Origin of the sequence: Acetobacterium sp., assembly GCF_030652775.1 — a bacterium.
In the GTDB taxonomy this organism is placed as follows: Bacteria; Bacillota; Clostridia; order Eubacteriales; family Eubacteriaceae; genus Acetobacterium.
Genome location: NZ_JAUSPS010000006.1, coordinates 1 through 57,671 on the forward strand (window position 1 = coordinate 1; position 57,671 = coordinate 57,671).

Here is a 57,671-nt window from a genome sequence, read left to right on the forward strand (position 1 = left end):
AATCGGAATCTGAAAAAAAAAGGTTAAAATTAAGATGCTCATGGCCAATAAGTTAGCTGGCAAAGAAATAGTCGCTTGATCAAATAATCCCATCATGGCAATACCCAACATAAAAATCAGACTGGAAAATAAAAACAGTAAACTCACATAGAGTGTTTTGCCAATCCAGAACAATGCTTTTTCTTTTGGATAGAGAAATAGCCCTTTATATTCAAGATTCTTATCCCGACCGATGATCATCGCCGCTAAAATAGCGATAAGTCCGGGTAGAAACATGACCACCCACCAATTATAGGCGCCATTTTGTCCCCCTCCCAAAAAATAACAGAGCAGCAGTGTCATAATGGGTGCCAGAATAACAAATTTGTTCACCGCTGACCGTTTACTTTTCTGAAACTCGGATTTTATGATGGCTAACATGCGCGTTCACCCGCACTTTTTCGGATCACATCCATAAATATCTTCTCCAAATCCTCACCTCTTTGGACGGCGCCCTGATAGCCCACGACCCCATCAGCGATGATTGAGACCTCATCTGCAACCAGTGCCACTTCTGATAGAATATGACTGGAAAGAATGACCGTGATCCCATGAGATGGGAAGGAACGGATTAATTCTCGCAATTCTTCGATCCCCACCGGGTCAAGACCATTGGTTGGTTCATCTAGAATCAACAGCCGGGGATTATTAATAATGGCTAAACCAATTCCTAAACGTTGCTTCATACCCATCGAGAAATTTCTCGTTTTCTTTTTGCCGGCACTTTCCAGGCCAATCAGCGATAACACTTCCTCGGCTCTTGAGCTGGGTAGTTCATAAAGGGTACACGCCACCTTCAAGTTTTCCATGGCAGTCAGATTAGGATAAATACCCGGATTTTCAATCAGGGCGCCAATTTTAGCTAAGTCTTTTCTTTCCCAGGGGGTATCTTCAAACAGGATCTCCCCATCCGTCGGCCTGATCAGTCCGGTGATCATTTTTAGCAGGGTTGACTTCCCCGCGCCATTTGGCCCCAGCAGACCATAAACCGAGTTTTCTTTTACCTTAATTGACAGGTCATTGACCGCTTTTTGATTCTTAAATTGTTTCGTCAATTGTTTTGTTTCTAAAATTATTTTTTCCATCAGTTTCTCCCATTTGTTTGATTATTTAGTTGCCTTACTAACAATCTTACAAAGCAAATATAAGGAATTGATAAGGCTACGAAAAATTTTGCAACTTAAGTAGCTTATTTGGTTCCAATGCTTACTTATGCATTTGAATTTCTTTTGACAAAGTGCAGCAGACAACGCAAAAAGAAAAAACAACCGACTGATACAAAGTCGGCTGTTTTTTTGGTGAGGTGGATGTTATTACCTTAATAATTTAGTCCATGAACCTTGAAATAAGGTTGAAAAAGAAAGCTGTCTTCTAAAACTTGATCAAATAACCTTGTCGATCAGGGAAAAATTCCTTTGATTTCTTCGGCGTAGATCAATCGTTTCAGGGCGATGATATAAGCGGCCATCCGCAATGAACACTGTGATTGCTGACTTTCTTCGAGAATCTCGACAAAAGCGGCCGACATAATTTTTTCCAGCGTTTTATTGACCTGATCCCGATTCCAGGTTAAGATCTGAATATTCTGAACCCACTCAAAGTAAGAGACAATGACGCCGCCGCTATTGGCAAAGATATCCGGCATCAGCACAATGCCCCGTTCTTCCAATAGCGCATCAGCTTCCACGCTGGTGGGTCCATTGGCGCCTTCAATGATATAGGAGCATTGCAGTTTTCCAGCATTTTCAGCATTGATCTGATTCTCCAGCGCCGCCGGGATCAGGACATCACATTTGCAGGTCAGGACCGCTTCATGAGAAATATGGCTGACTCCCGCTTTCTGATAATCCTTTAACTGTTTGCCTTTAATCTCCAGGAACTCCGATATTTCATCGGCATCGAGACCGTTTTCGCAGTAGATGCCCCCGGAAACATCGCTTAAGGCAACAATTTTACTGCCGCGATGACCCAGAATCCGGGCCGCATTGCCACCGACATTGCCCATCCCCGAAATCGCCACCGAGACATCCGAAAGCTGCTTGCCATCCCGTTCCAGAATCAGTTTGGTACTGATGGCCACGCCGCGACCGGTGGCTGAATTCCGTCCTTTGGAGCCGCCCAGTTCCAATGGTTTCCCGGTAACCACCCCGGGACAGGGCTTGCCTTTTAACATGCTGTAGGTATCCAAAATCCAGGCCATCGTTTGGGCGTTGGTGTTGACGTCCGGGGCCGGGATGTCGGTATCGGCACCAATCAGCGGTTCGATGGCAAAGGCGTAGCGCCTGGTCAATTTGCGCAGTTCCCGTTGGGACAGGTTATTGGGATCAACCCGTACCCCGCCTTTGGCTCCGCCATAGGGAATATTGACCACCGCACATTTTAGCGACATCCAGGTTGCCAGGGCCTTCACTTCATTTAAATTACAATCCTGATGAAAACGGATCCCGCCTTTAAAGGGCCCCCGGATATTGGAGTGCTGCACCCGATACCCTTCAAACACCTGCACTGTTCCATCATCCATTTCTACTGGCAAATATACCTTTGTTTCCCGCTGGGGATTCTTTATGATATCAAACATATATTGATTCATCCCGCCAATTTCCATTGCCTCTGTCATTACATCTACCACGTTCAAATATGGATCATAGAATTCTCTCATACAAATATCTCCTGTTTATGAATTGTTGCGGCACATCAACTGAAAACAATCATAAACTTAAAGCATTTACATTGTCAATCACGCAATGTAAAACGATGATACTTAATTATTTTAAGCGTATATACCTAATTTAAAAAGTTTTTTCGCTTTTGAACTTAATTTAATTATGCTACAATATTGTAACGTATATTCGCTATTTTACATCAACAATCCATTTTCATTTATTTTCAAAGATGTCAGGAGATTAAAACTATGAAAAACAAGTTACTGGATGCCATCGATCTGCAGATATTAAATCTGCTCCAGAAAAATGGCCGGATCTCAATCAAAGAACTGGCGGCCCAGGTCTATCTTTCCTCCCCGGCGGTTTCTTCCCGGATTGAACAGTTGGAAAAAAACGACTATATTTGCGGCTACCAGGCGGTGGTGAATCCCATCAAAATGGGCTATCATATTAAAGCTTTTGTCAATCTCGAAGTGGAGCCGGTCTGCAAAAAAGAATTTTATCCCTACATTCAGACCTGCAACAACGTCATTGAATGCAATTGTGTCACCGGTGATTATTCCATGCTGCTGGAGGTTCTTTTCCCCAGCACCAGCGAATTGGATAGCTTCATCGGTGAACTGCAACGATTCGGCCGGACCAAAACACTGATTGTCTTTTCAACTTCGGTGGAACACCGGGGCATTGATTTTTCGCTGGAGTAATAGACTTAGCGAACTAATTTAGGTTACCCATTACCTCGTCTGCTTATGTCCCCTTGTGACTCTTTAGAAGGCATCGATCCACAAGCGATCATAAGAAGACTGGTTCGATTCATTCTACCGAGCTTATTTGAGCAGCATCTTATTGACCGCATTAATCATTGCCAAAGCACTGGCCCGCATCACATCCTGTTCATCAACCTAATAAAACAGAAAAAGCAGCCGTTCAATGAACCGCTGCTTCTAATAGTAAAGTGAAAAAGATGTCGAAACTTTTATCACTTCACAAATTTTAACTTGTTAAGCTTAACTTTCTCTGTAAGCATACGTTTACTTAAGCATATGTTAAAAAAAGATGAAAATTACTGTAATTTATTTCTAGAGACTCCCAAACTTTTTCACAACAAGCTTAAATCCCGCCAATTTTTGATTTTAATCCGATTATTCCATCACTGAGTCAGCGTAAAATATCCCGGGCGATTTTCTTCCCGGTGGGGGTGTCGGCCAGACCCCCTTCCGCCGTTTCTTTTAAAGATTTTGGCATGGCATCCCCGATGGCCTTCATGGCGCCAATCACCTCGTCCACTGGGATGGTGCTCTCAATACCAGCTAAGGCCATCTCTGCGGCAATCAGGGCATTAGCAGCGCCACTGGCATTGCGCTTGACACAGGGCACCTCTACCAATCCGGCAACCGGATCACAGACCAGTCCCAGCACGCTTTTCAGAGCGATGGCACAGGCATTAGCGCACATTTGCGGGGTGCCACCCATTAATTCAACGGCCGCCGCCGCAGCCATCGCCGCTGCACTCCCGCATTCCGCCTGGCAACCACCTTCCGCCCCGGAAATGCTGGCCTTTTTGGCAATCACCATGCCGAGTCCTGCGGCGGTAAAAAGACTCATCACCACCTGGTTCTCTGACAAATCGTTTTCTTCTTTCAAGGTCAAAAGAACGGCCGGAATAATCCCGCAGGATCCGGCTGTGGGCGCAGCCACAATTCTGCCCATACAGGCGTTCACTTCGGCAATCGCCAGCGCCTTGGCCAGAGTTTCACTGAGCACCTTGCCACTGAGGGTTTGGCCCGCATTAACCGACTGTCTCATTTTATTGGCATCACCGCCACTGAGTCCGCTGGCTGATTTACTCACTGCGGTAAGGCCTTTAGTAGCTGCTTCCGCCATCACCTGAAGGCTTTTCCGCATTTCTTCCATGAGTTCTTCCCGGGATCGTTCCATTTGCAGGGCCTGATCCTCTAACACCAACTCGGAAATCATTTTTCCTTTTTTTTTCGCTTTGTCCGCCAGTTCCTGTATCGAATCATAACTAATCATCTTCGCTCCTAATAGATTGGCTCAATTAATACAGCCTTTTTCACCGTCTTCACCGCTTCGATTAAACTGATCTGCTCACCTTTAACGGCCTGATCGGTCTCAATCACCATCATCGCCTCCCCGCCACGATGGGAACGGTACATATTCAACTCGGCAATGTTAATCCCCTGATCCGCCAGCAGATTGGTCACCGCCGCAATCACCCCGGGGGTATCGGTGTGAGGGATCAGTAGCGTATAATATTCACCATTGAATTTGACATTGATCTCGTTGATCCGGTTGACCACAATTCGGCCGCCACCCACTGACGAGCCCTGGACAATGGTTTTTTTACCGGTTTGATCAACCGCTGAAATCAGGGCCGTGTTGGGATGAACTTCTTTATTTTGAGACTTCCTGAATTTAAACGTCATTCCCAGCTCCCGGGCCAGCTCCAGACTGTCCTTAATCCGCTCATCATCGGGCGCCATACCGAGCAGCCCGGCAATAATCGCTTTATCGGTACCGTGGCCCTTATAGGTTTGGGCAAAGGAGCCATAAAGCTCAATGGTCACCACTGCCGGCTGCCCACCGGAAACCGCTCGGGCTATTTTTCCGATCCGCACCGCTCCGGCCGTATGGGAACTGGACGGGCCCACCATAATCGGTCCGATAATATCAAATACATTCATGCCAACCTCAATCTTCAGGCGTCAGCCAGTTTTTAAACACCAATCGCTGGTGTCGCGATCCATGATGCTCTTATCTTTTTACCCCGGAAATTACTTTTTAAGCGATTACTCCTCTTTACACCTCTTTGACATACCGTAGTATCGGTTTACGTACCGCCTTGACCTCATCCAATCGTTTTACGATGGTGTCGTGGGGTGCTTCCTTTAACAGCTCCGGACTTGTTTCGGCTTCTCTGGCAATTTGCCGCATCGCTTCAATAAAATCGTCCAGGGTTTCCTTGCTTTCAGTCTCCGTCGGTTCAATCATCAACGCTTCTTTGACAATCAAGGGGAAATAAATCGTCGGCGGATGATAACCAAAATCAATCAGCCGTTTGGCAATGTCAAGGGCCGAAACCCCCAATTTCATCTGCTTCTGGGCTGAGAAGACGACTTCATGCATACAGGTCTTGCCGAAGGGCAATTCATAATCATCCTGAAGTCTGGCGCGGATATAATTGGCATTGAGCACCGCTGTTTCCGATGCTTCCCGAAGACCCACAGCCCCCAAGGAGCGGATGTAGGCAAATGCTTTAACCACTACCCCAAAATTGCCATAGAAAGATTTAACTCGTCCAATTGATAAGGGGCGGTTATGATCCAGAACATACTTATCAACGGCCCGTTCCACCACTGGCGCCGGCAGGAAGGGAACCAACTCTTTTTTGACCCCCACCGGACCTGAACCTGGGCCGCCGCCGCCATGAGGGGTACTGAAGGTTTTGTGCAGATTAAGGTGCACCACATCAAAGCCCATGTCACCGGGGCGGGTCTTGCCCATAATGGCATTCATATTGGCCCCGTCATAATAGAGCAGTCCGCCCGCCTGATGGACAATCTCGGCTATTTCGACAATGTTTTCTTCAAATAAGCCCAGGGTGCTGGGATTGGTGAGCATCAGCCCGGCAATCTCATCACTCATCACGGCCTTTAATGACGGGATGTCGACGCCGCCAGATTCGTTGGATTTCACTTCGATCACATCGAAGCCAACCACTGCCGCCGAAGCCGGATTGGTGCCATGGGATGAATCCGGCACGACGATTTTTTGTCGCTTCGTGTCACCCCGGTACTGATGATAGGCTTTGATAATCATCAGTCCGGCCATTTCACCATGGGCGCCAGCCGCCGGTTGCAGCGATACCCGGGCCATTCCGGTGATTTCCGCTAGCATCCGATCGGTTTGATAAAGGAGTTCCAGTGCGCCCTGAACGGTTTTTTCTGACTGATAAGGATGGATTCGCGAAAATCCGCTGTATCTGGCCACATCTTCATTAATCTTGGGATTATATTTCATCGTACAGGAACCCAGCGGGTAAAAGCCGGAATCCACACCGTGGTTCATTTTCGACAAGGCGGTAAAGTGCCGAACCGCATCCACCTCGCTGACTTCCGGCAGTTCTGCGGACTGCTGCCGCAAAAATGCGGCCGGAATGACGCTGGCAAGGTCCCTTTCCGGGACATCACAGACCGGTAACAGGCTGGTTCTGCGGCCCGGAACCGATTTTTCAAAAATCAGTGCTTCGTTCTTAATCACAATGGTTCACCGCCTTTTCTACTAAACTGTCCATTTCTGGTCGGGTCCGTTTTTCGGTCACCGCCAGCAACCAGCCGTTTTTTAGCTCCGGATACGATTTATCCAGCGCATAACCGCCGATAATATGATCCGCAAGCAAAGCATCGTTTAGTACATCGGTATCACCGGCGCTGGTCACTGTAAACTCCTTGAAAAAGGGAGCTGAAAAAACGGGCGCAAATTTTCCCGATTTGATCAGCTGGTCATATAGGTAATGGGCTTTGTTGAGGCAGAGGGTGGCCACTTCTTTTAACCCCTCCTTGCCGAGAACGGTCATGTAAATGGTCGCCGCCAAAGCATTTAAGGCCTGGTTGGAGCAGATGTTAGAAGTCGCCTTGTCCCGGCGGATATGCTGCTCTCTGGTCTGCAGGGTCAGCACAAAGGCACGTTTGCCTTCAACATCGGTGGTCTGGCCAACGACCCGACCTGGCAGCTTCCGCATCAATGCTTTGGAGGTGGCCATGAAACCCAGACCCGGACCGCCAAAACTGATCGGATTACCCAAACACTGGCCATCCCCAACGACAATATCGGCTCCCAGTTCGCCCGGGGATTTAAGGATTGCCAGCGAAATCGGATCGACACTAGCAATCAGCAGCGCCTTATGCTGGTGTGCCAGTTCGGCAGCCTGACCAAGATCTTCAATGATGCCAAAAAAGTTGGGACTCTGAACAATAACCGCCGCCGTTTGATCGGAACACGCTGCCGCCAGCGCATCTAGATCGATACTGCCATTGTGGTAGCCAATCTCTTTAACCGCAATGCCCTTGTAGTGCGCATAGGTCTTTAACACTTCGCGGCTCTCAGGATGAACGGTATTGGCGATCAGCATCTCATTTCTGCCGGTCTGGCTAGCGGCCATAGCGACTGCCTCGGCCAGAGCGGTGGCACCATCATACATCGAGGCGTTGGCAATGTCCATGCCGGTCAGCTCACAGATCATCGACTGAAACTCGAAGATTGCCTGCAGGGTGCCCTGGCTGATTTCCGGCTGATAGGGGGTATAGGCAGTATAAAACTCCTGCCGCGAGATAAGATTACCGACTGCGCTAGGGATGAAATGATCATAGGCCCCGGCGCCGAGAAAACAGCTGGTGTCATCAAGATTTTTGTTTTTCTGGGACAGCTTTCGCAGAGCTGTTGTCAGTTCCAGTTCTGATAAGGCCGGTGGTAATTCCAGATCCCGGCTCAGACGCACCGCTTCCGGGATATCAGCAAAAAGTTCCTGGATCGAATCGTTTCCCATCTCTGAAAGCATGGCTTTTTGTTGCTCTTTGGTATTGGATATATAGGATGCCACTCTTCTTCCCCCTTTATAACGTTGATTTTAGTTTTTCCAGCTGGGCTGTGATTGCTTCATCATCAAAGCAATATTTGAGATTGGTGAAATTACCTCTCAGCTTCGTCACATCTTCTTTAACATCTTTATTTCTTAAGATCACATCAGCCATCAAGCCCGCAGTTTCGGCAAACTCTTTGTTACCAAAACCGAACCGGGTCATTTCTGCCACGCCGATACGAATGGCGCCGGACGCAGTAAATCCCTCTTCTTCCGGGGTGGCCTGATAGTTGATGATTATATTGTTGGCTTCCAGTCGATTGGCGACTTGCGGTCCAATCCCATAACCGACTCGCACCACCACCTGATGGGTCTCGGTATAGGAGATGGCCGGATCTCCAGCCACATCCAGGCCGGCATCAGCCAGACATTTGGCAAAATATTTAGCATTATGGATGACATTTTTCTGGTATTCGTCTTTAAAATAGTTCATTTCGTAGCTGGCCATCAACAGACCCAGCATCGTCCCCAGATGGTGATTGCTGACACTACCGGGGAAAGCCCGGGTTTCAATGGTTTCCCAAAGGCCATATTTATAATCGTCTTTGTCATAGTTACCGGCAATGATGCCCCGCTGCGTCCCAAAGAAAGTTTTGTGGGTGGAACCAGTCACCAGTTCCGCCCCTTCAGCAAAGGGATCCTGGAAATAATCGCCCACCAGCCCCAGCACATGGGCCATATCATACATAATGATTGAATTTAGTTTCTGAGCATCGACGAAGTTTCTGATTTCCCGAACGGGTTCCTTATGCAAGACCATACTCTTACCAAAGATAATCAGCTCTGGCTGATATTGGGCGATCACCTTTTTGGTTTCTTCCACATCGATTTTAAAGGGGTTATCCTTTTCCACCGGAAAATTCACGATCGCTGTTTTTTCCGTTTGGGGATCAATGGCAATATAGTCGTGGAGGGCCCCCATCGGCTGGGCACTTAAATGACCGCCTCTGATGATATGATTATTCATCACATAACCCAAACGCTTGGCATCGACCTTCCGGTTGACCCGGTTTTTATAATCCATTAGCGCACTGAAGACCGCCACATTGGCCATCTGCCCGCTAATCACCCGGGTTTCTACCTCAGCACAATGAAGATATTTTTTCATTTCTTCCATCAGCAGATATTCAATCTCATCAATAAAGGCCGTCCCCTGATAATAAAACACATCATAATCATAGAAGGATTTTGTTTTTTTGTGCTCCGCATAACGGAAAGAAGGATCCATTACCGACAATAACCGCACCGCCGCTGAATGAGACTGTTCCGATGGGATCAGGTTAATGGTTTGATGCTGTCTCAAAATGGTGTTGTCAAAGCTTCTTTCCAGCAGATTCAGGGCTTTGGTCTGATAATCCGGGGCACTGTCAAACTGACGTTCAATTTCGACCCCATAAATGATCGGTCTGGCAAAGGGTGGCGCATCGCTTTTCATATGATAGGGAGCAATCACTGCCGCTACCATCTTACCGCGGATTTCTACATCAACCAGATCATTTAATTCAACATCCCCATCGATGAGAGCCAGGCCGATCGCCCGCATCGCTTTCTCGTCGGTGATTTTGCTGTCAAGCCCGTATCCTTCCGCCTTTAAATAAGGCACCATGGTCGCACTGGTAATCACTCCGACTGCCTTTCCCGCTTTAAAGACCTGACAGCCCGCTCGGGCAATGCCGCGGCCAGTAAGGGCAATCGGTCTGACAATCCGGGCTAATTCTGACAAATCAGAAAGATCCCGTTCCATAATTTTTTTAAACCCAATATATTGTTTAGCCAGGGCTGCTCGGCCGATATAATCGCCTTTGACTTCGGCAAAGCTGACCGCAAATTTGGCCAGTGGGCAAGAAAAAATTGGTATTTCGTTACCGTCATTATCAAGGCCTAGCTCATGGCCGTAAAGAGGCAGACCGGCTTCCAGTCTTAAGGTATCCCGGGCGCCCAGGCCGATAGCCATCGCTCCCAGTTCAAGCAGCTTTTCCCAGATTTCGGCGGCTTGCGATGCCTTTGTGAAAAGCTCAAAGCCCAGCGGTTCACCGGTGTAACCGGTTCGGGCAATCAGCAATGTCTCACCTTGGTAATCAAGAATTGCCAGAGCATTTTTAAGCGGCTCGGTAAGATTCTCACTTCCGGTGAGTTTTTTAAGGATGGTTTTTGAATCGGGGCCCTGCAGCGAAATCATCGCAATTTCAGCGGATCGATCAACGATTTTAGCATCAAAATATTTTATTTCGGTGTTCAGGTGCTCCCAGTCTTTTTCGGCGTTGGCCGCATTGACCACCAACAGAAACTCATCTTCATAAAAGCGATACAGATAAGCATCATCCAATGCTCCGCCGTTACTATTCTGGATCATCGTGTATTGAGCCTGCAGCAGATCCAGCGCCAGCACATTGTTGGTTAACACATGTTGTAAAAAGGCGGTGGCCTCCTTCCCGGAGACAATGAATCGGCCCATATGGGAGACATCAAAGATCCCTGATTTAATGCGGGTATGAATATGTTCATCGACAATGCCGGCTGGATACTGGATCGGCATTTCCCAGCCTCCAAAATCCACCAGCGTTGCCCCGGCTTTGACATGATTGTCATAAAAAAGTGTGCGTTTTAAATTTCCCATTTGTTAAGCTCCTGTTTTCTGCGTTTTACTCATGACAGATGGTTTCGTATGCTGTGGCATCCATGAGCGCATCCAGTTCCGTCGGATCGTCCATTTCAACACCGATCATCCAGTTTTCAAAAGCATCGGTATTGAGCAGTTCCGGTTCATCAACCAGGGCTTCATTTATTTTGACAACCGTCCCGGATATTGGCAAATAAATATCGGAGGCGGCTTTTACCGATTCCACCACGCCAAAGGTCTCCTCTTTGCCAATCGCATCGCCAATCTCCGGCAGTTCGACAAAGACAATATCGCCCAGGGAATGCTGGGCATAATCGGTTATCCCGATGGTGGCCAGATTGCCCTCAACTTTTACCCACTCATGATCTTTTGAATACTTCAAACCTTCAATAATTTTCATCTTTTTTGTCCTCCACTTTGTTTAGTTTCTGTAAATTCAATACCCATTCTGAAATTTTATAAACAAAAAAACAGAAGGCTTACGCCTTCTGCTCTGTTATTAACCTGAGAGTTTCGTTCCATTTTGGAAGTTGCCCCTTCGGTGCTACGCTTTCCAGAGTTATGTCCGGTTACGGTCCCCTTTACCTGAGATCATCACTGATAATTAGCTAAATATCGGCTTTATCCTTCGGTGCTGCACGTGTGCAGGCTCTCCCGTATCCATCATCCATTCGCAACTATTTAATTGTGCTAAATAACCTATTTCGTATCGGTATTTCTTTATGTATTCTGTGAGTATAACCCTTTCCAGGGGGGATTGTCAACCACCTAAATCAATTCTCGCTTCGTGAACAGTACTTTTGGGGTGCCAATTGTTATTATCGTCATTTAGACGGTCTGATATAATACTTGCGTTCAAGCTTTATTTGAAGCGATCTTTTTTTACAGTGGGTCTGTTGTTCTTTAACGAACCCCTTTAATCAACAAACATTTTAAGGAGAAAACTATGAAAAAAATCTTATCGGTCTTACTTATCTGCTGTGCGCTATTTCCCGTTCATTCGGTTTTGGCAGCATCTGCAGATACTACTTTACCGGTTCTTTCCCGAGGCCATATTCAGGATCTCGGCGATTACCCGGCGGATGGTTCCTGGGTGGCGAGCCCCAATCGGATTGGCACCGTTGGCCAGAGCAAACGGATTGAAGGCTTTGAATTAAAGCCTGACAATGATCTGCCAGCAGATATTGAGCTGCGCTACAACGTCCATGTTCAGAATATTGGCTGGCTCTATGATGAGAACGATCCAACCACCTGGGCTAAAAACGGTGATTATGCCGGAACCCGGGCAAAAAGCCTGCGGATTGAAGCGATTAAAATCGTCCTGCTTGATGCCACCGGCAATAAGGCCACCAGTTATCATATCCGCTACCAGGGACACGTTCAGGATGTAGGCGATCTGCCAGCCGATTCCCAAAAATGGCTTGCTGATGGCGATCAGCTTGGTACCGTGGGCAGTTCTCTGCGACTGGAAGCTTTGAAACTGGAAATTGTTAAAGATGCCTCGACGGTCACCGATTTAAGTGCCTACTCGGCCCTGCTTAAACAAACAGATGGCTTGAGTGAGTCTGACTATACCAAAGCCTCCTGGGTCAATCTGCAGACGGTTCTAACGAATCACGTCGTTACCGACAAAAACACAGCGGAAGAAGTGGCTGGGGCTGTTAAAGCCATCGAAGCAGCTATCCAACAGCTTGAAAAGTTAAGCACCACCACAGTCCACGACAAAGCCGGCACCTATGGCCCCACCAGCGGCTCGGAAACGATCAGCCAGGATGTGATCATCACCGCTACCGGGGTAACGCTTCAGAATCTGATCATTGATGGTGATCTGATTATTGATGAAGCCGTTGGAGACGGTGATGTTACCCTGAATAATGTTACGGTCACCGGCGAGCTGCGGGTTCGCGGCGGCGGTAAAAACAGTATTCACATCAGTGGTGGAAAGTATGCGAAAATTCTGGTTGAACAGGCCCCTGACGGTGGCGTCCGGATTGTGGCCACCGGTCTTGACGGGGTTCCGGTTGTGTTAAGTGAAAATGCCGCTGGTGAAACCCTGATTCTGGAAGGCAGCTTTGCATCAGTCACCATCAATGCGCCCGATGCCGTGATTAAAACCGATAAACAGACGAGCATCAAGCAGCTGAATATTGCCCCAGAAGCCCAAAACAGCACGGTGAATCTGGGCAGCCAGACAACCGTCACCGATCTTTCTGTACAGGCTCCCACCAATGTAACCGGGACGGGTACTGTCGGCAAAGCCGCAATCGCTTCAGACAATGTCAGTTTTGAAAAAGCACCCCAAGAATATACCGTCGATACCGGTGTGGTCGTGCCACCAGTGATTCCAACGCCAACACCTGAACCGCCAACACCGCAACCACAACCCGGTGGCAGCGATGGCGGCTATACTCCACCGAGCAAAATCAGTCTGAGTGTGGCCACTGCACCAACTGTTACCCTGTCTAAGACCTATGATGGTACCACTGCTACCGATGTAACCAATCAGACCCTTGATGCCACAACGATTACCGGCATTCTCTCCGGTGATGATGTGCAGGTAGTTGCCACCGCCACCTATGACAATAAAAAAGCCGGAACCGTTAAAACCATTACCATTTCCTACACATTGTCCGGCACCAATGCCAGTAAGTACAATCCACCGGCTGCCACGACTGCAACCGGCGAGATTACCCCAAAAGCGCTGGTAAGCGCGACGACACCGATCGCAAAGGAATTTGATGGAACAGCGACGCTTAACACCGAAATTAGCGAAAACCTTGGGCAGCTTAGCTCCGATACACTGACAATCACCCGGACTGCCACCTATCAGAACAGCGGCGGTAACACCGATGCGATTGAGGTGGGCTCCAATAAACCGGTAACCTGCAGCTACACCCTATCGGGAGCAGATGCCGTAAATTATCTTGCCCCGGCGGACCACACGGCCACCGGGACGATTACCAAAAAAACGCTGACGGTCACCGCCGCCAGCCTGAATATCAATAAAAGCAAAACCTATGATGGCACCACCGATGTGTTTAATAGCAAGGGAAAAATTGCCGCCGGCAATAATGCGATCAGTGTGGCAACCGGTGTAGCAGCCGACCCCAATATTAATGTTACGGCCACCGCAGTCTATGATAATCAAAATGCCGACAGCAACCGGACCATTACAGTTAGCTATACAATTGACAGTAGCCCTGCTAATAAACGCTACCAGATCGCAGCGACCGAACCAATCCACGGTGCCAGCATTAGCGCACGACCCTTGACGATAACCGCTCCCACTCCGGTGACCAAAGCCTACGACGGCACCACCGAAGTCTTTACGGAAGCCGGTAATACCGAGAAAATATATAATATGCCAATCACACCCGGCAATATTGTCGCTGCTGATGCCAGCAAGGTGACGGTCACAGCGACCGCCACTTATGACACTGGCAAGGATGTTGGCACCAATAAAAAGATAACCATTACCTACACCCTTGCCGGCGATGCTGCCGGGAATTATCTGCCACTGTCAGATGATCACAGCAAAAACGCTGATATTACCCCACTGACGATTGCCACCACTCCCATTGTCAACAATAGTGATAAGACAAAGGAATATGACGGTACCAGCAAGGCCGCTGTAACCATCAGAGTTACCGATACTAATCAAATACCAATCGTTCAGGACGCACTCACTAACGGGACGCTGGTATTTGATACCACTGCCGTCTATCAAGACAATAATAGCGAAACCAGTACCGTCGGTAGCGGTTATACCATCGCCTATACCTATAAACTCAGCGGCACAGCAGCCCACAATTTCAGCCTGGTGGGTGCTGCCTCCGATGGCAGTATTACTGGTACGATCTCCGGCGGCAGTATTACCGCGAAGAAACTATCGGTTACCGCTACTGCTCTGGGGCTGCAAACCGAGAAAGACTATGATGGTAGTAGCAACACCAATGTGAATGGCAAACCCATCACAGGCAGCACTGGCCTGACCGGGATCGTCGGCACGGAGCAGGTCACCGCGACGGTATCAAGTCACTATACCGATGCCAATGCCGGCGACCATAATATCACCACCAGCTTTTCGCTTAGCGGCGATGACAGCGGCAATTACTGTATCGAGCCCCTCACCGACAGTGCCGGCACGATCACGCCGATTCAGCTGACATTCGACAACACCAAGCTCCCAGCGATCGCAGCGACGCAAAAGTATGACGCCACCAGAGATGTTTATCTGACTGATAACACAACCAAATTATCGGATTATCCCCTCAGTGCTGATGCCGTCAGCGGCTTAATCAATAACGAGGCGGTAACGGTCAAAGCCACCGCTAACTATGACAATAAAGATGTCGGTGAAAACAAACCGATTACTATCACCTACAGCCTAAGCGAAGAGGCCGCTAAAAACTACCTGGCCCCGGATCCAGATACATCAAAAACGGCGGCGATTACACCAAGAATCCTGGGTTATGTCAATGTCAATCTGGTAACCGTAAAAAAATCCGATGGCAGCAGCAGCGTCACGGTCACATATGCTGGAGTTAATCCGTCTAAGAATCCAGCAAACGGTACTGACGCTATTGCCCATATTGCTGGTAGTGTAGAGCAGGAAGATGTGCATCTGGCAACCTACAGCGCTGACTATTACGACGACGATCAGAAAACCAGTGCCGTGGGCAGCAATTACGACATTAAACTTAGCGGCAGCTTAACCGGCAACCATGCCAGCAATTACATCATGGGCGATTATACTTATTCAAGTAATGGCCAAATTCTTGATGCCAATGCGGTTATCTCCACACCTTACAATAACACCGCCTGGACTCCGGCCGGCACCCTGACCGCACCGGCTTCCAATTTTAAACTCTTCTATGCCAAACAAGCAAGTAGTACGACATTTTACGGCTATGACAGCAGCGGACAAATCTACAGTTCGATCAACTTAAACAGCTGGACAAGCGGTGAGCAGGTTGCCTTGGACGACAGCAAAAAGCTGATTGGCGTCAATAATATTTGGGGGCCGCTGGCGATTGACAGTAACGGCACCGAAGACGACGCCGGCAATAAATACTACCAGATTTATTACTGGTCAAACGGATGGAGTGATATTGATCCTGAAAATCCAGAGATAACCACCACCCTCATCCCAATCAATCCCACCTATTATTCTGACAACAACGGCGACTATCTGATCTGTCAGGACAAAAACAATAACAACAACGCAATTAAACGCGTTATTTCTGGTTCAGACCAAGCGACAATCGCTGCTAGCTCAGGCCCCTCCCTCCCCAGCGGCTTTAATAACTCGCTACTGGTCTATAATGGCAGCACCCTGACACTTTACGCTTACTAAAACTCCTATGGCAATCCCTGTCGAGGGTTGTCCCGTCAGTAAAAAACTCTAAGGCCCCTGATTCAATCCCGAATCAGGGGCCTCTTTATTTGTTTTTAGGGCTTGCTGCGATGCTCTGTCAATCACCCATCAGCCCTACTGATCAGCTGTTACCTTAATCCGCAACACCGTTTTTAATTTGGCCGTCTCGGTCCGCCGGGGATCAGACAGATAAATCTCTCGATGGGTTTTGTCGCTGCGCCCATAGCCATGCTCGCTGCAAAAGGCTTCCATCTGGGCAAAGCTGGCCGGCTCATCATCATAGCTGCCTAAATGCAGCATCTGACAACAGCTCCCTTCTTCCAAATCCTCAAGGCGGATCTGATCGAGAAACTCATTGGGCTTTTTCTTTTTGACTTCATCGATAAAACGTGCGGCCAGTTCAGCGGTCAGAAAATCCGGCTGGCGGATCATCATCGTATAGGCATAATTGCTTTTATCGGCACTGGTTTTGGCCTTGTCCACCAGATCCCAAACCCCTTCCAGGGGAAAAACGGTATAATCGTAATAGCCGTCCGGAACTGCTGTACTCTTATAGGACATTTTTACTGCATAGCTGAAGCTGTACAGCGCTGCCACCGCCTCTGCAAATACTTCGCCATTGGGGTCGCCCTGTCCATCCAGCATGGCAAAGCGCAGCGGTGGCACCGTAATCAGTACCGGCTGCCTTTTGGGCAGGTATAAGCGCTTAAATTGCTTTTTATAATCGACTTTGTCCATCGCCTGTTTCTCCTTTGATTTTTCTCTTGATTTCTCCCTTGATTTTTCCCTTAATTCAGTGAAATATAGACATGAATTTCGGCGTTGGCCATGTCCTCCCCGGGTTGATATTCCTCGAAATCGCTGCCAAACTTGCGGTCAAGTTCCATCCCCCAAAGCTTCATCCAGAAGTCGCCGATGGCCTGCTGGACATCACCATGGATAATAAATTTTGCATAGTTGCCAGCCGCAATGGTTTTTGTCGCGACCGCCTCGGGTTGGGACGCCCCAGCTGCCACCTCACATCCCACCATAACATCATAGTCACCGGCGGCACCATTTTCATAATCGCTGTAAAGACCGATACACTTATCATTTTCTCGGCCCGTCAGGGAGGCTTCAATCCCATCGCCATAAAAGCGCTGCCAGATCGCTCCAATTTTTTCGACCATCTGGGGATCGTTATTACTGGTGCGTATTTTCAGCCCAGCCACCGTTTTTTCTGCTAGTTGTACCACTTCATAATTCATTTGTATACCTCTTTTCTTTTTTTCTTATCATTTTGTTCTTATTGATAAGAGCAGTATACGCCTGTTAACCTGACACCTGATGTCATATTAAAGATACTTTTTTAAACTGTTCGCCAATTTTTGCTTAATGGCCTCCCGCAGCCACTGGGGTTCGACGACCTCGATAGCATCCCCATAAGAAAGGATATAGCCTTCCACCCAGCCATCCCCGGGCAAATGGCTCGTAACCATAAAGGAGCCATCCTGCTCTTTGGTGATCGCCGTCGGATCAAATTCATCATAGACCCGATACGCCATGGCGGCATCAATTTTCAGAACCAGGCTGATTGGGGCCGCACTTATTTCCGGTGCTTCAAATATAGCCCCCGCAGGCAGGGTGCGGACAAAGGAATCTGCCAGCAGCTTAAGCTGCCTGATCCGACTGACCTTGAAAAAACGCAGTGCCGCTTTGTCCAGACAAAATCCGTAGACATACCAGGATTGCCCCTTAAACAACAGCTTTAGCGGTTCAATGCAGCGCCCGGTCTTTTTACCGGCGGCACTGAAGTAGTCAAAAGCAATGCGGTTTTTATTGAGAATGGCACTTTTCAGATCGTTGAATTTTTCCCGCTCAGCGGCACCGCCACCCCAGAGGGAAAAGTCGACCTCAATCCAGTCGGGATCTTTTTTTTCAAACAGAGTTGCCAGTTTTCTCAGCACCGGATCCAGCTCCGGTCCGTTTAACGCCTGCATTCCCTGGAGCGATGCCAGCAGATTAACCTGTTCCTGTTCGGAAAGCAGCGATTTTTTGATCACATAGTTATCTAGCAGCCGGATCCCGCCGCCCTTGCCTTTTTCAGCATAAACGGGAATCCCGGCGGCACTTAAGGCTTCCACATCTCGATAAATGGTGCGCTGGGACACTTCAAAATAGTCGGATAATTCCCGGGCGGTGATCTTTTTCTTTTCAATCAGAATATAGACCGTTTCCAGCAATCGATTGATCTGCACCTTTTATCCCCCTTTCTTAAAGTCAATAAAAACCGCTGCCCAATAAACCCTCTTATCCGGCAGCGGTTTTGTCAATTCATAATAATCTGTTTCAAATACTTAATAACCATATCCGCAAAGCGGTTGATGTCCTTAATGTAGGCAAAGTCCTTGCCATAAATCAGTTTTTCGGCCATCAGGTCCTGTTCCTTGCCGGTAAAAACGCCCAGCACCATAATGCCCTGCTGTCTGGCAAAGCGGACTTCCCGGGCGGTATCGGCAATGGCCACCCGGCCCCGGTAGGCTTCGGTTAAATCATTGACCTGACCTTTACCCACCTTGATATCGTTGGGTCGGCCGTCGCTCAGCACGATCAGAATTTTATTATCTTCCCGGCGTTTAATTAAATCTTCGCAGGTGGCCTTGATGGCCAAACCATCGCGGTTGTTCCCGGAGCAGTAATATTCAAAGATATTATCATTGGCGGAAAGGGGTGATTCGTAATCCCGGAAGCGTTTGATCACCGTATAATCGAGAAAACTGGAAAAACCCAGGACCCGGTTGGGAATGCCGACCAAAGTTAGGGCATGGGCCAGAATATAGGCCTGAATGGCGACTCTTGACTGATTTCGCCGCTGGGAACCGCTGGAATCGATCAGGATATCCACTACAAAACTGCCCTTGTTATTATCGATATTCTTGACAAATACCTTATTATTGCTGCTGCGACCAATCCGCCAGAGCTTGCTGGGGATCAGTTGGCCGGCATCAGACGGAATGGCGTCGACAATTTCTTCCTGGACCAGGGTGCGCGAGATGCTTTCCCGCAGTTTATTGATATTGCGCTTAAACACCTTGTAATTGGCCCGAAACACATCAACATTTTTAACCTGATGCCGCTGCACATATTTCTGCTGGAATTCGTTTTTGCTGTCGCTGCGGATCACCCCGTCGGTCATATGAATCCGGCAATTGCCATGTTCGCCTTTGCAGACCCGATTCTGGAGTTTTTTGACTTCACTGGTTTCCAGAAAGGAGTTGCCATAATAATAGGCCACTTTTTCATAGATTTTTTCGATGTCCTCTTCCTGGACCCGCAAAACCCGGTTATCATTGCTACTGTTGAGGTTGGCCATATCACCTTGGGATTCACCCAGCAGGGCTTCGGCAATTTCTTCAATGGAAGCTTCAATATCCTGGTCTTCGGGATCTTCAAACATTTCTTCGAGCATAAAGTCCGAAAAATCGCCCCGGATATGGTTTTTATTGTGACCGGATTCATACGCATCGCTGTCTTCACCTTCAACAAACAGGGGGAAATACTTCACATAAACATCTTCAATCCCGCGCAGCAGTTCGATGGTATCTTCGCGCTTTTGCAGCGCCAATAAATCATTAGTGATGTTGCGGGTTTCGGTGTCCACCATCGGTGTTTTTCCGATTTTTTCGAGAATCATGGCGTGACGAACCTTTTCCAGCAAGTCACTGGTATGCAGTTTGTAATAATTGCTGAGAATATCGTCGTAGGCGTTTTTGCGGATATCATAAACTCCGGGACGTTCGGCAATAATCTTTTCTTCCACCACCACATCGCTGCCCATGGCAATGAGGCTTAATAGAATATCTTTATTAAAACCGGCGCGATGACGGCTGATCACGTATTTTTTGACGCTCGGCCAGTTAATGTATTTTCGCCGTCCTCCGGCGGTGACGGCGTGGTAAAGAGCCACATTTTTTGAAATAAAGCTTTTTTCGCCGCTGTCCATATTTTCGTCATAATCGCCGGAAATAGTCCACATCAGATTGGCGACCCGATTGTCAAATTCAAAGTCTTCATACATCCATTTGGTATCCTTCAAAGCGTTTCCCTCCCTTCTCTGGATTGTGGAGCTTTAGCGACCGGTAAAAACATCGGAGGCTTCCCAGCTCTCCCGGATCCGGGTTTTGATCACATCCAGGACAATTTCCTTTTCAAACTGGTCAAAGGTTTTGCCGATGACGCCCATATCCACGGCCAGCATCGGTTTGAGGCCCCGGCGAATGGTCTTCAGACTGCCGATAATCCCCCGCAGATCCACCGATTTGGTGGAAATTTCGGAGTTTTTTGATTTTTCCTGGAGATCCAGAAAGATTCCGGCAAACTGCGGCAAAATTTCTTCGTTGGCATCCGGAAAATATTCTTTTAAAATAATCATCAGCGTTTCTTCTTCAATCTGAGGAATATCAATGGTCATAAAACGGGATACCAGGGCTTCATTAAGCTCTTTAGTACCGGCATATTCATAGTTCATCGTGCCGATAAAACGGGTGGCGTCATGGAGCTTTATTTTTTCATAGCCCGGCACGTCAATGACCTTCCGGTAATCTAGCGCCGAATGGAGTACCACCAGGGCATCGTTTTTGGCCATGTTAATTTCGTCAAAAACGCCAAAACCACCATTGATGGCGCATTCATATACAGAACCCCGTCTTAACCGCACTTCATTATCAATAAAGGTATCGGTGCCAATCAGGCTGGAGCTATCGGTATTGACATGAAAAGAGGTATTCCACTGAGGTCGGTTAAAGAGTTCACAAATATTGTCAGCCAAAACATTTTTCCCGGTGGCCTTAGGTCCGGAAAGCAGAATGTTCTCCCCCTCTAAAATTGCGGTAATGCACATGGCCCAAATATCCTTGCCATAAAAAACGGTTTCGGTACTGGGAACACGATCCTGAAGACGCTCTTCCAGTTTATAAAAATGTTTGAAATATTTTATATCATCGAGAAGTTTCTCGCTAATTCCCTGTTTTAATAATTCCTGTGTTAATCTCATCTGTTCTTTCCTTTCGTTAATGCCCTGCACGCATTCTGCAACTATTTATTTAGAATGATTTGAATATAACACAAAACCCAGCGGAATGGTTAGTAAAAATGTCAAACAACAAAAATTTATCTGCTTTTCATCTTTTTTTAAGAAATACTATTCTATCCGTAAAAAGACCGACCAGATGCGTAACCGTATCACGGCGGATGGCATTAGCGGTAAAAGACAACGGCGGCTTTGATTTTATCTCAAAGCCGCCGTTAGGCTATTGCTATTTAATGTGGTTTTTGTTTTAAATAAATTTATTTGCTATTCAATGACAATCACCCGTTTTTCGATTGGCACAAACTCTTTTTGAGTCGGTTCCGCTGTCGGGCTGCCAAAAGGCATTTGCGCAATCAAACGCCAGGAAGATGGGATATTAAAGGCTTCCTTAACTTCCTTATCAATAATGGGATTATAATGCTGGATGGTTGCTCCCAACCCTTCTGCTTCCAGCTGAGCCCAAATTGCAAATTGCAGCATCCCATTGGACTGTTCAGCCCAGATCGGGAAGCTTTCTTTGTATGGCGTAAACCGATCCATCAGACCCTGGGTGACGGATGTATCATCATAAAACAGCAGGGTACCGCATCCGGCTGCAAAACCCTTAATCTTCTTTTCTGTTGCTCTAAAATCTTCGGCCAGAATAATTTTTCTGAGGGTCTCCATAACGATTCCCCAGAACTCCAGATGCCGTTCTCCAAATAAAACAGCAACCCGTTGACTTTGACTGTTAAATGCTGAAGGCACATGTTTCGTTGAATGATCAATAATATCAAGTATTTCTTCTGCGGTAACTGGACTTTCATCACAAATTGCATAGATCGAACGACGTTCCTCCATTGCCTCTTTAAAACCTTTTGGCATACGATTTCTCCTTTATCATTCTAAATTATTTGCTGATTTAACCCCTTTAATCCATATTATACCTTAATTATTAATAATTACCATGATAAAATGCCAGATTACTCGTAACAATAAAAAAACAGAGTCTTACAGACTCTGTTTTTTTATCAATTTATCTCATCATTATTATTTTTTTGCTATTTTCGGGCGATCGCTTTTTTTGCCGCTGCCACGATATCTTTAGCGGTTAAACCGTATTTTTCCATCAGTGGCGCAACCTTCCCGGATTGTCCAAACAGGTCTTTGACGCCAACCCGTTCCAGGGGTACTGGTGCGACATCACCTAACACTTCGGCCACAGCTCCACCCAGACCTCCAATGATGCTGTGTTCTTCAGCCGTAACAATGGCACCGGTATTAATGGCCGCATCTTCAATGGCATTAACATCGATGGGTTTAATGGAGCCCATGTTTAAGACTCGAGCAGAAATACCCTCTGCTTTTAATAGTTCCGCCGCTTCCAGAGCTGGTCCTACCATCATGCCAGTGGCAATGACGGTCACATCCTCGCCGCTTTTTAACAAGCCGGCTTTTCCCAGTTCAAATTGATAATCTTCATCAAAAAGAATGGGTACGTCACTGCGACCCAGGCGAATATAAACCGGTCCGTCAATGGCGATGGCGGCATCCATCATTTTTTCTGTTTCGATGGCATCTGCCGGTGATAAAACCGTCATATTGGGAATGACCCGCATCAGCGCAATATCTTCAATCGACTGGTGCGAACCACCATCTTCGCCGACCGAGATACCAGAATGGGTTAAGGCAATTTTTACATTCAGTTTCGGGTAGCAGATGCTGTTACGAATGATTTCATAGGCTCGCCCGGCGCCAAAAATGGCAAAGGTGCTAGCAAAGGGAATTTTTCCTGCAGTGGCCAGACCAGCGGACATTCCCATCAGGTTTGCTTCAGCAATCCCGACATTGAAATGCCGTTCGGGGCAGGCCTTTTTAAAGATATTGGTCTTGGTTGCGCCCGAGAGATCTGCATCCAGAACCACCAGATTTTGATTTTTTTCGCCCAGTTTCACTAAGTATTCGCCGTATGCCTGTCGAGTTGATTTTTTTTCTGCCATGATTATGCCTCCAATTCTGCCAATGCTTGTTTCACTTCTTCCGCATTCGGCCCTTTTCCATGCCATCCCGCATTGTTTTCCATAAATGAGACACATTTACCCTTGACCGTTTTACAAATGATCACGGTTGGTTTATCCTCTGATTTTTTTGCCGCTTCCACAGCCGTTCGCAGTTCATCAAAATCATGACCGTCTTCCACCGTAATGACATTCCAGCCAAAGGCTTCAAACTTGGCATCGATGGGGAATGGTGACATAACCTCACAAATGGCACCGTCAATCTGAAGATTATTATTATCCACAAAAGCGATCAGATTATTAAGCTGGTAATGGCTGGCGGCCATGGCGGCTTCCCAAACCAGACCTTCCTGCAATTCGCCGTCGCCCAGTAAAGCATAGATCTTATGAGACTTGTTGTCCATTTTTCCGGCCAACGCCATCCCAGCGGCTACCGAAATTCCCTGTCCCAATGAACCGGTTGACATATCAACCCCGGGTACCTTGTTCATGTCCGGATGTCCCTGGAGCATCGAACCCAGTTGTCTCAGATTTTCCAGCTCGGTTCTGGGGAAAAAGCCTTTTGCTGCCAAGGTTGCATAAAGCACCGGGGCGGCGTGTCCTTTTGACAAGACAAAACGATCCCGATCTTCTTTGCGGGGATTGTTTTCATCGACATTCATTTGTTCAAAATAAAGCAGGGTCAGAATTTCTGCTGAAGACAATGATCCTCCGGGATGACCTGAAGCTGCTTTGCCAATCATTTTTACAATATCTTTGCGAATTTCCCTAACGGTTTCTTCTAAAATTGCCATTTAATTCTCCTCTTTAATAAATATCACTGTTTGCGTTAATTTGCCGATTTAAAATGTCACGTCTAATCGTCTGAGGTACCCCATCTTTAACGAACACCCGAGGTACCCGTTTGTTCACCATACAGGTAATTTCATAATTGATGGTTCCCAACGCCTCGGCCAACACATCGGCTGAAATGTTGTTGCCAAAAAGCTCCACCTCGTCATAAAGGGAAACCGCTTCCACATCGGTCAAATCGATCATGCATTGATCCATACAAATGCTGCCGACCACCGGCACCAGCTGGCCGGAAATCCAGACCTTGGCCAAACCGTTTAACATTCTGGTGTAGCCATCGGCATAGCCAATCGGCAAGGTTCCGATGATCCGGTCTTCATTGGCAACAAAACGGTTACCGTAGCTCACTGTCTCGCCGGGATGGAGGGTTTTCAGGTGAACAATGGTTGATTTCAGCGTCATTACCGGCTTTAAATCGATTTTTGTACGATCCACTTCAGCCGATGGATAAAGCCCATAAAGGATGATCCCCGGGCGCACCATATCAAAATGAACCCCTTCAACATCAAATATTCCGGCGCTGTTAGCCATATGCTTGATGGGAATACTAATATTTTTTTCTGTCAGTTCAGCAAGAACCTGTTGATAGCGCCGGATCTGCTCTTTGGTATGGGTTTTATCGGCGGCATCAGCGGTAGAAAAATGCGTATATAAACCCTGAAGTTCAATGCCTTCCAAGCAGTACATCGCTTCAATCACTTGTGATGCCTCCTGCCAACCAATCCCGATGCGTCCCATCCCGGTATCAATTTTTACATGAATGGGATGGCGAATTCCGATTTCCCGACAGTAATCCGACAAGGCCTGGGCAAAATCCATCTGATAGACCCCGGGAATCAAATCCCAGCGGATCAGATCGGGGATATGGGCTTTTGAGGTATAGCCTAGCAGTAAAATCTGTTCGGTGATGCCGCCCTGGCGGAGGGCAATGGCTTCATCAATAAAAGCCACTGCCAGCATATCCACCCCGGCATCACAAAGGGTTCGGGCGCATTCCAGACTGCCATGTCCGTAGGCATCGGCTTTGACAACCCCCAGAACTTTAACGTTTGGTCCGACAATTCTACGGATTTCTTCATAATTACTGGTCAGGGCATCCAGGTCTATTTCCGCCCAGGTTGGGCGCAGTGCCAATTCTTTCATATCTATGCGACTCCCTGAACGATGTTTAGCACCATGGCGACTCCATTTCTAATGGAGGCTTCCAGGTTCGCCTTGTAATCATCAGTCAAATTTGAATCGGCCTTGTCGGACATGGAACGGATCACCAGATAGGGAACCTGGTTCAGCATGGCAACCTGTCCAACTGCCGCTCCTTCCATTTCGACACAAAGTCCGCCAAATTCTTCCCGCAGTTCTTCTTTAAGCTGCTTAGAGTCGACGCCCAAATCAGCGGTCATGATGCGACCCGTCCGGTAGGAAACTTTCAGCGCTTCGGCGGCTGTTTCTGCCAGCTTAATCAGGGCAGGGTCTGCTTTAAAAAAGGTAATATCCATGTTTGGTATTTCGCCGCGGGGATGTCCAAAAGCCCGGGCATCCATATCATATTGACAGCTGTCCTCTGAGATGACAATGTCACCAATTTCCAGATCCGGATGAACCGCACCGGCCACACCCACATGGATGATGGTGGTTACCTTGAAAATATCAATCAAAATCTGGGTGCACATGGCAGCATTGACTTTTCCAACGCCGCTTTTGACTGCAATAACCTCTTTTTGGTGGAGTTTTCCCTTAAAAAAAGTCATCCCTCCGTGGTGGATCTTGATTCCATCTTCCATCGCCGACTTGATGTCACGAACCTCACTGTCCATGGCTGCAATAATACCGATCATCTATTTATTTCTCCTTTCAAAAGACTCACCACTGCGTTGGCAGCGATCCCCTGTTCACTCCCGGTAAAGCCCAAACCTTCTTCGGTCGTAGCTTTTACACTGACACACTCCCCTGATAAATCCAAAGTTCTGCTAATGTTTTCCACCATGATTTCAATATAGGGTGCAAGCTTTGGAGCCTGGGCAATAATTGTCGAATCAATGTTATTGATTCGATACCCCTTCGTAGCCACAAGCTGCCCCACTTTTTTAAGCAGCAACAAACTGTCACAATTTTTATAGGCTCCATCAGTGTCAGGAAAGTGTTTGCCGATATCACCAAGCGCCAATGCCCCTAACAGCGCATCCATAATAGCATGCACCAGCACGTCAGCATCTGAATGTCCCAGTAGACCCAAAGGATGTTCTATTTTTACACCGCCTAAAATGAGTGGTCGATTTTCAACTAAACGATGGACGTCATAACCGCTTCCTATCCGTATCATTTTACTCCTTCCCGCCACTTTTACAAGTAGATTTAACCATATTTTCAGCCATTTGTACAGGATTATTTAGTTTATGCATATTTATATTTGGCTGCTCCGATCCAAATAATAATTCAGTTGACAACTGATTTTATTTTTACAAATAGAAAAATAGCGAACCCTTTCAGGAAATTACTTGCACTTTCTAAGTCTCTGGTCGTTTGCACTGCTGTATTCTTAGACCACGGTGATTTGAATTTTCCGGGAGCCTCAATTTACATTAAAATTATAACATAAAAAAACAAAAAAAATGCCACCAAATAAATAACTCAAAAGGTTTTTAAGCTATTTGATCTGGCAGCTAAATATCTGTTGTTAATTTTCTTCGATGTTTCCATTTTTCAGCAGATCCCGTACCACTTCACCGGCAATCAACAGTCCGGCCACCGAAGGGACAAAGGCAATACTGCCCGGCGGGTTTTCTCTGATTAATGGTTCTTCGGTGGAATAAAGGACCTTCAGGGATTTTACGCCCCGTTCCCGTAATTCTTTACGCATCACTTTGGCCAGGGGACAAATTGAGGTTTCGTAGATATCGGTAATAATAAAACGACTGGCATCCATCTTATTCCCGGTTCCCATACAGCTGATAATCGGAACCTTGTTTTCCTGACTCTTGATGACCAGATCAATTTTTGCCGTTACCATATCCACCGCATCGATGACATAGTCATAGTCCTGGAGGTGAAACTCCTGGGAGGTTTCCGGGGTATAGCAGCGATGCATCGGATGAACGATCGAAAGCGGGTTGATGGCAATCAGCCTTCTGGACATGACATCGACTTTTTTCTTTCCCACGGTTTTGACATTTGCCATAATCTGACGATTCTGATTACTGGGATCAATGATATCCTTATCCACAATAGTTAAAAAGCCGACCCCACTGCGGATTAGAGCTTCGGCAACAAACGAACCAACGCCGCCCACACCAAACAGGATGACTCTCGAATTTTTTAGAATCTCCAAACCGGATTGTCCAATCAGTTTTTCAGTTCGGTCAAAGATTCCTGATTCTGTTTTCATTTTTACATTCTTTCTGGAGCAGATACTCCCAAAATACCCAAGGCATTTTGAATCACCTGCTTTGTTGCCTCAATCAGCGCAACTCTGGCTTTCATTAAGGCCTTGTCGGAAACCCGGACGTGACAGGCATTATAGAAACTGTGGAACGCCGCCGCCAGATCTATTGCATATCGGGTAATTCGGCTGGGGTCCAGTTTGTCTTCGGCGGTCAGAATTTCATCCGGGAAATTAGAAAGCATTTCCATCAGGTTCAATTCTTCTTTTTCGACCAGGCGGCTGTAATCCAGGGGAATCGCCTGATCCAATTCTTCAGCCATCTGGCGAATAATACTACAGATTCGGGCATGAGCATATTGCACATAAAACACCGGATTATCATTGGACTGCTCGATGGCTAATCCCAGATCAAAGTCAAAATGACTGTCTGGCGAACGCAGATTAAAGAAGAATCGGGTGGCATCGACGCCTACTTCATCGATCAGATCGGTCAGCGCAATGGCTTTTCCCTGACGTTTAGACATTCTTGCCACTTCGCCGTTTCGGAGCAATCGCACCAGTTGCATGATGACCACGTCAAAATTAGCGGCGTCTATTCCGACCGCCGATAAAGCACCTTTAAGCCTGGCTACATGTCCGTGGTGATCGGCACCCCAGACGTTAATGCAGCGATTGAACCCCCGGTTAACAAACTTATCCATATGGTAGGCGATATCGGCCATAAAATAGGTGGGCAGTCCGTTGGCGCGGATTAAAACATCGTCCTTATCAGAACCGAATGCGGTGGCCTTGAACCATAAGGCACCTTCCTGCTCGTAGGTGAAACCGCCTTTTCCCAACAGCTCAATGGTCTTCTCAATGGCGCCGCTATCATAGAGGCTTTGTTCCGAAAACCAGACATCATAGCGGATCCCATAGGCTTCCAGATCGCTCCTCATTTTAGTGAGGTTTTTGTTTAAAGCATAATCAATCAGGATTGGTTTTCGCTCTTCCGGGGTCATCAAGCGGTGGACATCACCATTTGCATCAATGAAAACTCTCATATGTTCGGTAATGTCTTCGCCCTGATAGCCATCCTCGGGAAAGGGGATATCTTCTCCCATCAATTGGCGGTATCGGGCATCCAGAGAGTCGCCAAATTTGACAATCTGGTTTCCGGCATCATTAATATAGAATTCCCGGGTGACGTCATAGCCGGTCCAGTCAGCAACGGCCGCTAAAATATCGCCGATGGCACCGCCTCTGGCATTTCCCATGTGCATTGGTCCGGTGGGATTGGCTGAAATAAACTCCAGATTGAATTTTTTCCCGGCATTTTTCTGACTCCGGCCATAATCGGCTTTCATCGCTGCCACTTCGGCTAAAACAGCATACTGCCAATAGGGTTTCAGTTTAAAGTTAATAAAGCCCGGTCCCGCTATTTCAATGGACTCGATGTAGGAGTCCGCGGTTTTCATATTGGCTACCAGGGTCTCAGCAATAAAACGGGGGGCTTTCTTAGTCTGTTTGGGAAGCTGCATGGCGATATTGGTGGAATATTCACCGTGTTCTTTTTCTCTGGGAATTTCCAGAAAAAGATCCGGCATGGTTTCAATGGCTAAGGCTCCCGATTCGACCGCTTGATTTAAAGCATCGCTAATGATTTTTTTAACTTGTTCGGTGATCTTTTCGCGTATGTACATCCTTAATTTCCTCTCACTCTTCTATAATTATTAGCAACTAATTGTATCTGTCTACTTATTCTCGGTCAGGTGAAATTTAAAGGAGAAGCGCTCCCGGCGCTTCTCCTGCGATTGGCATCCCTGCCATTTTTTATTGGGTAATTTTGATATTCAGGATATTCTGAGAATTTGTAACGCCTTCAATTTCGATGTTATAGTCGATCGACACCTTGGTCGGCTCTTTTTCATCATTATAGTTTACAAATACATCCTTAGTTAAAATCCCCATGGTCACATCCCCGTAAGGGGTAGAATACCAGGTCAGGTTTCTTTTTCCGCGTTCAAATTCCATGATGGAATTGGTTGTTCCCAAACGAATGACTGACACTTTTTGCGCATCAACACAGACGGTCGTGATTGTTCCTTCCATTCCAGAAACTTCCGATTCTTGATAAGTCACACAGGATCGATTGGCTTCTTTATATAAATCTCCTTCGGTCAGGAACTCCAGGCTATCCTTTTCATCTTCATCTTTGACGGTTCCCGAAATGGATAACCATACTTTTTTTCTTTCTTCAGTCATTGGTCTCCTCCTAGAGGTATAATTTCTCCCACTATTAAACCATTGATGCGTTTTTTTATCAAGAAAAATTATCCTTTTAAGTTTTTATTAGGATTACGCATCAGAAAGAAACCGGACGACCTAGTTGGTAGTGGTGCGTTTCCGTTTTGCTGACGCAATAATCAGGTCTACAAGTTCTATATACCCAATTCCGGTGGCTTCCCACATTTTGGGGTACATACTTATATTTGTAAATCCCGGTAGGGTGTTTACTTCATTGATTAAAATGCGTTCATCATCGGTGACGAAGAAATCCACCCGGGTTAAGCCGGAACCTTCAATGGCTTCAAAGGCTTTAATGGCGTAATCCCTCACTTTTTCAGTGACTTCCGGGGACAGATCAGCCGGAATGACAACCTTGGAGTCTTCGGTGGCTGAATATTTGGCTTCATAATCATAAAACTCTTTTGACGGAATGACCTCTCCCGGAATTGATGCCCGAATAACCTCCCCGACTTCCAGGACGGCACACTCGATTTCTCTTCCTTTGACAAAGTCTTCCAGTATCAGTTTATTATCATAAACAAAAGCTTCTTTTATGGCGGCGACGAGTTCGGTTCGGTCATGGGCTTTGGTGATGCCCACGCTGGAGCCCATGTTCGCTGGCTTAACAAAAATAGGGTAACCCAGTTCCCTTTCGATCTCGGCAATTTGAGCATCGGTATCTCTTTTCCAGTCGGTTTCCCGGAAATAGATGTATTTCCCGGTGGGGATTCCGACACTTTGGAACATAATCTTGGAAAAAACCTTATCCATACCCACTGCCGAGCTTAACACACCACATCCTACATAGGGTTTATTCAGCATTTCAAAAACCCCCTGGATGGTGCCATCTTCTCCCATCGGTCCGTGAAGAACCGGAAAAAAAACGTCAATCTTTAATATTTCTGGATGAGAGAAGATTGAAAAGTCTGCTGTCAGGTTCTTTTGATCCTGTTCCCAGGAGCCATCTTTAATTTTTTCGGTATCGCCTGAATAGATAAACCACTTGCCCTGTTTTGATATCCCGATGGTTACAATATTATACTTATCCCGATCGATGACACCCAAAACATTGTATGCAGAAACCCTGGAAACCTCATGCTCTCCCGACTGTCCTCCAAAAACCACTCCGATATTGAGTTTATTTTTCATAACTATTCCTCACTTTTCTTTCGAGAACTCATTGTTTATACTTTAATAAAATCATACCAAAACTGCCGCAAGCTTTGCCAACCGTCCGCAAATATCTGATTATTTTAGACACTCCAGAAAATCTTCTTCGGTTATGACACGAATACCATTTTCTTTCAACAAAGCAACGGTGATACCGTCCCCCTCAACCAAATTTTCGCTGAAAGTTCCATCATAAATTTTCCCACAGCCACAGGAAGGACTGTGGGTTTTCATGATTGCAATTTTTGCCCCGGATGTCCGGGCTGTATCCAGGGTTCGCTGAGCACCCAGGAGATATTCTTCGGTCACATCAATTCCCTTATTATTATACACTTTCCGTTCCCCATTGACCATGACTATTTCGGCCGGATCCCGGGGAATCGGCATCGTTGCCAGTACTTCGGGACAAATCGGAATTACCTGTCCCTGAAGAAAGAACTGCCGCAATTCATCCACCGGGTGGGCCTTTCCCTCATAGTTAATCTTCATTCCCAGCAAACAGCTGGATACTAAAATCTTTTTTTTCTTTTCTAAAGCTTCTTTTAAACAAGTAAAATCTTTCTGATTCATTTTCTTTCCCCTCAATCCTCGTTTTTATGATTTAAACTGTCTTCCCGATAAATCCAGGCGCCCCGTTTAAAAACCATTTTATAAATCATATCTTTTAGGACGATTTCGCCGATTTTTATGATTGAATCCGATCCAATCGTTACCCCATTAGTAACCCGAGCGCCTATTCCTATTTTGGTATTTTTACCGATAGTCACATCATTGCCAATAATCACCCCAGGTTCCAAAATACAATTGTTTTCAATCCTGCTTTTTGCTTCGATTATCACCCCGGTGCCAATCTGACAGTTTTCACCAATGACAACCCCGGTTCCGATGATTGCCCCGGCTCCGATAATGGTTTCGCTTCCGATTATGACATCTTCCGAAATTACCGCACTGGGATGAATCTTCTTTTGGTTCGCCTGGTTACTCATCTGTTTTTCTCCTATTTTTTCCTGATTCTCAGACCCTTGGGATAGTGGTTTTTGACCAAGCCCTCACTGGCTTTTCCAAATCCCAGTGAATAGCCATCATAACCAACCAGAACCCAGCCTTTTTTTGCTTGCAGATTTAATGCCTCACCTTTTAAATACTGATAGGCCAAATCTTCATCTGTTAAGTCACAGATATTTTTGGCCTCGGATAACTTAAGCGCCATTGCCAGCGCATAGCTGGGTTCAAAGCGATTTTTTTTAAAGATTCCCAGATGAAGGCCGGTACGCAAGAGTTTTAAATTGGCAATCCGCATAAGCTCCACCCCCGCGGGGATGGCATAGAGGTGTTCGCCCAAAAGAAAAAGACGGTCTTCAATTTTTTGATAAAATTCCGCGGCCAGATTATTTTTGGCAAAATCGTTATAGTCTTGCAGTTCTATTCGGGTTGCCTTTTTTAACCGTGATTTGGCATAGCCCTGTTTGATCTCAAGGGCTTCAGCAAACCCTTCTGATTTTATCAGTTTGGCAATAAAATGTCCTTCACCTTTGACGCTCATGGGCATAATTCGCAGGGTTTTAGCGATCGTCTGATCCTGATTCCGGGTCCAGGCCACCCGACCATGCTCGGTAATCCCGGGTAACTCGATCGTTTCCAGGGTGTAGGGATATTTCGCAATAAAGGCTTCAATCATCTGTTCATTTTCTTCCGGCGAAAAGGTGCAGGTTGAATAGACCAGTACCCCGCCGGGCTTTAACAAACGATGGGCACTTTCTAATATTTTTTCCTGCTTACCCATACAGCGGTCAACCCGCTCCAGACTCCAGTCAGCTAAAGCTCCCGGGTCTTTGCGGAACATCCCCTCACCGGAGCAGGGCGCATCCACCAGGATCTTATCAAAGCTTTCATAAAAAGAATCTACCAGGCGTTCGGGAAATTCGTTGGTGACAATCGCATTGGTGATCCCCATCCGTTCCATATTAGTGGACAAAATTCCGGCTCGGGAATTAACCAGCTCATTGGCCACCAGCACTCCCGCACCCTGAAGCTTGGCACCGATTTGAGTGGATTTACCGCCCGGTGCTGCGCAAAGATCCAGCACCCAATCTCCCGGTTTGGGGTTCAGCACTTCAACCGCCGCCATAGCCGTCGGTTCCTGAACATAATAGAGCCCGGCATAATAGTGCGGGTTTTTTCCCGGCCGCACCTCATGATCAATATAAAACCCTTCTTTGCACCAGTTCACACCCTGGGTTTTAAACGGTAATTTATTGGCCAGCTTTGCTGGGGACAGCTTCAGGGTATTGGTCCGGATGCCTTTGCTTTCCGGCTGGTCATAGGAATCCAGCAGGCTCTGATAGGATTCCCCCATCAGATTTTTCATTTTTTCCTTAAATGCTTCAGGTAATTCCATTATGATCCCCATTTTCATCCCTATTTATTTCCGGCAGAGCCGTATCTGGCACTGTACCGATTGTTGACAATACTTATTTCATTATACGTAAAGCCCCTGTCAATTACAATAAATTTGTCAAAAAACGCCGAAATAAAAACACCAACGTGAGCGTTGGTGTTTTTGTCGAGAACTTATAATTGCTAGTTCGTTATTTCTTTGGTTTTGCAAAAATCATCCGTCCGGCTGCTGTTTGCAGAATGCTGGTAACAATAACTGCAGTTGTGGTGCCAATGTATTTCTTGCCATTTTCAACAACGATCATGGTTCCGTCATCCAGATAGGCAACGGCCTGGCCGTTTTCTTTTCCGCCTTTTACCAGGAGAACCTTCATCTCTTCCCCGGGCAGAACAATCGGCTTCACAGCGTTGGCCAACTCATTAATATTAAGCACGTCCACCCCTTGAACTGTGGCAACCTTGTTAAGATTATAGTCGTTGGTCAAAATCTTGCCTTTTGTCGATTTTCCCAGTTTTACCAATTTTGAGTCGACCTCATGGGTATCTTCAAAATCTTCTTCCGTAATTTGAACTTCAATTTCCAGATCGGTTTGAATTTTGTTTAAAATATCCAAACCCCGACGTCCCCGATTCCGCTTTAATTCATCTGCCGAATCCGATATCAGCTGGAGTTCATTAAGCACAAATACCGGGATCACCAGGGGGCCTTCAATAAAGCCGGTCTTACAGATGTCAAAGATCCGTCCGTCAATGATCACGCTGGTATCCAGTAGTTTGGGAATGGCAGCGCCTTTCTTTTTTGTGGGTCGCTTTTGTCCGACCGGCACATTAGCATCCTTTTCCCGTTTATCACTCTGAAAAGCCTGGAGAATATCTTCTCGTTTTTTGATCGGTAAGGAAAAACCAATATATCCCAAAACAATATAAATACTGATGGTTAGCAGCCCACCGATCCAGGGAATGGGAATCTGCGCAAATGCGAAACTAATCAGCATGGCAATCACCAGGCCAATCACCAAACCACCAATACCCAGGCCAATGTCGATGAGCCGCACATTTTCCATACTGGTCTCAACAACTTTTGACAATTTTTTAACACCTTTGAGCATCAGTGGAAATAGAATGAAAAAAATAAGTCCAAATAGAACAATCAGAGCCGCATAAAGAATAACTTCCAACATTGGAGTCAGGTCAATCTTCAGACTTCTCAAAATCCATGCGTTGGTAACCACTACGTTGGCCAGAGCCATCCCAACCAGAATTCCAACAATTCCAAATGACACACGAAGTATCTTTTGTATCATCATCTTCACCTCCTTTCATATTATTACCTTGAAATTATAGCACTCAATTCTTAAGATTACACTATGAGATACAACAAAAGGCGTGAAATTCACGCCTCACTGTGTACCGAACTATTGATCAAATCTAAAATTTCTTGTTTATCTTTATCTTGAATCAAAACCATTTCACTGACGATGAAATTTCGGGCATTATTCAACATTTTCTTTTCTCCAGTTGAGAGACCTTTTAATCGATCCAATAGGATAAGATTTTTGACAACCTTTGCTACTTCAAAAATATCGCCGGTTTTTAAGCGTTCCAGGTGTTCCCGGTACCGCCGGTTCCAGTTTTTTTCCATCTCATCCATCGGTAATTTCAGGGTTTCGATCATCTCATCAATTACTGGCTGGGTCACAATGGTTCTTACCCCAATATCATCCACTTTATCAACGGGAATTAAAATCTGCAATCCCTCGGATACGATCTGCATGATGTAGTAAGGTTTTATTTCTTCAAATATTTCTCGTTCTTCGATTGCTTCAATGATACCCGCTCCGTGCATCGGATAAACAATTTTATCCCCAATTTTATACATTTCAACCACTCCTATCATCGATTATCTCTCTATTATAACATATAAAAAAGGAATAAGCCTTTTATTTTATAAAAAACCTATCCCTATGTCAATATTTATTTAATTATTCATCGTTATATAATCATGGTTAAACTGATCCGTTTTCGTTTCAGGTCTACGGCAAGCACCTTAACGGTTACCACATCCCCCAGCGATACTGCCTCGGAAGGGTGTTTGATATAACGATCGGTGATTTGAGAAATATGCACCAACCCATCCTGATGGACGCCAATATCCACAAAGGCGCCAAAATCGATGACGTTTCGGACGGTGCCGATCAATTCCATATCCACTTCCAGATCGCTCATTGATAAGACGTCAGATCGCAAATGGGGCTTAGGGGCATTTTCCCGGGGATCCCGTCCCGGTTTTTTAAGTTCCTTGACAATATCATAAAGGGTTGGGATTCCAATCTCCAGCTGAGCCGCCATTTCGGAATAGTTCATGTCGTTAAACAAGTCCTGCTGTTCCCGGATCCCCAGTTTTTCTTTCTTGATGCCTTTCAGTTTCAGAAGTTTTTCCACGCTTTTGTAGGCCTCCGGGTGAACCCCGGTATTATCAAGAATGTTATCCCCATCATCAATCCGTAAAAAACCGGCGCATTGCTCATAGGCTTTGGCGCCCAGGCCTTTGACCTTCATCAGTTCTTTTCGGCTTTTTATCGGGCCGACGCTGTTACGATAATCCATAATATTATTGGCAATGGTTTTGTTGACGCCGGCCACATATTTGAGTAATGCCACCGAAGCCCGGTTGACATTGACCCCGACGTTATTAACGGCATCCTCAACGGTTGCTTCCAACACCCGTTCCAGCTCCTTCTGATTAACGTCATGCTGATACTGACCGACCCCGATGTGTTTGGGATCAATTTTCACCAATTCGGACAGCGGATCCTGAAGCCGGCCGCCAATCGAAATGGCGCCCCGGATCGATACATTAATGTCCGGGTATTCTTCAGTTCCCAGTTCCGAGGCTGAATAAACCGAAGCCCCGGCCTCATTCACCACGATGTATTGAACCGGCACCTTGGTTTTTTTAATCGTTTCGGCGACAAACTGTTCCGACTCCCGGGAGGCGGTGCCGTTGCCGATGGCGATGATATCGACCTGATGGCGTTCAATCAGTTCGAGGAATTCTTTTTCCGCTTTCTCGGCCTGCCCCTTGCCAAAGGTTGGATAGATGGTGGTGTAATCCAGGACTTTCCCGACCTTATCAAGAATGGCAATCTTGCACCCGGTCCGAAAGGCCGGATCAAAGCCCATCGTGACCTTTTCTTTAAAGGGCGGCTGCAGCAACAGTTTTCTCAAATTAAGAGCAAACATCTTGATCGCCCCTTCTTCGGCTCGCTCTTTTAAGGCGGTACGGATTTCCCGCTCAATGGCCGGCGCAATCAGCCGGGTATAGCTGTCCCCAATTGATTTTAATAAATAGCTGGAGGGCTGAGCTTGCACCAGTTCTTTTTTTAAATAAGCTTCAATTTCTTCGCTGGGCGCCAATAGTTTAACCGACAGCGCTTTTTTCTTTTCGCCCCGGTTCAGCGCTAAAATTCGATGATCTTTGATGGCTTTAATGGCTTCGGTGTGATCGAAGTACATTTCCAGTTCTGGATTTTCTGCTTCTTTGCCTTTGACCACGGTAGCTTTAATCTGACCCTTATCATAGCTGCACTTCCGGATCACGCCCCGGTAGGTACCGTTATCCGAAATGATTTCGGCAATAATATCCATCGCCAGTTGCAGCGCTTCTTCGGCGCTGTTGATTTCTTTTTCGGCGTCAATATAGATACGTGCCGCTTCATCCAACTCGGTTTCAGTCATTTTTTGCGCTAAAATTTGCAGCGCCAATGGTTCCAGCCCTTTTTCTCGGGCTACTGATGCCCGGGTTTTCTTTTTCTGTTTATAGGGCAGATAGAGGTCTTCCACTTCCTGAAGGGTTTGGCTTTTTAAAATGACGCTTTTAAGTTCCGGGGTCAGTTTACCCTGTTCCTCAATGCTGCTGGTTACCTCTTCTTTTCTTTTTTCCAATTTTCTTAAATATGTTAAACGCACATCCAGATCCCGTAAAAGGGCATCACTTAAATTCCCGGTGACCTCTTTTCGGTAACGGGCGATAAAGGGGATGGTATTCCCGCCATCGATTAAATTGATGGTATCTTCGACCTGTTGAGAGCGTATTGAAAATTCTTTAGCGAGTTGATTGATTATCTGTTCCACAAAATTCTCCATTTCTTACTTTTTAAATTAAACGTTGGGGTTTTAATTTCCAAAGATTAGTTTAACATTTTTTTGATATAATCACAAACCTTCCTTGAAAACCGCTATTATGCTTAAGGCTGATAGCTTGAATAATTGTAATACGACGCGGTTCGTGGTAGAATATTTTGTACTAAACGAAAAGGAGCAACACTTTAATGGCTATAAAATTTATTGTGGATTCCATGTGTGATACCAACAGTGACATCTTAAATCGCTATGATTTTGATATATTACCCTTTCCCGTAACCCTTGATAATAAAACCTACTTTGATGGCATCAACATCACCCCCGAAATGGTGGTCGATTTTGTCAATAATAACAGTAAACTCTTTCCCAAAACGGCTCAGATCCAACCCCTGGACATTACCAATACGATTGAAAAACACCTTAAGAATGGTGATGATGTCATCTACCTGGTGCTTTCCTCAAAACTTTCCGGCACCTACCAGACCGCCCGACTGCTGGCCCGGGATTTGCTGGAAAAATATCCAGAGCGGAAAGTCACGATTGTGGACTCCCTTTCGGCCACCACCGGTTCGGCACTGATCCTTTATCAGGGGCTGAAGCTGAATAAACTCAACCGTCCCTATGAGGAAATTGTTGAAACGATGACCTTTCTGGCTCATCACGCCCAGATCTTTTTTCTGGTCGGCGATATCAAATGGCTGGCTCAGGGCGGCCGGATCAGTCGTAATGCCGCGATGCTTGGCGATATGCTGAAAATCGTCCCGATTCTGCACTTTAAAGACGGTGAAATCCTGGTTTATGAAAAAATCCGCGGTCAGAAAAAAGCCTTAAAGACGCTGTTCGCGATTATTGATGAAAAAATGGTTAATAAAGAACAAATCCTCGGGATGATCCAAAGCACCGCCCCGGATCTCCAGGAAAAAGCCAGAAAATATTTCGAAAAAGAACTGGGAATTAAAAACTTTTTACTGCCTGAAAAAGCCGGTTCCACCCTGACCGTTCATATTGGCACCAATTGTCTGGGGATCATGTTTTTTGATCAGCTGCCGGATAATTACGTTAATGTTACCCCCTGAAGTCCTGTTTTTTAATTTATAAAATAGCTAAAGCGCCTGACCGAATCTATCAATGATCGGCACGGCGCTTTATTATGTTAATTGAATATTCGCGCTAACCTCTTGGCGGTAAGCTTGAGGCTACCAGCTGAACCAGTCGGCTCAGCGGCATGGTTTGCAACCAGACCTTGCCTGGTCCTTTTAAGGTGGCCAGGAATAATCCTTCGCCACTTAAAAAGATATTTTTCATACCCTTGACAGCCTGAATGTCAAAGTTCACTGACTCTTCAAACATGCCGATATGTCCCTGATCGATTTTAATCACTTCTCCAGGCGCCAGATCGTATTCGATCATCGCTCCATCCATCTCCACAAAGGCCGTTCCCGGCCCTGAAATTTTTTGCAGAATAAAACCTTCACCACCAAAAAAGCCGACGCCGATATTCTTTTTAAAATACAGATCCACATCCAGGGTCGATTCCCCGGCCAGAAAGCTGCTTTTTTGACAGATAATCGACTGCCCTTTTTGTAAGGTCAAGGCTTTTATTTCGCCCGGATAGCTGGAACAAAAAGAAATTTGACTGTTGGTTTTTTCAGCGGTATAAGTAGTCATGAACAGCGAATCCCCGGCCAGGGTTCGTCGTAACCCTTTCATCAGACCACCTTTGGTGTTGGTTTCCATGCGGATGTTTTCGGTCATCCAGGACATCCCCCCGGACTCGGTAAACATCGATTCACCGCTGTTTAAAGTCACCGTTACCACCGGGAGATTGCCTCCCTTGATTTCAAAATTCATTTTCTCCTCCTCATTTGTGTTAAGATACAAAAATCGCCAATTAGTGGATATTTACCCCGAAATTGGCGATTTATTTTATTGTATTTGATTATTTTTAGATTATTTTTTTAATTTGATCAGGTTGATTAGTCCGCCGGCCAGCAGCATTTCTTTTTGCCGTTCGGAAACTTCCAGCAGCATCACATAGGTTAAGCCTTTGGTTTTATTGATCAGCTTGGCCTGGCCTGATTTAACGGCATCAAGAGCATTTTCGATGATCAGTTCATCGTTCAGTTCTATGGTGTCATAGTCGGCTTCGTTTTTGAATACCAGGGGCAGAATCCCATTATTAATCAGGTTGTTTTTATGGATCCGGGCAAAGGATTTAACCGCCACCCCTTTAATACCCAGGTAAACCGGTGCCAGTGCTGCATGCTCCCGGCTGGAACCCTGACCGTAGTTGGAGCCGCCGACAATAAAGCCCCCGCCATTATCCAGAGCCCGTTGTGGGAATTCGGCATCACAAGGCGCCAGGCAGTAGTTTGACAAATAAGGAATATTAGAACGGTAGGGTAGTAATTTGGCGTTGGAAGGCATAATATGATCGGTGGTAATATTATCTTCCACGACAATCAGCGCTTTACCAGCAACGGTATTTTTAAGTGGTTTGGTCGCTGGGAAGGGTTTGATGTTTGGTCCTTTGATGACTTCCACTGCGGTGCCTTCCGGGGCTGGTGCCATGACCATGGTATCATTGAGTAAGAAGTTTTCGGGCATCACAATTTCCGGTAGCTCAATCTTGCCTAAAGGATTGGTGAGTACCCCTTCCAAGGCAGATATCGCAGCCGCTTCGGGGCTTAACAGGTACACGTCAGCGGACGGGGTACCGGAACGACCAAAAAAGTTTCGGTTGAAGGTTCGCAGTGACACCGCATCGGTGGAAGGCGCCTGACCCATCCCAATACAGGGGCCGCAGCCACATTCCAAAACGCGGGCACCGGCATTTAGCAAATCGGCCAAGGCACCGTTTTCGGCCAGCATCGTTAAAACCTGTTTTGAACCCGGGGCAATCACCAGAGAGACATTTTCCGCCACGGTTTTTCCCTTGACGATGGCCGCCACCTTCATCAGATCCAACCAGGATGAATTGGTACAGCTGCCGATCGCTACCTGATTGACCACCAAACCTTCGATTTCTGATATTTTCACAACCTTATCCGGGCTGTGGGGACAAGCAGTTAATGGTTCTAAAATATCCATATCGACCTTGACCACTTCATCATAGACAGCGTCAGCATCGGCAGATAATTCAAGGTAATCCGACCCGCGACCCTGGGCTTCCAAAAATACCTTAGTCATTTCATCAGATGGGAAAACCGAGGTGGTTGCACCAAGCTCGGCACCCATGTTGGTAATGGTGGCGCGTTCCGGAACAGTCAGCGTTTTAACACCTTCACCAGTGTATTCAAAGACCTTATTGACGCCACCTTTGACGGTACATTGACGCAACACTTCCAGAATGACATCCTTAGAGGATACCCCGGTGCGCAGCTTACCGGTTAATTCGACCTTAACGACTTTAGGCATGGTGATATAATAAGGGTCGCCAGCCATGGCCACCGCCACGTCCAGACCGCCCGCACCAATGGCCAGCATACCGATGCCGCCACCAGTAGGGGTATGGCTGTCAGATCCCAAAAGGGTATCACCCGGCACGCCAAAACGCTCAATCTGAACCTGATGGCAAATGCCATTGCCCGGTTTTGAATAAAAAACGCCGTGTTTTTTGGCCACACTTTGGATATAGCGATGATCGTCCATGTTTTCCGGACCTTCCTGAAGCATGTTGTGATCAATATAGGCCAGGGATTTTTTTGTTTTCACCCGTGGTACCTCCATTGCTTCAAACTGCAAATAGGCCATCGTTCCGGTGGAATCTTGGGTCAAGGTCTGATCGATCCGAATCCCGATTTCTTCGCCTTTGATCATTTCTCCCACTACAAGGTGTGCCGCAATAATCTTCTCTGTTAATGTTTTTCCCATTTAATTTACTATTTCCTTTCCAAACTGCTATTTTCCTAATTTTCTCGGTGTGATTTGGTTATACTTATAAATCCTGATTTTATTATTATACCATCTTTTTTTCTAACTTTCCATTTTTTTACTTTACTGGTACCTCTTCAATTTAAATCGAAACTATGTTATACTGAGGCTCAATCAAATCAATTATCATAAGTGGATGTGGAGGAGATCATGACTTTTATTAAATGCTTCAGCCGCTTTTTATATGTCCATGGAAGAAAAAACAACATCATCAATCTTTCCGCTCAGATGTCCTACCGGGCATTGTCCGCTTTTATTCCTATTTTGATGTTGCTTTATAATTTTATTAACTGGTTTTCGGCTGGGGTAAATGCAACCCTGGTTTTTGTACTTTCAAAAATACTGCCCCAATCGATTATGGATTACGTTGATCTCGCCATGGAAAACGCCACTACTATTTCTTTTTCATTGGGAACCAATCTGATTCTTGGTTTTTTTATTTTGTATGTCTCCGTTTCCGCTATGCATTCGCTGATCACTTCTTTAAACCGCATCTTCGGACAAAAAGAAACCCGGGGAATTGTCGTTCTTTGGATTCAATCCATTCTTTATCTGTTCTTATTTCTTTTGATTATCTTTTTTACGGTTTTTTTCTATCTGTTCGGAGAGAAACTACTCGCCTTTATTTTTAGCGCCTTAAATTTATCTGAGTTTTTTGCTGTTTTTATCATCCTTTTTACACTGCTTTATATAATTATTGTGCCCACCCTTATTTTTACCCTGATCTATATGTACGCCCCAAAAACCCATCTTTGTTTTTTTGAAGCCCTGCCTGGTGGGGCGTTTGTCAGCATCTGCTGGTTTACGATCCTTTTTCTATATGCGCTGTTTGCCAACGCAGCCCTGGATTTCAATACCTTTTTCTTTAATCTGCAAGGGCCCTTTTCGCTTTTTTTCGTGGTCTATCTGATCTGTTTTACCCTCACCCTGGGAGGCGTTGTTAATCTGTATGGAGCTGAGCAATCGTTATTGAAAAAGGAATCCCAGGAGGCTGGAAGATGATTGAACGAATGATGAATTTGAAAATAGTCAAGCTGCTCTTCTTTTTGATGGAAGATTTTGAAGAGACCGACTTTTCAGGAATCTGTACCCAGATGTCTTTTTATCTGCTGCTGGCTTTTTTCCCGTTGCTGCTCTTTCTGATTTCATTTATCGGGAATTTTATCAAACCCTTTGAGACTTATCTCTACGACATTTTAAAAACCTTTTTACCTAATCTTTCCTATGAATATGTGACTGACTTATTGGACAGCATGATCAGTCAGGTTTCCGGTTCCAATTACGGTCTGATTCTGGTCGCCTTTTTCTTTTCATCCCTGGCCACTAGAGCCATTATGATTGGTATCAACCAAACCTATGGTCGCAAAGAAACCCGAACCCTGAGAGAAATCTGGCTTTATTCTTTTCTGTTTACGATCCTGTTCGCCCTGGCCATTTTATTAATTGTCGTTGCTTATATTTTCAGTGCTGATGTAGGTGCTGTTATTTTTCAGAAAATCGGGCTATATACATATTATTATCCCATCCTGAGTTTTTTTGCGGTTGCTTTTTCATGGATCGTTTCAACTTTTATTTTTAATATGATCTACGTGATGGCTCCGGCTCAGCCATTAAAATTTAAAAGTGGTCTTCCTGGTGCTCTATTTGCGACCCTGGGACTTAATATTGCTTTTCGCATTTTTACCTTGTTTATCAATCATTCCACTAAATACAGCACCCTCTACGGCAGCCTTGGGGGACTTTTTGCCCTGATGGTGGCAATATACTTTATTTGTGTGATTTTAAATCTGGGTGGAAAGATCAATCTCTATTGGTCTTTATATCAGGACAAAGAATTCTCATTTAAGTGATAGGCTTTACACTTTGACGGGAATTGTTAAAAAGATTTTACTTTGTTTAAAAAGATGCACTATCAATATTAGGGGATTGTGATAAAATGTTAGATGCATAAGCACTAGATTCCAACCAAAATTGAAAGGACACGTGTACAATCATGAATAAAATCGATGACCATGCAGATTTAACCAGTAACAGGCGTTTTCTCAGTTACCAATATTTTGGTGCCCATCTTAATGAAAAAGGGGTCACTTTTCGGGTCTGGGCTCCCTATGCCCAGGGTATTTCCGTTGTCGGCGATTTCAATGACTGGAACATCCAAGGTCATCCCATGAATTTACTTTCTGGCACTCATGGTACCTGGGAGCTTTTTATTCCGGAACTAACCCAAGGCCAGCTTTACAAATATGCGGTTCGCCAACACGATGGCGAGCTTGTATATAAGGCTGATCCCTACGGTTTTTACAGTGAGGTTAAACCTAAAACCGCCTCCCTTATCTGGGAACTTGATGGTTATGACTGGATGGATGACAGCTGGTGCAAAAAAAGAAATGAAACTAATTGGCTAAAAATGCCGATTAATATTTATGAAGCCCATCTGGGCAGCTGGAAGCGCAATGAAAAAGGGGAATACCTGAGCTACCATGAACTGGCCGATCAGCTGGTTCCCTATCTGGTCGAAATGCAGTATACCCACATCGAACTGATGCCCATCATGGAACATCCCTTTGACGGTTCCTGGGGTTATCAGCTCACTGGTTATTACGCTGCCACCAGCCGTTACGGCGATCCCCAGGGACTGATGCATTTCATCGATTGCTGCCACCAGGCCGGCATCGGTGTGATTCTGGATTGGGTTCCCGGTCATTTCTGCAAAGATGCTCAGGGCTTACGGCATTTTGACGGCACCAATCAATATGAGTTTTCCGAACACCAGCAATGGGGTACCATGGTCTTTGATTATGGAAAACCGGAAGTATTGGATTTTCTTATCTCCAATGCCTACTTCTGGTTTGACCGCTACCATATCGATGGCCTGCGTATCGATGGGGTGGCCAGTATGATTGAATTGAACCACGGCCTGGACGGTGAACCCTACCGTAATGCCCAGGGTGGTTCCGATCGCCTGGAAGCCCTGTCCTTCCTGCGGGAACTGAACACTATTATTTTTAAGGATTTTCCCTTTGCTATTATGTCAGCGGAAGATTCCACTTCCTATCCGATGGTCACCTGGCCAGTCGATAAGGGTGGCCTTGGTTTTAATCTGAAGTGGGACATGGGCTGGATGCATGATACCCTGGATTATATGAAAACCGATCCGATGTTTCGGAATCGTTTCCATAATCTGTTGACCTTTTCGATGGCCTATGCCTTCAACGAAAATTTCATCCTGCCGCTGTCTCATGACGAAGTGGTTCACAGCAAACGAACCATCCTTGATAAGATGTTTGGGGATTATAATATGAAATTTGACCAGTTTCGCATCCTCTTCGGGTATTTAATGACCCACCCGGGAAAGAAGCTGTCATTTATGGGCAACGAATTTGCCCCCTTCCTGGAGTGGCGGGTGGACGAATCGCTGGAATGGTTTTTGCTCGATTATCAAAAACATCAGGAGATTCACACTTATATCAAAGCTCTCAATAAGTTTTATCGCAAAGAAAAAGCCCTCTGGATCGATGACCATAGCTGGGGCGGTTTTGAGTGGCTGGAACCAAATAACAGTGAACAGAGCATTCTGATTTTTAAACGCCTGGGTGCCGAGGAAAAGGATACCCTGATTACCATCATCAACTTCTGTCCGCTTAGCTATGCGGATTATCAGATTGGCGTTCCGGCTGAGGGCAATTACCGGCTGGCTTTTAATTCCGATGACAGCAACTATGGCGGCAGCGGTTTTAACATGAAAAAAACCATGAAAGCTCAAACGATTCCCCTCCATGGCCAGGACTATTCGGTTGCGCTCAATATACCGCCCTCATCATGCATTGTTTTAAAAGGCGTTGTCCCCCGGGCGAGTGCCAAAGTAAAACCAGAACCAACTAAAAAAACGAAAGTTAAAAAATAAAACTATCTTTGTTGAAAGGAACTACCATGAATTCTTCTGAAAGAGACAACATAAAAGCAGCCTATAAGGCTACCTTTACCAAAAAAATCGAAGAGGTTTCGGGAAATTGTCTGGCTGATGCCTCCCTGCTTAAACAATACCAGGCCCTGGCTGAAATGGTAATGGAAAGCATCACCTCCCAATGGGCTAAAACCAACACCCTCTATAACAAGAACGAATCCAAACAAGTCTACTTTTTTTCGATTGAGTTCTTAATCGGACGCCTGTTGAAGTCCTACCTCAGTAATTTGGGGGTTGAAGATCTGGTTCAGGAATGCTCGGCCGAAATGGGACTGGATTATGAGGCTATTCTTGCCCAGGAATCCGACCCCGGTTTGGGTAATGGCGGCCTGGGTCGATTAATGGCCTGCTATCTGGACTCCTCTTCGGCCATGGGGATGCCTGCCCACGGCAATGGCATCCGTTATAAATACGGTTTGTTTGAACAGCGGATTATCAATGGCGAACAGATTGAAGTGGCTGATAACTGGCTTAAAAACGGCTATCCCTTTGAAATCCGTAATCCCGATAAGTCGGTCATCATTAAATACTACGGCCAGATTCATTCCGAAAACATCAATGGCAACCTGACCTTTGTCCATGAAAACTATGAAGCCATTATGGCCGTTCCTTACGATATTCCGATCAAAGGTTATCGCAACGAAACCGTTAATTCCTTGCGACTGTGGAGTGCCGAGCCGCTGGAAGCCTTTGATCTGCCCTCTTTTAATCAGGGTCATTTTTTAAACGCAGTTCGGCATAAATCCGAAGCTGAAGCCATCAGCCAGATACTGTATCCCAATGATAATGGTTTCGACGGCAAGCTTCTGCGGCTCAAGCAAGAGTACTTTTTTGTCTGCGCTGGCATCAAGCGGATCATTGTCGATTACAAACGATCCAATAATAACTCCATGGACGGTTTCAGCGATAAGATTTGCATCCACATTAACGATACCCACCCGGCTTTATGTGGCCCCGAACTGATGCGGGTGCTGATGGATGAAGAAGGTCTGGGTTGGGAGGAATCCTGGAAGATTACCGTAGCGGCGATGAGCTTCACCAATCATACCGTACTTCCGGAAGCGCTGGAAAAATGGCCAGTGGATATGATGAAGGATTTACTGCCCCGAATTTACATGATCATTGAAGAAATCAACCGCCGCTTTCTACTGGATCTGGATAGCGAATTTCCCGATGATCTGGATCGGAACCACAGCCTTTCGATTATCCGGGACAACTATGTCCATATGGCCAGCCTGGCGATTGTATCCAGTCATTCCATTAATGGCGTGGCGACGCTCCACAGCAAAATTCTGAGAGAAGAAACCTTTAATGGCTATTATCAGGTCTTCCCCAAGCGGTTCTATTCGGTAACTAATGGCGTTTCGCCACGACGTTTTCTGATGAACAGCAATCCTGAGCTGAAAACACTGATTAATGAATCGATTGGATCGGATTGGGATCATAACCTATTCCATTTAAAAAAACTATTGAACTATATCAACGATCCGGTCTTTTATGACAAATTCAATGCGGTCAAACTATCCAATAAGGTTCGATTAGCCAATTATATGGCCAGCCATAATGATGTGAAGGTTGACCCCAATTCTATTTTTGATATTCAGGTCAAACGAATTCATGAGTATAAACGACAACTACTCAACGCCCTACATGTCCTTTATCTGTATAATCGGATTAAAGAAAACCCCAACCTGGAAATGGCTCCGCGAACATTTATCTTTGCCGGTAAAGCGGCCCCAGGTTATTACTATGCTAAAGAAGTCATTAAGCTGATTACCGCCATTGCTGAACTGGTCAACAACGATCCGACCCTGCATGATAAGCTCAAGGTGGTCTTCCTGGCGAATTTCAACGTTTCACTGGCGGAGATCATCTACCCCGCCGCCAATATTTCCGAACAGATTTCGACTGCGGGGAAAGAAGCCTCCGGAACCGGAAATATGAAATTCATGATGAATGGCGCCATCACCCTGGGCACCATGGATGGAGCCAATATCGAAATTCTGGACGCCGTTGGCCCCAGCAATATTGTGACCTTTGGTCTGTCTGCCGATGAAGTCCATCATTATCAAAAATACGGCGGCTATCGATCGATCGATATTTTTGAGCAGGATCCGCGGATTCAACAGGTACTTCACCAACTCATCGATGGAACCCTGGGACATGGCCTCAGCTTTCAGGCTATCTATGACTCGCTGCTTTTGTACAACGATGGCTATTTTGTCCTGAAAGATTTTAATGCCTATACCGATGCTCAAAATCAGGTTGATCATCTCTTCCGCAATCCGACCATTTGGACAAAAATGTCCATCAGCAACGTAGCAAATTCCGGTATTTTCTCAAGTGATCGTTCCATTGCCGACTATCAACGAGAAATCTGGAAAATCATTTAAGGAGGAATCACTTTGAATACTGAATGTGTCGCAATGCTCCTAGCGGGAGGTCAAGGGAGCCGTTTAGGCTCGCTGACCTTTAACAACGCCAAACCGGCCGTTTTATTTGGGGGGAAATATCGAATCATTGATTTTCCGCTCAGTAATTGTATGAATTCGGATATTGATGTGGTGGGAGTACTGACCCAGTACCGCCCCTATATTCTCAATAATTATATTGGTGATGGGTCAGCCTGGGCGCTGGATCAGGTTCAGGGCGGGGTCAATATCCTGCCCCCTTATATGGGTCAGAAAGGGGGCCGTTGGTACTCCGGAACAGCTGATGCCATTTACCAGAATCTTGATTTTATTGATCGCTTCGATCCGGAATATGTGCTGATTCTTTCCGGGGATCATATTTACAAGATGGATTATTCCAAAATGCTGGCCTTTCACAAAAAGCAGGAAGCCGACCTGACCATTGCGGTGATGGACGTGCCCTGGGAAGATGCTCACCGGTTTGGAATCGTTAATACGGACGAGGAACATTGCATCAAGGAATTCCAGGAAAAGCCCGAACATCCCAAAAGCAACAAAGCATCCATGGGTATTTATATTTTCAGCTGGAAAGAATTAAAAAAAGCCCTGCTGGACGATGCCGGAAACCGCGAATCTGAACACGACTTTGGACATAATGTGATTCCCATGCTCCACGAAAGCGGCAAGCGGATCTATGCCTACCCCTACTCCGGCTACTGGCGGGATGTGGGGACCGTTCAGAGCTATTATGATGCCAATATGGATCTTTTGGATACCAACTGCGATTTTGATCTCAGTGACCGAAACTTTCGGATCTTTTCCAACAATACCAGCCGTCACCCCCAATTCATTGGCCCCCAGGCCAAGATCAGCAACAGCCTGATCTGCGATGGGTGCATTGTTTTTGGTAAGGTCGAAAATTCGATTCTATCCCATGATGTGGTGATTCATAGGAAGACCAGCTTGAAAAATGTGATTGTTCATACCGGAGCCATCATCGAAGATGGGGCGATTTTAGAAAATTGTATCGTCGGAGCCCGGGCAAGAATTAAAGGTGATGCCCAATATATTACTGATCCCGCCGACACAACTCCTGAAATACATGTCATTAATAACTGAAAGGAGTAAGGAAAAATGAAAAATGCTGTTGGACTTATCTTAAATGTTGATGGAGAGGATGATTCCTTAAAAGGTTTTCTTCAACATCGCAGCTTGAGCACACTGCCTTTTGGCGGACGTTATCGACTGATCGATTTTACCCTCTCCAATATGGTCAATTCCGGTTTATCGCATATTGGCGTCATTGGCTCCCATAAATACAGTTCGCTGGTCGATCATCTGGGAACCGGGAAGGAATGGTCCCTGAGCCGAAAAACCCAGGATCTTTCGATCCTCTCGGGATCGAATAACTACCATATCGGCCGGCTGATCAAGGTTAATCTACGTAATCTCCAGAACAACCGGGGCTTTCTTGACGCCACCGGAGCCGAACATGTGCTGATTGCCACGCCTAACCTGGTCACCACCTTTGATTTTCGAAATGCCTATGATATTCATTTGAAAAATGACAGTGACATCACCCTGATTTTTAAAAAGGATGATCCTCTGTATCATCTCAAGGATAATGATCTCTATCTGGAATTTACCAAAAACCGAATTAGCGGTCTCCACTATAAACGTGAGCATACCACCGGACATTTTTTTGCGGAGATGTTTTTTGTTAAAAAATCCATTCTGGAAGAATTGCTGGATCTCAGCGAGCGTACTGGCGACTGGGATTTAATGGATATGATCAAATATAATATCGACACCCTCCGGGTTTTTGGAGCCCAGCATACCGGTTATATCAAACGGGTAAACTGCCTGGAAAATTATATGAAAACGAGTATGGACCTACTTGAGTATGATATTATGGCGGAACTTTTTATGGGTAAAAATTCCATCCATACTAAAATAAAAGATAACCACCCCACCCTTTATGATGATCTAGCTCAGGTATCCAATTCCATTGTCGGCAGTGGCTGCATTATCGACGGAACCATTAATCACAGCATTATTTTCAGAGACACGCAAATGAATGTTGATTCACACATCCAAAACAGCATTATTATGCAACGGTGCGAAATCGGGAGGAATGTTAATCTGAACTATGTGGTCATGGACAAGGATACTAAAATAAGTGACCACACCACCTTAGTGGGCAAACCCCATGCTCCCATTGTTTTAAAGAAAGGCACGGTAATTTAAATGTTAAACGTCCTATTTGTCGCTTCGGAAGCTTACCCATTTTCAAAAAGTGGTGGATTGGGAGATGTCCTTGGCGCTCTGCCAAAATCATTTCCCGAAGATGTCGATGCCCGGGTTATCCTCCCTTATTACAGCACCATTCCTGAAGAGTTGCGTCGAAAAATAAAGCCTGTCAAGCATTTTCAGATGTGGATGTCTGACACCCTGCACTATTGCGGCTTGTTGACCTGTGAATACGAAGGCGTCACCTTTTATTTTATCGACAATGAGGCTTTTTTTAAACGTCCAGCGCTTTATGGCTATTATGATGATGGTGAACGGTTCAGCTTTTTTTGTCGGGCGGTACTGGACTCCCTGCCCTTGCTGGATTTTACCCCGGATATCATTCACTGCAATGACTGGCAAACAGCCGCTGTTCCCTATCTGATCAAACATCAGTATCGGCGGGCTTTTCCGGATACAAAGGTGGTTTTTACCATTCATAATATTCGCTATCAAGGGGTTTATGGTTTTCACGATATCAGCCCCTATCTCCACCTGGGCTTTTTACCCTCGGACCTGGAGTTTTATGGAAAAATAAATCTGATGAAAGGGGCTCTTTATACCGCTGATTTAATTACCACCGTCAGCCCTACCTATGCTGAAGAATTGACTGATCCCTATTATGGTGAAGGTCTGGATGGGGTGATCCGCCATCTTAATCACCAGGTGGTGGGAATTCTCAATGGCATCGATGAGTCGATTTATGATTCCAAAACCGATCCGGCCATATTTGTCCCCTTTGACAATCCCGAAAAAAAGAAAGCCGATAATAAGAAAGCGTTGCAGGAGTATTTCGATCTACCGGTTCGGGGAGATGTTCCGATCGTATCAATGATCACCCGGCTGGTTGAACAAAAAGGACTGGATCTGGTGTCCAACGTTATCCATGAAATTTTACAGCAGGATCTGCAGCTGGTTATTCTGGGGACTGGCGATGCGGTTTATGAGAATCTGTTCCGCAGTATCGCCTACAACTACCCGGATAAGATGGTGGCCATCATCGATTTTGACGAAGATCTGTCCCGCAAAATTTATGCGGCCAGCGATTATTTTCTGATGCCATCTAAATTCGAGCCCTGCGGCCTCTCCCAGATGATTGCCATGCGTTATGGAGCAGTCCCCATCGTTCGGGAAACCGGTGGACTCAAAGACACCGTCAGCTATTTTAATGCCAAGACAAAAAAAGGCAACGGCTTCAGCTTTGCAACCTATAATGCGCACGACATGCTTTTCACCATCCAGCATGCCGTTGCCTTATACCACAATTCTCCGGCCGCCTTTAAAAAACTGATGAAAAACGCCTATAACACCCATTTTGACTGGAAACAATCAGCCGATATTTATCTTTCATATTATAATAAATTGATGGAGTGATAAGATTATGAAATTTCGTCATCATTCATGGGAACAGGCATTTCGCAGTCCCTTTGGGGCACTGCCAATTGGCAGTGCCGTTACCCTGCGAGTCTATGCTACTGAAATTGAAAAATTGCAACTGCGCACTCATTTTAATAACCAGGAAGTGGTTCATCCCATGATCAAATCCGGGGAATTGAATTTCTGGGAAATCACCATCGATATGCCCCAAACTCCCGGTATCCTCTGGTATGACTTTTGTTTTTCCTCCCGGGGCAGAGCCTATGCCTATGGCACCTTGAGTGACCAATTAGGCGGTGAAGGCCGGGTTTACGAATCAAAACCGCCCTCGTATCAAATTACCGTTTATGATCCCAAACGACAGTCACCAGCCTGGTATTCTCAGGGAATTATGTATCAGATCTTCCCAGACCGGTTTAATCGGGGCGCCGACTTTGATCTTGCCAATTTTCATCAGGATGCGATCCTCCATCCCCATTGGAACGATACCCCCCACTATTTCCGTGAGAAGGACGGCGGCATCAAATACTGGGATTTTTTTGGCGGTACCCTGGCAGGAATCACCGAAAAGTTGGACTACCTGCAGAGTTTAAATATCACCATCCTTTATTTGAATCCCATTTTTAAATCCCAAAGTAACCACCGCTATGATACTGGCGATTATATGTGTATCGACCCAGCGCTGGGAACCCAAAAAAGCTTTGAAACCCTGGCCTCGGAATGTAAAAAACGCGGAATCTCGATTATTCTGGATGGGGTTTTCAGCCATACCGGTGATGATAGCCTTTACTTCAATCGTTATGACAATTATTCCGGAGTCGGTGCCTATCAATCGAAAGATTCAGAGTACTATCCCTGGTACACCTTCACTGACTATCCCAAAACCTACACCTGTTGGTGGGGGGTTGACGCCATGCCGAATACGGATGAAATGCATCCCAATTTTCAGGCTTTTATTTATAAAAGCAAAGACAGCGTCATTCGTCACTGGATGAAAGCTGGGGCTTCCGGCTGGCGGCTGGATGTTGCTGATGAACTACCAGATCCCTTTATCAAGGGACTAAAAGAAGCGATGATCGAGGAAAACCCTGACAGTATTCTGATTGGCGAAGTCTGGGAAGATGCCTCCCGAAAAGTCGCCTATGATGAACTGCGCAGCTATTTTTCCGGTTATGAGCTGGACGCCGTCATGAACTACCCCTTCCGTGAAACCTTTATCGACTTTGTTATTGGCGATAAAAGTTCCGGCTCAGCGGCCCGAATTATGATGTCTCTTTACGAGCACTATCCCAAAGACCAATTTATGGGCAATATGAACCTGATTGGCAGCCATGATCGGCGACGGATCCTTAACGTCCTGGGCGAAGCCTATAAATATCTGGGAAATCATAGCCATAAAACGTATCGACTGGATGACACCCAATATGCGCTTGCCGTAAAACGATTAAAGCTGCTCAGCCTGATCCAGTTCACCTTCCCTGGCGTCCCCTGCCTATACTACGGCGATGAGGCCGGGGTTCAAGGTTTTGAAGATCCCTACAACCGGCGTACTTATCCCTGGGGCAATGAGGATCCCGACCTGCTTGCCTGGTATCGGCTGATCACCAAACTCCGGGCTGACCACTCAGTCTTTCAGAACGGTACCTGGAAACCCTATGAAGCCAGCGACGATCTTTTTGTCTTTGAACGACGGAACGATGATTCCCTCTGTTTCTGCCTGTTTAACCGAAATTCCCGAGCCGTACATTTGTTTAAGCATCCGGACTTTTCCGGCTGCCAGGGTTTGGATCTGATCTCAGGGGAATCTATCTCTTTAAACCCGATCGTTCTTCAACCCCTTTCGTATGCCATCGTTATGGTTACACCTGGCACCTGTCAAATTATTTAGATTTTACCGCTCAAAAAGATTGTGGCTTGCCACAATCTTTTTTGTTTTATTCTTTTGATAAGGGGTAATAAATATAAGATACTTCTTAAGATAAAATCAATTGTTTTACTGTTTCTTAAAAACTACTTTATTGAAAGGAAGAGCTATGAAACCATCAGAACGCCTTGAAGAAATTGAGAATTTTAAATCTGCATATATCAAAAAGATTGAAGAAGTCTCCGGTGAATATCTGGCTGAGTCATCCCTACTGAATCAATATGAAGCTTTAGCTGAAATTGTTATGGACAAAATAGCGTCCCAATGGGCTAAAACAAGATCTCAATACGATGAGATCCCGCACAAGCGGGTCTATCTTTTTTCGATTGAATTTTTAATTGGGCGGCTGCTGAAATCCTATGTCAACAGCCTGGATATGGAAGAAATTGTCAAAACTGCCATGACTGAATTAGGCCTGGATTATGAGACCATTCTCAACCAGGAAACCGATCCGGGTTTGGGAAATGGTGGCTTAGGTCGACTAATGGCCTGTTTTTTAGAATCCTCTGCCACCCTGGGTTTACCCTTCCATGGCAATGGTATCCATTATAAACATGGTCTCTTTGAGCAGAAAATAATCAATGGCGAACAGGTTGAAGTCGCTGACAATTGGTTGCGAAATGGCTATCCCTTTGAAATAAGAAAACCCAATGAATCCGTTATTGTTAAATTTTATGGAAATCTTCGTTCTGAGAAAATCAATGGTGTACTGACCTTTGTTTATGAGGATTATGAACCGATTCTGGCGGTTCCCTACGATATCCCCTTAAAAGGTTACCATAATAATACGGTAAACTCCCTGAGACTTTGGAGTGCCGAGCCGATTGAGGAATTTGATCTGCCCAGTTTCAATGAGGGACAGTTTCTCGATGCCGTCCGGCATAAATCCGAGGCTGAAGCGATTACTCAAATTTTATACCCCAACGATAATAAGTTTGACGGCAAGAAACTGCGTTTGAAGCAGGAGTATTTTTTTGTCTGTGCCGGATTAAAGCGAATGATCACACGATTTAAGCGCTATAACAACGACTGTCTCGATGAGTTTGCCGACAAAATTTGTATCCACATCAATGATACGCATCCCGCTCTGTGCGGACCCGAAATGATGCGAATTTTTATGGATGAAGAAGGTTTAAGTTGGGACGATGCCTGGAAGATTACTGTCAACTCCTTGACTTTTACCAATCATACCGTACTGCCGGAAGCGCTGGAAAAATGGCCAGTTGATATGATGAAATTTCTACTCCCACGGGTCTATATGATTATCGAAGAAATTAACCGCCAATTCCAGGAAGATTTGAGGATAAAATCCGGACTCAATGAATTGCAAATCAGCTCATTATCGATCATTCAAGATGATCAAATCAATATGGCTAATTTGGCTATTGTCTGCTGCCACTCCGTTAACGGTGTTGCTGAATTGCACAGCAAAATTTTAAAAGAGGAAACCTTCAATGGCTATTATAAGCTATTCCCCGAACGTTTTCATTCGGTCACTAACGGAGTTACTCCCCGTCGCTTTCTGATTAACAGTAATACCGGTCTAAGGGATTTGATTACCGAATCCATTGGTACCGACTGGATCAACAATCTTTTTGACCTTGAAAAACTAATGGTCTTTAAAAGTGATGCTCCGTTTTTTGATCGCTTCAATCAGATCAAATTGGATAATAAAAACCATTTAGCAAATTATATTAAGGAGCATCATCATATCTCGGTAAATCCGGAATCCATTTTTGACATTCAGGTCAAGCGCATTCATGAATACAAACGACAGCTCCTGAACGCCTTGCAAATTCTCCATTTGTATAATCATTTGAAAGCAAACCCCCATATCGAAATAGTCCCCCGAACCTTTATCTTTGCCGGTAAAGCGGCACCGGGATACTATTTTGCCAAAGAAGTCATTAAGTTGATTAATTTTATTGCCGATCTTGTCAATAATGACAAAGATATTCGTGATCAGATTAAAGTAGTTTTTCTGGCGAACTTTAATGTATCTCTGGGTGAGATCATCTATCCAGCCGCCAATATTTCCGAACAGATCTCAACCGCCGGTAAAGAAGCCTCCGGTACTGGCAATATGAAATTTATGATGAATGGCGCCATTACTCTGGGTACCATGGATGGTGCTAATATTGAAATCCATCAAGCAGTTGGGGAGAGCAATATCATTACATTTGGATTATCCTCTGATGAGGTCTCTCATTTTGAAAAGCATGGTGGTTACAGCTCTGTTCAGATTTATGAAAATGATCATCGCATTCAGAAAATTATGCATCAACTCATTGATGGCACCTTTGGCCACTTAACTAATTTTCAAAGTGTTTATGATTCCCTGCTTTTGTATAATGACACCTACTTTGTATTAAAAGACTTTGATGATTATACAAAAGCTCAGCATCGTATCAATGATCTCTTTAAAGACAAAAACAAATGGTTTGAAATGTCGCTTAGCAACGTGGCTTACTCCGGTCTTTTTTCCAGCGATCGCGCGATTCTGGAATATCAAAAAAATATTTGGAAGACACTGTAGATTAGTCACCCTCCTTTCCCCCCTTTATTTGGAAAGCCAACCTGAGTTCAACCGGGTTGGCTTTCCTTATTGCACGGGAAGTGAGAGAACATTAAAATAAAGGAACACCTAATTAAGCTGATGCGAAAAAAATATTAGAACTATTATGTCACAAGCCATGATTAACAATTGTCTAATTTAGTATAGTGCAAAATTACATAGAATGGAGATTAGTATGAATAACAAAACAGATGAAACAAATGAGAAAATTGAACAGGCTCTTAATGGCGACAAGCAGGCATTGGAACTCCTGCTCGGAAGTGTGCAGGACATGGTGTATAATTTGTCATTACGGATGCTCGGCAGTCCCCATGATGCCGAGGATGCCACCCAGGAAATCTTAATCAAGACAATGACGGGCTTGTCCTCTTTCCGGAAAGAAAGTGCGTTTTCTACTTGGGTGTATCGCATCGCAACCAATTACCTGCTGAATTACAAAAAGTCTTTTTTTGCAAAACAACCGCCACTTAGCTTTGAGTTTTATGGGGCAGACATTGAGGCCGGATTTTTGAAAAATAATCCGAGTATGATGAATGGCGTAGATGAGGAAATTTTGACCCATGAGCTTAAAATGTCCTGCACTAACGTCATGCTCCAGTGTTTTGACCCGGAAAGTCGTCTGATCTATGTCCTGGGCATCATGTTTAAAGTTGACAGCAAGGTTTGCGGCGAGATTCTGGGAATTAGCCCGGAAGCATACCGCCAGCGTTTATCCCGGATTCGTCAAAAAATGGCTGGTTTTCTGAAGCAGTATTGTGGTCTTGCATCACCAGAAAAATGCAACTGTCAAAAGCGGATCAGCTATGCCATAACAAACCACCGCTTAAATCCAGCCAATTTAGAGTACCATCAACTTGAAAAAGTAGATGAAGTTGTTGCGTTAGATTATTTGGCGGCTATGGAAGAAATGGATACAGAATCGGCAATCTTTGCCAAATTGCCCAGCTATCATTCTCCCAAGACTACCAAGGATTTTCTGCAAAATATACTGTTCTCTGAAAACATGGCGACCATCATGGGTCAGGCGTAACGGAACACCGTTATGGCAAGAATACCAGCATATAAAGAGTTGATAAATACACGACTGGCCAATACTTACGGTGGCTGGATCTATTGTGAGGGTTGCAACAAGACGATTGGTTATCTGTGCTATGTTACTTATGACCTTTTTCGGTTCGACTATCAGTGCAAATGCGGAAACTGCGGAAGTGTCCATCTCGTATTTGAGCGTCAAAGTACGGAGCAAACCAGTAGTGAACAATCATTGATTACCATAAAGAATCGTCTATGTTGTCCTGAAGACAAATCCCCGTTGGCAACAATTCTGGAAAAGAATCTTGATTCATATAAATATGAAATCAGCTGTAAAGTCTGTAATACAAAATATCAGGTAGAATAAGCTTAACAAAAATATTATAATACAGGTAATTGCGACACGGCAATTGCCTGTATGTTTTGTTTGAAATTACTGAAACGGCTAGCGCTAAGCGTCTAGTCAAAGATGGCGATACTATCTTGGAAAATACATTTATCTCCAATCTAAAAATTACTACCGTTGAATGAAGC

Annotated in this window: 46 protein-coding genes and 1 riboswitch; of the genes, 14 read left to right on the forward strand and 32 right to left on the reverse strand. The window is 45.6% G+C overall.

Features of this window, described 5'->3' with window-relative positions:
• The 3 genes from Q7J41_RS00605 to Q7J41_RS00615 form a co-directional block, all read right to left on the reverse strand.
• Positions 1-420, reverse strand: a 420-nt coding sequence (locus Q7J41_RS00605) for an ABC transporter permease (protein WP_304884239.1), incomplete at its 3' end; no start/stop codon positions are given.
• A complete protein-coding gene (locus Q7J41_RS00610; RefSeq protein WP_304884241.1) occupies positions 414-1,124 on the reverse strand; it encodes a lantibiotic protection ABC transporter ATP-binding protein in 711 nt (236 codons plus the stop codon). The genes Q7J41_RS00605 and Q7J41_RS00610, both read right to left, overlap by 7 nt.
• A 314-nt stretch (positions 1,125-1,438) precedes the next feature.
• Positions 1,439-2,698, reverse strand: coding sequence for a Glu/Leu/Phe/Val dehydrogenase (locus tag Q7J41_RS00615; RefSeq protein WP_304884242.1), 1,260 nt, complete (start codon positions 2,696-2,698; stop codon positions 1,439-1,441).
• Between the two features lie 267 nt (positions 2,699-2,965).
• On the opposite strand from Q7J41_RS00615, the gene Q7J41_RS00620 reads away from it, so the two are divergent.
• Positions 2,966-3,406 (forward strand): Lrp/AsnC family transcriptional regulator, encoded by a 441-nt coding sequence (locus Q7J41_RS00620; protein WP_370650962.1) that lies wholly within the window; start codon positions 2,966-2,968, stop codon positions 3,404-3,406.
• A gap of 454 nt (positions 3,407-3,860) precedes the next feature.
• Here Q7J41_RS00620 and sdaAA read toward each other — a convergent pair whose 3' ends face one another.
• The 6 genes from sdaAA to gcvH all read right to left on the reverse strand — a co-directional run bounded on the left by sdaAA (position 3,861) and on the right by gcvH (position 11,381).
• Positions 3,861-4,736, reverse strand: coding sequence for an L-serine ammonia-lyase, iron-sulfur-dependent, subunit alpha (gene sdaAA, locus Q7J41_RS00625; protein ID WP_304884245.1), 876 nt, complete (start codon positions 4,734-4,736; stop codon positions 3,861-3,863).
• Positions 4,737-4,744: 8 nt separating this feature from the next.
• Complete coding sequence (gene sdaAB, locus Q7J41_RS00630) at positions 4,745-5,407, reverse strand: L-serine ammonia-lyase, iron-sulfur-dependent subunit beta (RefSeq protein WP_304884247.1); 663 nt, start codon at positions 5,405-5,407, stop codon at positions 4,745-4,747.
• A 115-nt stretch (positions 5,408-5,522) separates the two neighbouring features.
• Positions 5,523-6,983, reverse strand: a complete 1,461-nt coding sequence (gene gcvPB / locus Q7J41_RS00635) for an aminomethyl-transferring glycine dehydrogenase subunit GcvPB (protein WP_304884249.1) — start codon at positions 6,981-6,983, stop codon at positions 5,523-5,525.
• Complete coding sequence (gene gcvPA, locus Q7J41_RS00640; RefSeq protein WP_304884251.1) at positions 6,976-8,322, reverse strand: aminomethyl-transferring glycine dehydrogenase subunit GcvPA; 1,347 nt, start codon at positions 8,320-8,322, stop codon at positions 6,976-6,978. Before gcvPA ends, gcvPB begins: the two co-directional genes overlap by 8 nt.
• A 13-nt stretch (positions 8,323-8,335) precedes the next feature.
• Positions 8,336-10,978, reverse strand: coding sequence for a glycine cleavage system aminomethyltransferase GcvT (gene gcvT / locus Q7J41_RS00645; protein ID WP_304884253.1), 2,643 nt, complete (start codon positions 10,976-10,978; stop codon positions 8,336-8,338).
• Between the two features lie 25 nt (positions 10,979-11,003).
• Positions 11,004-11,381: a glycine cleavage system protein GcvH gene (gene gcvH, locus Q7J41_RS00650; protein WP_304884255.1), complete on the reverse strand. Its 378-nt coding sequence runs from the start codon at positions 11,379-11,381 to the stop codon at positions 11,004-11,006.
• Positions 11,382-11,543: 162 nt separating this feature from the next.
• A riboswitch (glycine riboswitch) is annotated at positions 11,544-11,648 on the reverse strand.
• A 279-nt stretch (positions 11,649-11,927) separates the two neighbouring features.
• Here gcvH and Q7J41_RS00655 point away from each other — a divergent pair.
• Positions 11,928-16,337, forward strand: coding sequence for a YDG domain-containing protein (locus tag Q7J41_RS00655; RefSeq protein WP_304884257.1), 4,410 nt, complete (start codon positions 11,928-11,930; stop codon positions 16,335-16,337).
• Between the two features lie 135 nt (positions 16,338-16,472).
• Here Q7J41_RS00655 and Q7J41_RS00660 read toward each other — a convergent pair whose 3' ends face one another.
• The 21 genes from Q7J41_RS00660 to Q7J41_RS00760 all read right to left on the reverse strand — a co-directional run bounded on the left by Q7J41_RS00660 (position 16,473) and on the right by Q7J41_RS00760 (position 37,623).
• On the reverse strand, positions 16,473-17,096 hold the full coding sequence (locus Q7J41_RS00660) for a GyrI-like domain-containing protein (RefSeq protein WP_304884259.1): 624 nt from the start codon (positions 17,094-17,096) through the stop codon (positions 16,473-16,475).
• A gap of 50 nt (positions 17,097-17,146) precedes the next feature.
• The gene (locus tag Q7J41_RS00665) at positions 17,147-17,605 is read right to left on the reverse strand and encodes a GyrI-like domain-containing protein (RefSeq protein ID WP_304884260.1); all 459 of its coding nucleotides are present in this window, start codon (positions 17,603-17,605) and stop codon (positions 17,147-17,149) included.
• Positions 17,606-17,692: 87 nt separating this feature from the next.
• Entirely contained in the window at positions 17,693-18,595 is a 903-nt protein-coding gene (locus Q7J41_RS00670) for a YafY family protein (RefSeq protein WP_304884261.1), read from the reverse strand.
• 71 nt (positions 18,596-18,666) lie between these two features.
• Positions 18,667-20,433, reverse strand: coding sequence for a nitric oxide reductase activation-like protein (locus Q7J41_RS00675; RefSeq protein WP_304884264.1), 1,767 nt, complete (start codon positions 20,431-20,433; stop codon positions 18,667-18,669).
• A gap of 33 nt (positions 20,434-20,466) precedes the next feature.
• Positions 20,467-21,390 carry an AAA family ATPase gene (locus Q7J41_RS00680; RefSeq protein ID WP_304884266.1) on the reverse strand — a complete coding sequence of 308 codons (924 nt, stop codon included), beginning with the start codon at positions 21,388-21,390 and terminating at the stop codon, positions 20,467-20,469.
• A 300-nt stretch (positions 21,391-21,690) separates the two neighbouring features.
• Positions 21,691-22,290 (reverse strand): nitroreductase family protein, encoded by a 600-nt coding sequence (locus Q7J41_RS00685; protein WP_304884268.1) that lies wholly within the window; start codon positions 22,288-22,290, stop codon positions 21,691-21,693.
• 176 nt (positions 22,291-22,466) lie between these two features.
• The gene (locus Q7J41_RS00690) at positions 22,467-23,405 is read right to left on the reverse strand and encodes a transketolase family protein (RefSeq protein ID WP_304884270.1); all 939 of its coding nucleotides are present in this window, start codon (positions 23,403-23,405) and stop codon (positions 22,467-22,469) included.
• A gap of 2 nt (positions 23,406-23,407) precedes the next feature.
• Positions 23,408-24,217: a transketolase gene (locus Q7J41_RS00695; RefSeq protein ID WP_304884272.1), complete on the reverse strand. Its 810-nt coding sequence runs from the start codon at positions 24,215-24,217 to the stop codon at positions 23,408-23,410.
• A 13-nt stretch (positions 24,218-24,230) separates the two neighbouring features.
• The gene (alr, locus tag Q7J41_RS00700; protein WP_304884274.1) at positions 24,231-25,418 is read right to left on the reverse strand and encodes an alanine racemase; all 1,188 of its coding nucleotides are present in this window, start codon (positions 25,416-25,418) and stop codon (positions 24,231-24,233) included.
• Positions 25,419-25,420: 2 nt separating this feature from the next.
• Positions 25,421-26,110 (reverse strand): 5'-methylthioadenosine/adenosylhomocysteine nucleosidase, encoded by a 690-nt coding sequence (locus Q7J41_RS00705; protein ID WP_304884276.1) that lies wholly within the window; start codon positions 26,108-26,110, stop codon positions 25,421-25,423.
• Positions 26,107-26,592: a 2-C-methyl-D-erythritol 2,4-cyclodiphosphate synthase gene (gene ispF / locus Q7J41_RS00710; RefSeq protein ID WP_304884321.1), complete on the reverse strand. Its 486-nt coding sequence runs from the start codon at positions 26,590-26,592 to the stop codon at positions 26,107-26,109. The genes Q7J41_RS00705 and ispF overlap by 4 nt, the downstream gene beginning before the upstream one ends.
• Before the next feature lie 357 nt (positions 26,593-26,949).
• A complete protein-coding gene (locus Q7J41_RS00715) occupies positions 26,950-27,657 on the reverse strand; it encodes a tRNA threonylcarbamoyladenosine dehydratase (protein ID WP_304884278.1) in 708 nt (235 codons plus the stop codon).
• A 2-nt stretch (positions 27,658-27,659) separates the two neighbouring features.
• Positions 27,660-29,336: an arginine--tRNA ligase gene (gene argS, locus Q7J41_RS00720; RefSeq protein WP_304884280.1), complete on the reverse strand. Its 1,677-nt coding sequence runs from the start codon at positions 29,334-29,336 to the stop codon at positions 27,660-27,662.
• A 130-nt stretch (positions 29,337-29,466) separates the two neighbouring features.
• A complete protein-coding gene (locus Q7J41_RS00725; RefSeq protein ID WP_304884281.1) occupies positions 29,467-29,898 on the reverse strand; it encodes a DUF1934 domain-containing protein in 432 nt (143 codons plus the stop codon).
• Positions 29,899-30,018: 120 nt separating this feature from the next.
• Positions 30,019-31,071 (reverse strand): D-alanine--D-alanine ligase family protein, encoded by a 1,053-nt coding sequence (locus Q7J41_RS00730; RefSeq protein ID WP_304884282.1) that lies wholly within the window; start codon positions 31,069-31,071, stop codon positions 30,019-30,021.
• A gap of 99 nt (positions 31,072-31,170) precedes the next feature.
• Entirely contained in the window at positions 31,171-31,662 is a 492-nt protein-coding gene (locus tag Q7J41_RS00735; protein WP_304884284.1) for a DUF523 domain-containing protein, read from the reverse strand.
• 11 nt (positions 31,663-31,673) lie between these two features.
• The gene (locus Q7J41_RS00740; protein WP_304884286.1) at positions 31,674-32,078 is read right to left on the reverse strand and encodes a DapH/DapD/GlmU-related protein; all 405 of its coding nucleotides are present in this window, start codon (positions 32,076-32,078) and stop codon (positions 31,674-31,676) included.
• Between the two features lie 11 nt (positions 32,079-32,089).
• Entirely contained in the window at positions 32,090-33,490 is a 1,401-nt protein-coding gene (locus Q7J41_RS00745) for an RsmF rRNA methyltransferase first C-terminal domain-containing protein (protein ID WP_304884288.1), read from the reverse strand.
• Positions 33,491-33,680: 190 nt separating this feature from the next.
• Positions 33,681-34,793, reverse strand: coding sequence for a PIN/TRAM domain-containing protein (locus tag Q7J41_RS00750; RefSeq protein WP_304884323.1), 1,113 nt, complete (start codon positions 34,791-34,793; stop codon positions 33,681-33,683).
• A gap of 89 nt (positions 34,794-34,882) precedes the next feature.
• Positions 34,883-35,368, reverse strand: coding sequence for a CarD family transcriptional regulator (locus tag Q7J41_RS00755; protein ID WP_111888207.1), 486 nt, complete (start codon positions 35,366-35,368; stop codon positions 34,883-34,885).
• A 113-nt stretch (positions 35,369-35,481) separates the two neighbouring features.
• On the reverse strand, positions 35,482-37,623 hold the full coding sequence (locus Q7J41_RS00760) for a Tex family protein (RefSeq protein WP_304884292.1): 2,142 nt from the start codon (positions 37,621-37,623) through the stop codon (positions 35,482-35,484).
• A gap of 197 nt (positions 37,624-37,820) precedes the next feature.
• Here Q7J41_RS00760 and Q7J41_RS00765 point away from each other — a divergent pair, with 197 nt between their 5' ends.
• The gene (locus Q7J41_RS00765; protein WP_304884294.1) at positions 37,821-38,708 is read left to right on the forward strand and encodes a DegV family protein; all 888 of its coding nucleotides are present in this window, start codon (positions 37,821-37,823) and stop codon (positions 38,706-38,708) included.
• 94 nt (positions 38,709-38,802) lie between these two features.
• On the opposite strand, the gene Q7J41_RS00770 is transcribed toward Q7J41_RS00765, so the two are convergent.
• Complete coding sequence (locus Q7J41_RS00770) at positions 38,803-39,483, reverse strand: TIGR00266 family protein (protein WP_304884295.1); 681 nt, start codon at positions 39,481-39,483, stop codon at positions 38,803-38,805.
• Between the two features lie 99 nt (positions 39,484-39,582).
• A complete protein-coding gene (locus tag Q7J41_RS00775) occupies positions 39,583-41,505 on the reverse strand; it encodes an aconitate hydratase (protein WP_304884296.1) in 1,923 nt (640 codons plus the stop codon).
• A gap of 210 nt (positions 41,506-41,715) precedes the next feature.
• On the opposite strand from Q7J41_RS00775, the gene Q7J41_RS00780 reads away from it, so the two are divergent.
• From Q7J41_RS00780 to Q7J41_RS00830, 11 genes are all read left to right on the forward strand, one after another.
• Positions 41,716-42,567, forward strand: coding sequence for a YihY/virulence factor BrkB family protein (locus tag Q7J41_RS00780; RefSeq protein ID WP_304884298.1), 852 nt, complete (start codon positions 41,716-41,718; stop codon positions 42,565-42,567).
• Entirely contained in the window at positions 42,564-43,415 is an 852-nt protein-coding gene (locus tag Q7J41_RS00785) for a YihY/virulence factor BrkB family protein (protein WP_304884300.1), read from the forward strand. Before Q7J41_RS00780 ends, Q7J41_RS00785 begins: the two co-directional genes overlap by 4 nt.
• Before the next feature lie 143 nt (positions 43,416-43,558).
• Positions 43,559-45,469, forward strand: a complete 1,911-nt coding sequence (gene glgB, locus Q7J41_RS00790) for a 1,4-alpha-glucan branching protein GlgB (protein WP_304884302.1) — start codon at positions 43,559-43,561, stop codon at positions 45,467-45,469.
• A 26-nt stretch (positions 45,470-45,495) separates the two neighbouring features.
• Positions 45,496-47,922: a glycogen/starch/alpha-glucan phosphorylase gene (locus tag Q7J41_RS00795; RefSeq protein WP_304884304.1), complete on the forward strand. Its 2,427-nt coding sequence runs from the start codon at positions 45,496-45,498 to the stop codon at positions 47,920-47,922.
• Between the two features lie 12 nt (positions 47,923-47,934).
• Entirely contained in the window at positions 47,935-49,059 is a 1,125-nt protein-coding gene (locus Q7J41_RS00800; protein ID WP_304884306.1) for a glucose-1-phosphate adenylyltransferase, read from the forward strand.
• 15 nt (positions 49,060-49,074) lie between these two features.
• Complete coding sequence (glgD, locus tag Q7J41_RS00805; RefSeq protein WP_304884308.1) at positions 49,075-50,187, forward strand: glucose-1-phosphate adenylyltransferase subunit GlgD; 1,113 nt, start codon at positions 49,075-49,077, stop codon at positions 50,185-50,187.
• Positions 50,188-51,603: a glycogen synthase GlgA gene (glgA, locus tag Q7J41_RS00810; RefSeq protein ID WP_304884310.1), complete on the forward strand. Its 1,416-nt coding sequence runs from the start codon at positions 50,188-50,190 to the stop codon at positions 51,601-51,603.
• 7 nt (positions 51,604-51,610) lie between these two features.
• A complete protein-coding gene (locus Q7J41_RS00815; protein ID WP_304884313.1) occupies positions 51,611-53,494 on the forward strand; it encodes a glycoside hydrolase family 13 protein in 1,884 nt (627 codons plus the stop codon).
• Positions 53,495-53,639: 145 nt separating this feature from the next.
• Entirely contained in the window at positions 53,640-56,066 is a 2,427-nt protein-coding gene (locus tag Q7J41_RS00820) for a glycogen/starch/alpha-glucan phosphorylase (protein ID WP_304884315.1), read from the forward strand.
• 214 nt (positions 56,067-56,280) lie between these two features.
• The gene (locus tag Q7J41_RS00825; protein WP_304884317.1) at positions 56,281-57,135 is read left to right on the forward strand and encodes an RNA polymerase sigma factor; all 855 of its coding nucleotides are present in this window, start codon (positions 56,281-56,283) and stop codon (positions 57,133-57,135) included.
• A 12-nt stretch (positions 57,136-57,147) separates the two neighbouring features.
• Positions 57,148-57,504 (forward strand): hypothetical protein, encoded by a 357-nt coding sequence (locus Q7J41_RS00830; protein WP_304884319.1) that lies wholly within the window; start codon positions 57,148-57,150, stop codon positions 57,502-57,504.
• Positions 57,505-57,671 lie beyond the last annotated feature (167 nt).

Bases quoted from the DNA above. Each gene is read 5' to 3' on its own strand.
- Q7J41_RS00610 (WP_304884241.1), bottom strand. From the start codon at position 1,124: ATGGAAAAAATAATTTTAGAAACAAAACAATTGACGAAACAATTTAAG.
- Q7J41_RS00615 (WP_304884242.1), bottom strand. From the start codon at position 2,698: ATGAGAGAATTCTATGATCCATATTTGAACGTGGTAGATGTAATGACA.
- sdaAA (WP_304884245.1), bottom strand. From the start codon at position 4,736: ATGATTAGTTATGATTCGATACAGGAACTGGCGGACAAAGCGAAAAAA.
- sdaAB (WP_304884247.1), bottom strand. From the start codon at position 5,407: ATGAATGTATTTGATATTATCGGACCGATTATGGTGGGCCCGTCCAGT.
- gcvT (WP_304884253.1), bottom strand. From the start codon at position 10,978: ATGGGAAATTTAAAACGCACACTTTTTTATGACAATCATGTCAAAGCC.
- gcvH (WP_304884255.1), bottom strand. From the start codon at position 11,381: ATGAAAATTATTGAAGGTTTGAAGTATTCAAAAGATCATGAGTGGGTA.
- Q7J41_RS00655 (WP_304884257.1), top strand. From the start codon at position 11,928: ATGAAAAAAATCTTATCGGTCTTACTTATCTGCTGTGCGCTATTTCCC.
- Q7J41_RS00660 (WP_304884259.1), bottom strand. From the start codon at position 17,096: ATGGACAAAGTCGATTATAAAAAGCAATTTAAGCGCTTATACCTGCCC.
- Q7J41_RS00665 (WP_304884260.1), bottom strand. From the start codon at position 17,605: ATGAATTATGAAGTGGTACAACTAGCAGAAAAAACGGTGGCTGGGCTG.
- Q7J41_RS00680 (WP_304884266.1), bottom strand. From the start codon at position 21,390: ATGAGATTAACACAGGAATTATTAAAACAGGGAATTAGCGAGAAACTT.
- Q7J41_RS00685 (WP_304884268.1), bottom strand. From the start codon at position 22,290: ATGCCAAAAGGTTTTAAAGAGGCAATGGAGGAACGTCGTTCGATCTAT.
- Q7J41_RS00690 (WP_304884270.1), bottom strand. From the start codon at position 23,405: ATGGCAGAAAAAAAATCAACTCGACAGGCATACGGCGAATACTTAGTG.
- Q7J41_RS00695 (WP_304884272.1), bottom strand. From the start codon at position 24,217: ATGGCAATTTTAGAAGAAACCGTTAGGGAAATTCGCAAAGATATTGTA.
- alr (WP_304884274.1), bottom strand. From the start codon at position 25,418: ATGAAAGAATTGGCACTGCGCCCAACCTGGGCGGAAATAGACCTGGAT.
- Q7J41_RS00705 (WP_304884276.1), bottom strand. From the start codon at position 26,110: ATGATCGGTATTATTGCAGCCATGGACAGTGAGGTTCGTGACATCAAG.
- Q7J41_RS00715 (WP_304884278.1), bottom strand. From the start codon at position 27,657: ATGAAAACAGAATCAGGAATCTTTGACCGAACTGAAAAACTGATTGGA.
- argS (WP_304884280.1), bottom strand. From the start codon at position 29,336: ATGTACATACGCGAAAAGATCACCGAACAAGTTAAAAAAATCATTAGC.
- Q7J41_RS00725 (WP_304884281.1), bottom strand. From the start codon at position 29,898: ATGACTGAAGAAAGAAAAAAAGTATGGTTATCCATTTCGGGAACCGTC.
- Q7J41_RS00730 (WP_304884282.1), bottom strand. From the start codon at position 31,071: ATGAAAAATAAACTCAATATCGGAGTGGTTTTTGGAGGACAGTCGGGA.
- Q7J41_RS00735 (WP_304884284.1), bottom strand. From the start codon at position 31,662: ATGAATCAGAAAGATTTTACTTGTTTAAAAGAAGCTTTAGAAAAGAAA.
- Q7J41_RS00740 (WP_304884286.1), bottom strand. From the start codon at position 32,078: ATGAGTAACCAGGCGAACCAAAAGAAGATTCATCCCAGTGCGGTAATT.
- Q7J41_RS00745 (WP_304884288.1), bottom strand. From the start codon at position 33,490: ATGGAATTACCTGAAGCATTTAAGGAAAAAATGAAAAATCTGATGGGG.
- Q7J41_RS00750 (WP_304884323.1), bottom strand. From the start codon at position 34,793: ATGATACAAAAGATACTTCGTGTGTCATTTGGAATTGTTGGAATTCTG.
- Q7J41_RS00755 (WP_111888207.1), bottom strand. From the start codon at position 35,368: ATGTATAAAATTGGGGATAAAATTGTTTATCCGATGCACGGAGCGGGT.
- Q7J41_RS00765 (WP_304884294.1), top strand. From the start codon at position 37,821: ATGGCTATAAAATTTATTGTGGATTCCATGTGTGATACCAACAGTGAC.
- Q7J41_RS00770 (WP_304884295.1), bottom strand. From the start codon at position 39,483: ATGAATTTTGAAATCAAGGGAGGCAATCTCCCGGTGGTAACGGTGACT.
- Q7J41_RS00775 (WP_304884296.1), bottom strand. From the start codon at position 41,505: ATGGGAAAAACATTAACAGAGAAGATTATTGCGGCACACCTTGTAGTG.
- Q7J41_RS00780 (WP_304884298.1), top strand. From the start codon at position 41,716: ATGACTTTTATTAAATGCTTCAGCCGCTTTTTATATGTCCATGGAAGA.
- Q7J41_RS00785 (WP_304884300.1), top strand. From the start codon at position 42,564: ATGATTGAACGAATGATGAATTTGAAAATAGTCAAGCTGCTCTTCTTT.
- glgB (WP_304884302.1), top strand. From the start codon at position 43,559: ATGAATAAAATCGATGACCATGCAGATTTAACCAGTAACAGGCGTTTT.
- Q7J41_RS00795 (WP_304884304.1), top strand. From the start codon at position 45,496: ATGAATTCTTCTGAAAGAGACAACATAAAAGCAGCCTATAAGGCTACC.
- glgD (WP_304884308.1), top strand. From the start codon at position 49,075: ATGAAAAATGCTGTTGGACTTATCTTAAATGTTGATGGAGAGGATGAT.
- glgA (WP_304884310.1), top strand. From the start codon at position 50,188: ATGTTAAACGTCCTATTTGTCGCTTCGGAAGCTTACCCATTTTCAAAA.
- Q7J41_RS00815 (WP_304884313.1), top strand. From the start codon at position 51,611: ATGAAATTTCGTCATCATTCATGGGAACAGGCATTTCGCAGTCCCTTT.
- Q7J41_RS00820 (WP_304884315.1), top strand. From the start codon at position 53,640: ATGAAACCATCAGAACGCCTTGAAGAAATTGAGAATTTTAAATCTGCA.
- Q7J41_RS00825 (WP_304884317.1), top strand. From the start codon at position 56,281: ATGAATAACAAAACAGATGAAACAAATGAGAAAATTGAACAGGCTCTT.
- Q7J41_RS00830 (WP_304884319.1), top strand. From the start codon at position 57,148: ATGGCAAGAATACCAGCATATAAAGAGTTGATAAATACACGACTGGCC.